Here is a 56513-nt window from a genome sequence, read left to right as displayed (position 1 = left end):
AATGGGTCCCGGACCCGACCCGGCGCGGCCACCCCGAGGTCAGCCCGTTGCATGCCGTCGATCTCGGCGGGCTCCCGCCCACCGTCGTGATCACCGCGGAGCACGATCCGCTGCGGGACGAGGGCGACGCCTATGCCGCCCGGCTGGCTGCCGCGGAGGTTCCGGTCAGACACCGTCGCGAGGCTGGAATGATCCATGGATTCCTCACCCTCGACACCCTCTCGCCCGCCGCCGCGGCTGCGGGCGAGAGGGTCTTCGCGGATGTCACCGACCTGCTCGACCAAGTTAACTGACGCTTCGTCAGATCAGGAAAGTCACCATCCGGGTGCGCGACAGTTCTTGGAGCTCGCCGACGGCGTGGTCCGTCTCCGGGCGGCCGGCGGAGTCCCGACCACGGGGGCTCGTGATCTGCGTGGCCTCGTTGATCCCCTGCGGCCGCCCGGGGATGTCGACCGGCCCGGCTTGGGGCGCCCCGGGTCGGTCGATCGGGGTGCCCGGTCCCTCGGCGGCGGGGCGGTTCAGGACAGGTGGTCGGCGACGAGGTCGGCGAACTCCTCCGGGGTGAGGATCCGGATGCCCAGCTGCTCGGCCTTGGCCCGCTTGGAGCCGGCCTTCTCGCCGGCGACCAGCAGGGTGGTACGCGAGGACACCGAGGAGGAGGCCTTGCCGCCGGCCCGTTCGACCAGTTCATTCATCTCGTTGCGGGACAACGGGGCGAGGGCGCCGGTCATGCTGCCGGTCACGACCACGGCCTCTCCGGCCAGTGGGCCGCCCGTGGTGCCGGGGCCACCCTCCTCGGCGGCGTCCGGTGCCGCGCCGGCCGGCGCGGGCGCCGTGGGCACGGTGACCGCGGTGCCGACGCCCTGGGCGACGAGCTTGTCCAGGACGGGGCCGAGCTCGGCCAGTTCCTCGACGATCACCTGCGCCTTCTCGGTGCCGATGCCGTCCACCTCGGCCAGCGTGTCGGCGTCGGCGGCCCGGATCGCCGCCATGCTCCCGAAGTGCGCGGCGATCCGCCGCGACATGGTCCGCCCGGTGCCGCGGACACCCAGCGCGCAGAACACCCGGTTCAGCGGTTGGGCCCGGGCGGTCTCGATTGCGGCCAGCAGGTTGTCCGCGCTGGTGTCGCCCATCCGCTCCAGGCCCAGCAGTTGCTCCCTCGTCAGGGCGAAGAGGTCGGCGACGTCCGCGACCAGGCCGGCGTCGACGAGTTGCACGGCGCGGGTGCCACCCAGGCCCTCGACGTCCAACTGGTCGCGCCCCACCGCGTAGCGGATCGACGCCACCGCCTGGCAGCCGCGGCCGCGTACGCACCGCCAGCGCTGCTGCGTCCGGTCGATGGCGTCCCCGCAGCGCGGGCAGACCTCGGGGAAGGCGATCGACTGCTCGGCGCCGGTTCGCTCGTCCACCAGGGGTGCCTCCACCCGGGGGATGACGTCGCCGGCCCGGTAGATGAAGACCTGGTCACCGATCATCAGGTCGCGGCGGGTGATGTCCGCCGGGTTGTGCAGGGTGGCGTAGGTGACGGTCACCCCGTCGATCACCACCGGCTGCAGCACCGCGCGCGGCGCGATGATGCCCGTCCGGCCGACGTTCCACTCCACCTCCAGCAGCCGCGTCACCTTGTGCTGTGCGGCCAGCTTGCGGGCCACGGCCCAGCGCGGCGCGCGGGAGCCGGAGCCGGCCTGCTCCTGGTCGGCCGCCGAGTCGGCCTTCACCACCACGCCGTCGATGCCGAACGGCAGCACGGCCCGCAGGGCGGCGATCTCGTCGACCCGCTGCTGCACCTCCTCCACCGTGGCGCAGCGCCGGGGAGCGGCCTGGGTGCTGGCGGCGGTGTTGGCCCCGAGGTCGGCGAGCCGGGCCAGCAGGTCGCTGTGGCCGAGGCCGGGCAGGCCGGTGGCGCTGTAGGCGAAGAAGGTGAGCTCGACCCGGTAGGGGCGGTCCTTGGCGCGCAGGGTGCCGGCCGCGCCCGAGCGGGGGTGGGCGAACGGCAGGGCACCGTGGGCGGTACGGATCTCGTTCGCGGTCTCGAACTGGTCGGTGGTGAGCAGCACCTCGCCGCGCAACTCCACGTCCAGGGGTTCGGTGAGGGTGGCGGGCAGGCCGAGGACGTCGTCCGCGGCATGGGTGATGTCCTCGCCGGCCAGCCCGTCGCCGCGGGTCAGGATCCGGGTGAGCCGGCCGGCGCGGTAGCGGGCGGCCACGGCGAGGCCGTCCAGTTTCGGCTCCACGCACCAGCCGTCCACCGGCCGGCCCAGCCGGCGCTCCAGCCCGGCCGCCCAGGTGGCGAGCTCCTCGGCGGAGAAGACGTTGTCGAGGGAGAGCATCGGCACCGAGTGCGGGACGTCGCCCACCACCGCGCCGCCGGCCACCTTGCCGGTCGGCGAGTCGGACAGCACCTCGTCGGGGTGCGTGCCTTCGTAGGCCTCGATGGCGCGCACCAGCGCGTCGTACTCGTCGTCACCGAGCGGTGTGGAGCCGTCGGTGTAGTAGGCCGCAGCCGCCCGGACGGCGGTGGTGACGGCATCGGCGTACGCGGCGGGAGAGGCCAGAATGGCTGCGTCCTTCATACGGATCATCATGGCGGGCAGCACTGACATCGGGCCCGGCGGCGCACGGCCGGGGCTCAGGAGCACGCCGGCGGACCAGCGGGCGGGCCGGGGGGCACGGCGGGCGGGCCGGGGGAACAGGGCGGGCGGCGCCCGGGGCGCCGGTCAGCCCCGCGGTCCGGAGGCGTTCCCGGACGAGCAGGAACTCGAACCGCCGGTCCCCGCAGAGCACCCGGATCACCCGCCGGCGGGGCAACGGGGTGCCGGGCGGCTGGAGGAAGTTCCGCTGCCGCAACTCGACGGTTGTCGATCTCGATCTGCCGGACGGTCGTCCGGTCCGCGCGAAAGCCGGTCACCGGTGCCTGGAACCCGGTCCGGTCCACCCGGATGTCGGGCCTCGCGGCGCTCGGCACGACCGCCACGACCGCCACGACCGCCACGACAAGGCTCTCGGGACTCGCGTAATTGTTCTGCCGGAACTCAAACTCGACTACGCTTCTGCGGAGGTTTTCGGGCACCGGGCCCGGGGGTGTCGGTGGGGGTTCGTGTGGTTTCCGGTCGTGTGGTCTCCGGTCGAGTGGTGCGGTACGACGGCGCTCGGGGGTACGGGTTCATCGCCCCCGACCACGGCGGGGAGGACGTCTTTCTGCATGCTAACGACATGCTGATCCCCGAGGCCGCGGTGCGTTCGGGCCTGGCGGTCGAGTTCGAGATCGAGGACGGGGACCGGGGCCTCAAGGCCTCCTCCGTCCGGCTGCCCGCCGGGGTGGCCGCGCAGCCCGCGGACCCGGCGCCGGCCGCCGTCGCGGTGGTCGGCGAGGACGACGACTCCCTGTGCGACGTGCTCACCGCCCAGGAGTTCCGGCACGAGGTGACCGAACTCCTGATGGAGTGCGCACCGACGCTGACCGGGGAGCAGATCCTGCAGGTCCGGCGCGGGCTCCTCCAGTTCGGGCGCCGGCACGGCTGGACGGAGGGCTGAGGCAGCGGGGCGGCGCCGGGCGGGGGCCGAGACGGCTGGCTCAGGCGGGGCAGGGCGGGAGACAGCAAGGCGGGGCGGGGCGCGCGGCGGGTCGAAGGGCGGCGGGGTGGGGCAGGGCCGGACCGGCCGGTGCCTTGCGGGTCGGCCCTGAACCGACTCCGAACCGTGGATCGACCCCCGCGGACGCGCCCACCGGCCTACAGTGGCAGGCGTGAGCGCGTACTCCCTCGCGATGCCCGCCCTGGAAGCCGCCCGGCGGCGGTTCGGGGCCGAGTTGTTCGCGCGGGTGGCCGGTCCGCAGGGCCCGGCCAACCGCAGCCGCATCCACGACACCCCCGGCCCCCGATGGTTCGGCCCGGAGCGACCCGTCCGGGCCGTACACGGCGACGCCTCCATGTTCATCGGCGGACTGAGCGCCCTGCTGCTGCAGTCCCTGCACCCGGTCGCGATGGCCGCGGTGGCCGGCCACTCGGGCTTCCGCGGCGACCCCTGGGGTCGGCTGCAGCGCACCAGCACCTTCCTCGCGGTGACCACCTTCGGAACCGCCGAGGACGCCCAGCGTGCCGTCGACCACGTGCGGGCCGTGCACGAGCGGATCCGCGGCACGACGGCGGACGGTCAGGCGTACCGCGCGGCCGATCCGCACCTGCTCGGCTGGGTGCACGCCGCCGAGGTCGACAGCTTCCTCCGGGCCCACCGCCGCTACGGCGACCGGCCGCTGGACGACGCCGGATACGACGGGTACGTGGCGGACGCCGCCCGGGTGGCCGCCGCGCTCGGCGTCGTCGACCCGCCCCGCGACCAGCGTGAACTCGCCGCGCGGATCGACGCCTACCGGCCCGAGCTACGGGCCACCGACGAGGCCTTCGACACCGCGCGGTACCTCCTGCTGCGCCCGCCACTGCCGCTGGTGGCCCGCCCCGCGTACACCGCGCTCGCCGCCGGCGCCGTGGCCCTGCTGCCGAGCTGGGCCCGGACCGAACTACGGCTGCCCAGGCTGCCTCTGATCGAGAGCACCGCCGTGCCGCTGCTGGGGCACGGCGTGACCAGGGCGATCCGCTGGGCACTGGCGGCCCCGGCGGAGCGCACGGAGGCCGCGCCGGCGCCCGACGGCGCGGATCCGGCCGCGGAGGCGACGGCGGCGGCGCAGGCCGAGGTGAAGTCGACGCCGGAGGCGACGGCGGACGAGCCGCCGCACCGGTGATGGCGGCGGTCGAACAGGGCGTCCAGCAGGCTCGTTACCACTAGGAGGCCCGGTCGTTGGGCCCCCGGAACCATGATCAACCCGAGCGTGGTCCGCCCAGCCGAAGGTGGCAGCCGCCCCGATGCCCGAGACCGCCCTGACCGCAGCCCTGCTCCCCCGCCCCCAGCGGACCGAGGACCCCCGACCTCGCCGAACGTGCGTCCGAAGGCTCTGCGGGACGAACTGACTGTCGCCGACTACCTTGCTTCCAGCGCGAGTTGGACACCTGGGTGCCGGGAAGGCCCAGAAAGACTACGTCACCTCAGCTGTCACCTAGGGCCGTTCACCTCTCGTACTGACACCCCGGGCTCCCCGGGCTCCCCGGGCTCCCCGGGCTCCCCGGCCGCCGGAGAGGGTTGTCTCGGCGGCCGGGTCTGAGCCTCGGCAGTGGCCACCCGGATGCGGTGCTGCCACCCGGACCGCGCTCCCTGCCTACGAGTGCGACTGCCCCCCAACTCCGGTGCCAAACGGCGGGTTGATCGTCGACCATCCCGGCCGCGCCGGGGCAACTGCCCCGCACGGCGGGCCGGCGGGCCGAGGGACGGCCTTCCGGCACCACCGGCCCGACCGGACGTGCCGTCCCGGTCGCCGGACATGCTCAGCATCTTGCACCCCTGACGCCCCACCGCACACCGCACACCGCACACCGCACGGAACATGCGCACCGGCGGCCCGGTGCGCAGCGGATTTTCCCGTGCGGCAAGGAAACAAAGGAATATGACGATCAATCAGAAGAATGTGGATGCCTGGACGGCGGCCCGGGCATCCTGCCTCCGGGGGCGGCCGGCGGCCGCGTGATCGGGCAAGGGGGCGGCGATGGATGTATGGCAGATGTTCGGTGTACTGGCGATTCCGGTGCTGGCGGGCTGGTCGGTGCTGCGGTTGTGGCTCCGGGCCGGCGGGCCGCGGCTGACCGACCGGCTGTCGGCCGGCTTCTGGAGCAGCGCCGGGCTCGCGGTCGGCTGGTCGACGGGGCCCGGCTGGCTGGTGCCGGTCTCCTGGGTGCTCATCGGCCTCGCCCTGCTGACCCACCTGTCCCCCCTGCTCGAACTCTTCGCGTCCCGCTACGTGGGGCCGGCCCGGCGGGTGGACCCCGGGGAGTTCAGAGGCCGGCTCCTGGCGGTCTGCCTGCAGGAGACGACGCCGGGCCTGATCATCGGAGTCGGACCGGACGGCGGCATCGTGGTCTGGGGGCTGGAGGCGGCCGGGATCGGGAGGGATCGCAACGTCCTGTCGCAGGGCTGCCCGTTCTGCTTCCTGGAGGACCTGGTGGCGGAGCTGGTCCCCGAGGCGGACGCTCCGGTCCAGGCCTACCGCGCCCTGCTGGCCCGCCAGGCCAATCAGCTGTTCGTCCTGCGGCGCGGCGTCATCGACATCCAGTGGCAGGCCGAACTCCGCCAGGTCCAGGGGCTGAAGAAGCCCTACCAGGCATTCTGCGGGACGCACCGGCACCGGGGCTAGACCGCCGGGCCGGCACCGGCCGGACGGAACGGCGGCCCGACCGGCAGGACGCGGTCGGGCCGCCCGGCGTCGAGGGCGGCCCGGTGCGGGTACAGGAGCCAGGTGTCGCCGTCCCGCCGCACCAGCGGCTCGGTCCAGCTCAGGTGCCCGATCGGCCCTGGCTCGCCGGCCGGGGACGGGCACCACGGGATCACGGGCCGTCAGCGACCGGCGCCCCGAGCAGCTCCCATTCCTCCGGGGTCAGCCGCAGGGCACCCGCCGCGATGTTCTCGTCGAGGTGGGCCGGGTCCGTCGTCCCGGGGATGGCCAGCACGTGCGACCCGCGCCGGAGAGTCCAGGCGAGCCGCACCTGGGCGGGCGTCGCGGCATGGGCCCGGGCCACCGCGCGGACCCGGTCGTCCCGCTCCTGCCCGGCCGCCGCCTCTCGGCGCAGTCCGGAGACCGCGAAGAACGGGACGAACGCGATGCCGAGCTCGCCGCAGAGGTCCACCAGGCCGCTCTCGTCGGCCCGACGCCAGTCGAGTCCGTAGGAGTTCTGCACGCAGACCACCGGAGCGACGGCCCGGGCCTCGACGACATGCTCCGGACGGACGTTGGAGAGGCCCAGGTGTCGGATCAGGCCCGCTTCGCGCAGCTCGGCGAGCGCGCCGAAGTGCTCCGCGACGGAGTGCGTGTCGGGCCCGTTGCGACGCAGGTTCACCACGTCGAGGTGGTCCCGGCCCAGCTGCCGCAGGTTCTCCTCCACCTGACCGCGCAACTGGTCGGGGCGGGCCATGGCCTGCCACTCGCCGGACGGATCGCGTCCCGGCCCGACCTTGGTGACGACGACCACGTCGTCCCGGCAGGAGGACAGCGCGCGGTTGATCAGCTCGTTGGCCGAGCGCAGCGGGGAGAAGTAGAAGGCGGCCGTGTCGATGTGGTTGACGCCTTGGTCGACCGCCCGACGCAGCAGGCGCACAGCGTGGTCGCGGTCGATCGGCGGACCGTCCGAGTTCCCGGCCATGCCGTTGCCGGCCAGCCGCATCGCCCCGTAGCCGATCCGGTTGATCTCCTGGTCTCCGAGCTTCCATGTCCCCGCAGCCACTGCGTTCACTGTGCCCCGCTTCCCTTCGTCTCGGCGGACAGCCGTCCCGCCGTCCGGCCAGATCCTGGAGTATGGGGCGGCTCCCGGGTGTCCCGACAGGGGGGCAGGATGGGCGAATTGTCACATCCGGCTCGGGAACGATCCGTCACCACCCGGCCGTTGGACCTGCTGAGAGACGCGCGGGGAGGCAGGGGAACGCCGCGCGGGATCGGCCCGGTCGCCGGCGGTCCTCACCGGGGTGCGACCGCGAGAACGTCCGGGGCGTTCGCCGGCGGACGATCGCCCGAACCCACTCACCACGGCATCCACGAGGACCCCTAGGGTGGCCCGCATGAGCACCCGCCCGCAGCCCCCCGCCACGGCCGAGGGCCGAAGTGCCTACCAGGACAGCTGCGGCTGCTTCGACCAGGGCCGGGCGACCGACCGGCGCCGCGTCGCGTTCCACGCCGAGCAGCAGGACACCTCGGCCCCGGGATGGCTGCGGCTGCTGGAGCTGGTCGAGGAGGCGGCGGCGGACGGTCGCGAGGAGTTCCACCCGCTGCGGGAGCTCGCCCCCGGGGAGCGCCGGCAGATCGTCACCCTGCCGCCGACGATCGCCCGGCTGACCGCCGTCCGGGAGTTCGGACTCTATGGCAGCAACCTTGTGCGGATCCCGCCGGAGATCGGGGCGATGGCCTCGCTGGAGTCCTTCGACCCCTACACCTCGTACCGGCTGCACTGGTTCCCGTACGAGCTGACCCGGTGCCCCCTGCTGCGGGGCAGTCGCGTCAGCATCCGGGCGCTGTACGGGAACAAGAAGGTGCGGCCGCCGTTCCCGCCCCTCGACCCGAGGGCCGGCAGTGCCGACACCGGTGGGACCTGCAGCGTCTGCGACGGACCGATCACCCGGCCGCGCCAGGTGTGGATCTCCCTCCAGGTGGCCACGGACGTGCTGCCGCTGCTGGTCAACGCCTGCTCCCGCGCCTGTGTCGCCGCGCTGCCGAGCCCGCCGGCGGCCTATGTCCGCAGCCCGCACTCCGGCGGCCCGGCGCTCCAGCAGCCCACGGCCGACCACTGGTGACCTGGCCGGCAGCGACGGTGCGCGGTCGGCGATCGAACGGCGCAGCCGCGGTCACGGCGGCGGCGTTCGCCGGTCTCGGTGGACCAACCGTCTTCGTGACGGAGCTGGTCCAGGACCACCTCGCCGGATGCGAGTTCGTCCAGTGGCCGACCTGCCCGGGCCGCACCCACCCGATGGAGCCGGTCGCCGACGGCACCGTCGCGTGGTGGCGGTGCCGGGCCTCCCAGCAGAACCTCACCCACATCGGCGACCTGTCGCAGCGCCGTCCGGAAACGACCGGGCATCGTGACGGCGCTGCGCCGGCGTCAGGAACGCCGCTGACGGTCGGCCCGCAAATAAGGCGCCGCTCCGGCCCACGCACCTCGTGCGCGTCCTGCCCGGCGGCCTACGGCAGCCTGCGGGAGGAGGCGTTCGGTACGACGGACGGACGGAGGGCGGCGCCGAGGTCCGCCAGGGCGGCGGCCTCGGGGCTGCCCTCCTCGGCGCAGAACACGTGCACGACCAGCCCGCTCTCGCCGGGCGCGGCCGGGACGTGCAGGGTCTGGTAGTCCAGGGCCAGCAGGCCGGCGGCCGGGTGCCGGAGTTCCTTGCGGCCGGCGGCGCACATGACGACCTCCCCGGTGGCCCAGATCCTGCGGAAGTCGACGCTCTGCTCGGCCAGTTCGGTGAGCAGCGCGGTGAGTTCCGTGTCCCCGGGCGAGCGGCCGGCGGCGACCCGGAGCTGGCCCACGGCCTCGGCCGCCCGTTCCTCCCAGGCGGGGTGGACCTGCCGGGAGGCCGGGTCCAGGAAGAGGAATCTGGCGTTGTTGCGGTCCCGGCGGCCGGGGTCGCCCAAGCCTCCGATCAGTTCGCCGCCGAGTGGGTTCCAGGCCACCACCTCCAGGCGGTGGTCGGTCGCGAAGGCCGGGAGGGGTGTCAGGGAGTCCAGGATCCGCAGCAGTGCGGGGCCGACCTGGGCCCGGGGCGCGGGCTGGTTCCTGCTCCCGGCGAGGGTGGCCAGGTGGCTGCGCTCGGCGGCGTCCAGGTCGAGGACCCGGGCCAGTGCGTCGAGCACTTCGGCGGAGGGCCGGGTGGCCCGGCCCTGTTCGAGGCGGACGTAGTAGTCGACGCTGATGCCGGCGGCCTGGGCCACTTCCTCGCGGCGCAGTCCGCGCACCCGGCGCCGTCCGCCCCCGGCGATTGCGACCCGCTCCGGCGCCACCCGGCCGCGCCGGGCGCGCAGGAACCCGCCGAGGGCCCGGTGCGGATCGCCGAGGCCTTCGAGCGGGGCGGAGCCGGCGGCAGCCGCGGGGACGACGGTGCGTTCGTCGGGCTCGACAGTGTCCATGGCATCCATTATGGGTGGCCCTGGCAGTACCAGGACTGCCGTTCCGGCGGTCGACGGAGGTACTGGCTGCCCGCCCGCGGGCGGGGGAGCGTGGGGGCATGGCAGACACCGCAGCACCCAAGAGGATCCTGATCGTCAGTGCCCATCCCGAGCCCCGGTCGCTCACCGCGGCGCTGGCCGCCCACGCGGCGCGGGAGTTGCGCGCGGCCGGGCACGAGGTGCGCACCTCCGACCTCTACGCGATGAAGTGGAAGGCGGGTGTCGACGCCGACGACTTTCCCGGTCTCGGCCCGGAGCGGCGGCTGGACGTGCTGGCCGACTCCGGCGCGGCCACGCTGGCGGGGCGGTTGTCGCCGGACATCGCGGCGGAGCAGGAGAAGGTGCGCTGGGCGGATGCGGTGATCCTGCAGTTCCCGATGTGGTGGTTCTCGGTGCCCGCGATCCTGAAGGGCTGGATCGACCGGGTGTTCACCTTCGAGTTCGCCCACGGGCCGTCCGTCCCGCCGCCCTACAGCGAGGGGGCGTTGGCGGGGCGGCGGGCGCTGCTGGCGGTGACGGTCGGCGCGCGGGAGTCGGCCTTCTCGGACCGGGGTGTGCACGGGCCGCTGGCGGACGTCCTCCATCCGCTCCAGCACGGCCTGTTCTGGTTCACCGGGATGGCACCGCTGGAGCCGTTCGCGGTGTACGGGTCGGTGGACGTCGCCGAGGAGCGATTCGCGGCGGTGCGGGAGGCGTACGGGCGGCGGCTCGGCGGGCTGTTCACGGAGGCGCCGGTCCCTTTCAGGTCGCTCACCGGCGGCGACTACGACCACGGTATGCGCCTGCTGCCCGGCGTGGAGCCCGCGGGTACGAGCGGGCTCCAGCTGCACGTGCGGCCGCGTCCCTGAGGCCTTCAGGACGGGCCGGACGGGCCGGACGGGCCGTGGCCGACGGTCGTGCGGGAGCAGCCGGGCAAGGCCCGGTCAGGACGCCTCGGTCGGCGTGACCGCTTGGGCGGCTTCGGCCGGGCGGGGCGGGCCGGTCCGCCAGATCAGCGGGAGGGCGAGGGTCGCGACCACCGCGAGCAGGCCGGCCAGCGCCATCGCCCGGCCCGCACCGAGGGCCTCCACCTCCTGGAAGGCGGCGGTGATCGCGTCGCTGGTCGCCTGGTCGACGGAGGCGAGGATCTGATCGGCCAGCTTGGAGTCGGTCACGGCGTTGCCCAGCTGCTGGGCGTCCGCGTCGGACAGGCCGGCGGCCTTCGCCCGGTCGATCGCCTGGTTGGTCTCGACGGCCTGCTGGACGGCGACCATGACGGCGACCCCGAAGGCCCCACCCAGCATGCTGGTCACCTTGAACATCCCGGAGGCGGTACCGGCGAGTTCCTCCGGCGGCCCCGCCACCGCGGTGTCGGACAGCGGGATCGACATCAGGCCCAGGCCCGCGCCGAGCACCAGCAGCCCGGCGGCCAGGATCGCGTAGTTGTAGTGCCGTCCGATGATCGCGGCCACCAGCGTGCCGACGCCCAGCAGCAGCACGCCGATCACCACCGGCAGCCGGGCACCGCGCCGGGCGGAGACCCGGCCGCCGAACGGGTTGAGCAGCAGGATGGTGACGGTCGAGGGCAGCAGCAGGAGCCCGGCGGCGACCGGGCCGTAGCCGCGGACCTCCTGCAGGTACAGGGTGAGCAGGAAGCTCACCCCGGCGAAGACGATGTTCATGACCGAGTTGGCCACCAGCGCGCCGCAGAACGGCCGGGAGGAGAACAGCTGCAGGTCGATCAGCGGGTCCGACAGGTGCTTCTGCAGGTAGACGAACAGGGCGGCCAGCACCACGGAGGCGATCAGCAGGCCGATGATCAGCGGGTCGTCGAAGCCCTCCTCCTGCCCGGCCGTGCAGCCGTAGAGCAGGCAGAAGGCGGCCAGCGCGCTGGTCAGCAGGCCGGGGATGTCGATGTGCCGGGAGGCGTTCGGGTCGGTGGACTCCACCGCGGCCCGGCGCACCAGCCAGAGGCCGACCAGGGCCAGCGGGGCGTTGATCCAGAACGTGGAGCGCCAGCCGAGCAGGCCGGTGAGGACGCCGCCGACGGCGGGTCCGGCCGCCTGGCCGACCCAGGCGACGGCCATCCAGGCGCCGAAGGCCCGGGGTTGCTCCTCCGGCGGGAACATCGGCGGGATCAGCGCCAGCGTGGCCGGCAGGATCAGCGCGGCACCGACACCCATCGCCCCGCGGCCGACGATCATGCCGGTGACGCCCGGCACGAACGCCGTCACCAGCGAGACGGCGCCCATCACGATCAGGCCGATCTCCAGCATCCGCTTGCGCCCGTACACGTCGCCCAGGCGGCCTGCGGCGAGCACCAGCGCCCCGGTCGACAGGCTGAAGGCGTTGTTGGCCCACTGCAGGTCGGGCAGCGAGGCGGAGAGTTCCCTGGAGATGGTCGGGACGGCCACCCCGAAGTCGGCGAACGACAGCCAGACCATGCCGGCCGCGACACACATGCCGGCCAGCGCCTTCCAGCGATGCTCCGAGTAGCCGTGGTGCGACACAGCTGTCGGACGGTCCATCAACCGGCTCCCCAGGTCTGGCCGGCCTCTCGCCGGGGCGGACCTCCCCACTGTCGGGGCGAGGGCGCCTCCTGGCCGGCCGACACCCTGCGGGGTCCCCGTGCCTCCCCCGGACGGCCCTGCCCCGGCGCCGGTTCCGGGGCCGACCCCCGGGCCGCCGGGGCCACGACCGGCAGGACTCACGGCGCGGACGGCACGAGGCCGGGCGGGCGCGGGGCGCAGCGGGCAGCCGGGCGGGCGCGGGGCGCGACGGGCAGCCGGGCGGAGTCCGGGCCGGCCTGCGTTCCCGGAACGACGCAGGCCGGGCCGCCGCGGAGCCTTTCGGTCCGCGATGGCCCGGCCGGTACGGCCGTGGAGCGGCGGGGCCGCCCTTACGGTGCGCCCCCGCGATCCACTCCCGCCGGATCGCGGAACTACTCCACGATGCCCGAGGCGTCGATGACGATCTTCGCCTTGGTGTTGCCCGACTGGGAGCCGAGCGACTCGATCTTGGTCACCAGGTCCTGGCCCGTGACGACCTCGCCGAAGACGACGTGCTTGCCGTCGAGCCACGGGGTGAGCACCGTGGTGATGAAGAACTGCGAGCCGTTGGTGTTGCGCCCGGCGTTCGCCATGGACAGCAGGAACGGCTTGTTGTGCTTGAGGGTGAAGTTCTCGTCGGCGAACTTCTCGCCGTAGATGCTCTTGCCGCCCGTGCCGTCCCCACGGGTGAAGTCACCGCCCTGCAGCATGAACTCGGGGATGACGCGGTGGAAGCCGGAACCGGCGTAACCGAACCCGTTCTGGCCGGTGGCCAGCTCGCGGAAGTTCTTCGCGGTCTTGGGCACGACGTCGTCGTAGAGCTTGAAGACGATGCGCCCGGCGGCCTCGCCGTCGATGGTGATGTCGAAGTAAACGTTTTGAGACATGTCCTTATCCTGCACCATCTCACCGGCAGGCACCGCATCGTCCGCCCCGAAGACATCACACGACACTCGCCCCCGGCCGCGCGAAGCCGTCCGGAAACCGCCCGGAACCGCCCGCCCACCGCTCGTCACCAGCCCGTCCCCCGCGCCGCCGCGGGGCCCGGACCGGGCCGGGGCCGCAGGGCAGGTTTCGGCCGCGCCGGGCCGTTCCGGGCGGGTCGGGCACGACCGGCGGCTAGGGTCGCGGTGGGAACGGGCTCATGCCGGGACGACCTTGGCGAGGCCGTCAGGATGAGCCGTCGTCAGACCCCGGCCGGAGCAGCCGGGTGGAACCCGAAGGAGGCGCCGGAGTGACGAGGATCATGGTCGTCGGCGGGGGCATCGGCGGCGCGTCGGCGGCCCTGGGGCTGCACAAGGCCGGCTTCGAGGTGACCGTCCACGAGGCGCACCCGGACGGCGGGGCCGACGCCGGGGCGTTCCTCACCCTCGCCAGCAACGGCATGCGCGCACTCGCCCAGCTGGACGCCGCCGCGCCGGTGGGCGGCCTCGGCTTCCCGCTCAGCACGATGAGCGTGCTCGACGAGGGCGGCCGGGAGCTGGCCACCGTACCCCTCGGGGAGCACGATCACGCGCCGGCCCGGTACCGCTGCCTCCGCCGCGCCGAGCTCGGCGAGGCCCTGCGCGCCGAGGTCCGCCGGCGCGGGATCCCGCTGCGGCACGGGGCCCGGCTCACCGGCCTCACCGAGAGCGCCGACGGTGTCACCGTGCGCTTCGCCGACGGGGGTACGGCGCACGCTGATGTGCTGGTCGGGGCCGACGGGCTGCACTCCGCCGTCCGCTCGCAGCTCGACCCGGAGGGCGCCGGGCCGCAGTACGCGGGCCAGCGCGTCTTCTACGGCTACACGGCCGACGCGCCGGCCCCGGTGGGCGGGCCCACGGACCGGATCACCATGGTGCGCGGGAGCGGCGCCGCGTTCGGCTACGCCTTCTCCCCGGACGGGGAGGCCTACTGGTTCGCCCGGGTGCCCGGCCCGCCGGCGAGCGCCGAGGAGCTGGCCGCAACGGGGCCGGCCGGGTGGCGCGAGCAGCTGCTGGTGCTGCTGCGCCCCGATCGCACCCCCGCCGCGGACATCGTCGCGGCCACCACCGACCGCCTGATGGTGACCAACGCCCGGCACCTGGCGCCCGGGGGCCGCTGGCGCGGGCGGCGGACCGTCCTGCTCGGTGACGCGGCGCACGCGGCCTCACCGGCCACCGGCCAGGGCGCGTCGATGGCCCTGGAGGACGCCGTGGTGCTGGCGAAGGCGCTGCGCGAGGCCGGCCCGGGCACCGGTTCCGCCGTCGACGCGCACGTCGCGGCCCTGGCGCGCTACGAGGCGTTGCGCCGGCCCCGGGCGGAGCGGAACACCGCGGCGAGCGCCCGGCTCACCGCCAGCCGCACCGACGGGCCCTCGCCCGCCGGGGCTCCGCCGCGCGACTCCGAGCGGCCCGCACCGGGCGTCGACGAGGACCTGCTGCGTCTGCTGGACTGGGACACCCCGCTGCCCCCGGCGGAGCTCCCGGCCTGAGCGCGCCCACCGCCCTGCCCGCCGCCGGCTCCGGGCGGTGCGGCCGGCCCTGCTCCCGGCGTAGCGGCATCCGACGCCGCGGTGGCCCGGGATCCGATCGCCCAGGGACGGGCCGTCCAGGAACCAGTGGCCCGGGATCCGATCGCCCAGGAACCGATCGTGCGGGACCCAACCGCCCAGAATCTCACGTCCCGCCCCCCTGCGTCCCGGGATCCGATGCCGGTGGCTCGGTTGTCGGACCCGTCTCCTACGCTCTTCTCCTGCGGTCCCGGCTGCGTCCGGGCATCGGTTGGTCCCGGCCCCGTCAGCGGGGGGCCGTTGCCGGGATGGAGGGGAGTGCCGTGATGGACCGATTTGATCTCCTGGTACCGGGTGAGGAACCCGCTCGGTCGGTGGTGCTGGCGCTCGGCGCCCGAGGACACCGGGAAGTCGCCGTCCAGGAGGCCCGCCTGGTGTACCCGGACCAGGCCTCGGACGCCGGCCGGCGGGTGGACGGCTGGTGGCACGTCATCTCCTTCGCCGACGACGAGGGCCTGGCCTCCGGCGGGCACTACGGCTGGGAGCGGGTGGCCGTCAACACCGTCGCCCGCACGTTCGGCGGCTACGGGGTCGGGTACGGCACCGGGTACCCGGAGGCCGGCGCCGTGCCCGTGGAGCCGAGCGCCCTGGTCCGTGAGGTGGACGCTTCCACCGCACGGGAGTTGCGGCGGCGGATCGTCGGGCAGTTCCCGTCCCCGCAGGAGGACGCCGAGCCGCAGCCGCCGCTGACCTGCGCGGACTCCGGCCGGCCCCTGCCCCCGTTGCAGGAGTCGGTGTACGCGGCCGCCCGCGAGCTGCACGAACGCGGCGTGGCCGGGATCGACGTGCTCGACGAATGGCTGACCGCGCCGACGCTGCCCGACGACGACCCCGACGTCCTGCTCGACCTGGCCCGCAGTGTGATGTACGACGGGGCCTGCGACGCGGACAGCGCGCTGCACGTCCCGTTGTTGGCCGCCGTCGCCCTCCGGCCGGACGTCCCGTCCGCCTGCCGGGCCCGGCTCGTCACCCTGCTCTCCGGGGCCGCGACGCTCGCCGACCGCCGGGCCGCCGCAGCCGCCGACCGGCTCGCCGCTCACGGTCTCGCCGCGGCGGAGACACCCGACGAGGCGGCGCCCCGGTTGGCGGTGGAGGCGGTGGCCGCCTCCCTGCTCAGCAGCTGGGCCGGCGGCGACGAGGCCCTGCGCTTCGCTCTCGCCGGGCTGGCCGCCGCCACCCGGGCCGGCGCGTACACCGACCGGATCCGCGCCCTGACCGGCGCCCGGCCGGACGGCCCGTGCCGCGACGCCCTGCTGCTGGCGGCGGCCCTGTCGCAGGACACGGCCGCCGAGATCGACCATGCCGTCGCCGACGTAGTCCGGCGCGGTCACCTGCAGTCGTTCGACCTGCCCAGCCCGCTGGCCAGCCCGCGCGCCGCCGCGCTGGACCTGCTGCTGCCGCTGATGGAGAGCGAGGCCTCGCGGCTACCGGTGTGAGAGGCGAGCACCGCCACCGTCGATCGACGCGCCGCGGGCCGTCGGCGGCGGCCTTCGGGTGGACATCGGACGTGCCCGGCGCGGCGCGGAGCAGGTACCCGCGGCAGGTCCGGGACGCTGGACGGGCCCACCGGAGCGGACCGGACGGAGAGACCCGATGGCCGAGCCGACCCTCACCGCCTTCCTCACCCTGGACGGTGTGGTGCAGGCTCCCGGCGGCCCCACGGAGGACCCCGGCGGCGGCTTCGAGTTCGGGGGCTGGCTCGTCCCGTTCGCCGACGAGGACCTGAACGGCTACCTGACCGAGGTCGTCGAGCGGGCCGGTGCCTTCCTGCTCGGCCGCCGTACGTACGAGATCTTCGCGGGACACCGGCCCAAGGTCACCGACCCGGGCGACCTGGTCGCCAAGGGGAAGGGCAAACGGCTGTTCCCGGCCGGGGGCCTGCCCACGTCGTTCCGGCTGGTGGAGTCCCGCACCACCGGTACCGGGATCGCCGTCCACACCTACCGGCCGACCGGGCGGCCGACGTTCGGGAGCTTCTGACCCTCCCGGTGGGCCGGGAAGCGCCCGGCCGATCCGCTGCCTGGCCGAACCCGTTCCGCGGCCGGACCCCTCGCGCGGCCGGACCAGGCCGCAGCCCGGCTACTCCCCGATCAGGCGGCGGAAGTGCTCCTCGCGGATCTCCTCCCACGGCCGGCACTCCTCGGGCGAGGGCAGGCCGTTGAGGGCAATGTCCTCCAGGACGCCGGCGAGCGTCGCCGCACGGTCCCGCTCCCTGGCCGCCAGGGCGCGCAGGGCGTCGGCCTCGTCCGCACCGACCGGCTCGCGCACGGGCGGCGCGTCATGAGTCGTCATCCTGCAGCTCCTTCCCGGCACCCGGCCGGGACGCCGGTTGCCGGCGACGCCGGGCGCAGCGCCGCCGTCCCTGCTCCGCCCCGGGGTGGCGGCCCGGAACGCCGTACGGCCCTGGCCGTCCGTCAAATGTAGCGGCAGGGCGCCCGCGACCGGGTGAACTCCGGGAGTTCGGCCGGGCTTCCCGGTGCCGGGTGCCGGCCGGGCGGGGGTGGACCGGGCGGGGGTGGACCGGGAGGGGGGTGGGAGGTGCGCCGGGCGGGAGGGTGGGAGGTGGGCCGGGCGGGTGCGGGCCATCGGAGGTGGGCCATCGGCACAGTTCGGCGCGGGCCGAAGTCAGCCGCTCCTAGAGTGAGGCCCATGACCACCGCAGCCCACGCGTTCGACCGGTACGCCGACGTCAGGACCGCGCTCGCCGACCCGCGCCTCGTCCCGCTGCCCGCTGCCCGCTGCCCGCTGCCCGCTGCCCGCTGCCCGCTGCCCGCCGAACCCTCGGCCTGGCGCCCGACCACCGCGGGCGAGGCGGGCAACGCGAGCGCAGCGGACGGGAAGTCGCACCTCCTGCCAGGCCCGGCCGGGGCGCGGCCCGACGAACGACCTCCCGGACTGCGGTACGAACTGCCGTACGGAAGATCGGAGGAGCCGCCGTCCGGAGCAGCGCCCGGCGGGCGCCCCGCAGTCGCCGCCACCGAACCGGACGAGGCCCTGCTGGAGGCCGCCGCGAACCGGATCGGTCTCCTCGTCCAGGCCTGCGACGCCACCGCCGACCTCGTCGAGCACACCCGCCGGGCCGCCGCCGGCCACCTTGGCCGGCACTCGGTCGAGGCCCTGCTGGCCGAGACTCTGCGCCACGACCCGCCGGTCCGGGCCATGCGGCGGATCGCCGTCCGGGCGACCCGGGTGGCCGGCGCGGACATCGCCGTGGGCGACCTGGTGGTGCTGGACATCGCCGCGGCCGACCGGGACCAGCAGGTCTTCCTCACCCCGGACGCCTTCGACCCGGAGCGCTCCGGCGCTGCCGAGCGGCCCGGCCCGGAGGCCTTGACCTTCGGCGCACCGCCCCGGCTATGCCCGGGCCGCCGGCACGCCCTCGCCCTGGCGGCGGGCGTCCTGGACAGCGACGCCGGGGCCGGCGCCCCCGACTCCGCCGAACCGGTCACGCCCCCGGCTCCTCGCGTCCCCCACCGCTCACCGAACTCCGCCTGCTCCGCCTACCCCCACGACTCCCACGACTCCCACGACTCCCACGACCGGAGGACGTCATGACCAGCTTCGCCGCGCTCCATCGCCCCGGCTCCCCCCTGCTGCTCCCCAACGCCTGGGACCACGCCTCGGCGGCGATGCTCGCCGGCCAGGGGTTCGCCGCGATCGGCACCACCAGCCTCGGCGTCGCCGCGGCGGCGGGCCTCGCGGACGGCACCGCCGCCACCCGGGAGGAGACCCTGCGGCTGGCCCGGCGGCTCGGCAAGGAGCCGTTCCTCGTCTCCGTGGACGTGGAGGCGGGCTTCAGCGACGACCCCTCCGAGGTGGCGGAGTTGGCCGGTGAGCTGGCCGCCGCCGGGGTGGCCGGCATCAACCTGGAGGACGGTCGGTCCGACGGCTCGCTGGCCCCCGTCGCCCTGCACGCGGCGAAGATCACGGCCGTGAAGGCCGCCGCCCCCGGACTCTTCGTCAACGCCCGTACCGACACGCACTGGCTCGGCGGCCACGAGCAGGAGACGATCGGCCGGCTCGACGCCTACCAGCAGGCCGGCGCCGACGGGGTTTTCGTCCCCGGCCTCGCCGACTCCGACGGCATCGCGGGCCTCGTCCGCCACCTGGGCGTCCCGCTGAACATCCTCCACTCCCCCACCGGTCCGGCCTTCCCGCAGCTCGCCGACCTCGGGGTCGCTCGGGTCAGCCTCGGTTCCCTGCTCTACCGGCTGGCACTCGGCGCCGCCACCGCCGCGGCCGTCGCCGTCCGCGCCGGCCGGCCGGCCACCGGCCCGGACACCCCGGTGCCGACCTACGGCGAGGTGCAGCGCCTGATCCGGTGACGGTGATCAGGCGTCGTTCCGGGGCGCAGGTCTCGGGAAACCGGGCAGCCGGGCAGCGTGCCGGGAGGCCGGGTGCGTCGAGGGCCGCCCGCCGGTCGGGGACCGCCGGGCCTGTGCCAAGGTGACCTGATGAAGACCATCGGGCTGCTGGGCGGGATGAGCTGGGAATCGACCGCGGAGTACTACCGTCTGCTGAACGTACTGACGCGGGAGCGCCTCGGCGGCCTGCACTCCGCCAAGTGTGTACTCCACTCGGTGGACTTCGCCGAGATCGAGCAGCTCCAGAGCGCCGGACAGTGGGAACAGGCCGGCGAGGTACTCGCCGAGGCCGCCAGGTCGCTGGAGGCGGCCGGCGCCGATCTGCTGCTGATCTGCACCAACACCATGCACAAGGTGGCCGGCCAGGTGGCCGCGGCCGTCTCCGTACCGCTGCTGCACCTGGCCGACACCACCGCCGCGGCGGTGCTCGCCGCCGGCCTCGGCAAGGTCGGACTGCTGGGCACCGCCTTCACCATGGAGCAGGACTTCTACCGGGACCGGCTCGCGAGTCATGGCCTTGAGGTGATCGTCCCCGGCGCGGCCGGCCGCGCCGAGGTGCACCGGGTCATCTACCAGGAACTGTGCCTGGGCATCGTCCGGGAGGAGTCCCGGGACGCCTACCGGGCCGTGATCGCCGACCTGGTCTCGGCAGGCGCCGAGGGCATCGTGCTGGGCTGCACCGAGATCGAGCTGCTGATCGGCCCCGAGCACAGCCCCGTCCCGGTGTTCGCCACCACCAGCCTGCACGCCCGCGCCGCCGTGGACGCCGCGCTGGCCGACTGACCGGCGGACCGGCGGAGCTCGCCCGCGACCGTCCTGAGGAACGGGGACCGCCCGCCGGGCAGGACCGGCCAGGAAGCCTCCGCCCCGACCCGTACGACACAGCACGCCAGGACGGATCCCGTACGGGTGGACGATCGACATCACGACGGGCCCGGCACCTGCCTCGCCGCCTGGGCCGACGCCCTCGGCGACACCAAGCCGGTCACCTGGTTCCCGGCCGCCCTGATCGAGTGGGACACCCCGACCGAGAGCCGCTTCGACCCGACCGTCACCAAGGCTCCGCGGCCGCCCGCGCAGCCCTGGTGGCACCGGTTCACCGGCTGACCGTGATCACGAGAAGCGCTCCCGGTCCCCTGCCGAACGGACCGGAACCTCGATTGCGACAGTGCCGCCGAGTGAACAGCGGCGCCCCCCTGTCAGTCGGTCAGAGGAGGCCGGCGCGCATGCGCTGTGTGGGGTTCTTGTGGAACTCGCGCAGCCACGGGCTGCCGTCGGCGGGCAACCGGACCAGCGTGTGCCGGAGAATTTCCTGGTCGACCTGGAAAAGGTGGTGGGGGTGCGGCACCGGCGGGTCGTCGCGGAGAACGCCGTCGGGCATGGTTCCCGACGCGGGGTGCTGCAGGTCTCGCTCGGGGAAGGCCATCCACATCCACACCCCGAACGGCAGCGGCACCGGGTACGCCGACACGTCCGAGCCGCCCGGGCTCCAGAGTTCTCCCGTCTGCGGGTGAGTAGGAACAAGGATGATGTCGGCGTCCGTGTCGGGGTCGGGCAGACCAGGTCCGGCCAGGACGGCGCGCCGCGACGGCTCGACCGCGGGCAGCCAGGCGTCGAGGACGTGTTGGAAGACTTCCGCGACCAGGCCGTCGGGGACAGTCACCGACCGGCTGTGCGAGGCCGCCAGCAGGTGGGCGAGCGCCCGGCCCGCTGCCGCCTCCCACTGCGGGCTCCATGACCACATGCGGCCGAGTCCGCGCCACCGGCCCCAGGTGCCGATCGGCTCGATCGGCGGCGTCCCCTTCCCTTCGGCCAGCAGCTCCGCCCAGGAGAGCCCGGTGCTGTCGGCGTCGGCGACGGGAAGGCGGTGCACCGCATCCGGCGCGAGCCAGACCGCCTGCCATAGGGAGCAGTCGTCGATCCGGATCGCCACGGGCAGGCCGCACGCCTCGCAGGCCATGTTGGGCCCGTCACCCCGGCTGAGGCCGCAGCAGTAGCCACCACCGTTCTGGATGAACACGGTGCCGCGGACATCCCCAGGGGCGATGACAATCGCGCCGGGTGTGCCGTCGGACAGGAAGTGGACCGGAGCGTGGATGCCGCGGGCAGCCGCCTCTTCAGGATCGATCTCCTCCCACCTGCGCCACGGCGGCCCCATGGGCTCCCGTTCCACAGCGAAGGTGCCCGATTCCATGAGCACCGGAAGTTGAAACCCGTTCCCGTACTTCTGATGGGCGTGGACCGGCAGCTCGACCTGGGACAACGGGATGCTCAGCCTGGCGCCGCATCCCGCACACACGAAAACGAACAAATGCCCTCCGCCGTGGAAAAGGGCATCGTCGCAGCTTCGCAGCGGACCGGCCAACGTGTTTTCTGCCGCTGCCGGGAGCGCGTCCGGCCACGACCTGAAGCACCACCGCTCGCATCCTCGTCAGGCTGGTGACTCCCGAAGTGGTGGACACCTGCTGCCCGTTCGCGGCTGCCGGCTCAGTTCCCGAAGGGTCAGCAAGAACCCGTTCCCGCGGCCGAAGTCGGTCGGCCCCGCCCGTGAACTGCCCGGTTCCACCCCCGCCCCGGCGGTCAGCCGAGGCCCGTCCAGTCCGCGCCGTCCGGTCCGGTCATCAGGCCGCCCCGGTAGGCGAGGGCGACGGCCTGGGCGCGGTCGCGGGCGTCGGTCTTCGCGAGGATCCGCTTCAGGTGGGTCTTCACCGTGGACTCGGCGACGACGAGCAGGGCCGCGATCTCGGCGTTCGAATACCCCTCGGCGGCCAGCCGCAGGACCTCCCGCTCCCGGGTGGTCAGCCGGCCCAGCCGGGGGTCGGGCGCGGCGGCCGGCGGCCGGGCGGGGCCGCGGGCGACCAGGTGGCCGACCAGGTCGCGGGTGATGGCCGGGTCCAGCAGGGCGTGGCCGTCCGCCAGCGTCCGGACGGCGTCGATGAGCCGCTCGGGCGAGGCCCGCTTGAGCAGGAAACCGCCGGCGCCGGCCCGCAGCGCGCCCCAGACGTAGTCGTCGTGGTGGAACGTCGTCAGGACCAGTACCCGGGTGGCCAGGCCGGCGGCGACGATCCGCCGGGTCGCCTCGATGCCGTCGATGCCGGGCATCCGGACGTCCATCAGGACGACGTCCGGCGTCAGGGTCCGGCACAGCTCGACCGCCAGCAGGCCGTCGGCGGCCTGGCCGACCACCTCGATGCCGTCCTCGGTGCCGAGTACCAGGGCGACGCCGGCCCGCAGCAGGGCGTCGTCGTCGGCGACCACCACCCGGACGCTCACCCGAGCGGGAGCGTCACCCGCAGCCGGAACCCGCCCCCGTCACCTCCCCCGTGCTCCAGGCTGCCGCCGAACATCGCGACCCGTTCGGCGATGCCCAGCAGCCCCCGGCCGGGGGTGTATCCGCCGGGGGCGCCGCAGCCGTGGTCCAGGACCAGGAGATCGAGCACCCGGGCTGGGGTGCGTACGGCGATCGTCACGGTCACGTCGACGGGGTCGGCGCCGGTCCGGCCGTGCTTGACGGTGTTGGTGAGGGCCTCCTGGACGATCCGGTACGCGGAGCGGTCGAGCGTGCGCGGCAGGTCGCGCGCGGCGGGATCGAGCCGGACGGTGACCCGAAGGCCGGCCTGACCCGCCCGCCCGGTCAACCGGGGCAGGTCGGCGAGCCCGGGCCGCGGGCCCGGCCCGGGCGCGGGAGCCGGGGCGTCAACGGGAGCCGGGACAGGAACGGCGCCCGGCCCCGGCCCGGCCCCGACGTCCGGCAGCGGGGCCTGTCGACGGAGCAGGCCGAGCACCCGGTCCAGTTCGTCGAGTGCCTCCCGGCCGGTGTGCTCCAGGCCCGTGAGCAGCTCGCGGGTCTGCTCCGGATCCCGGGTGAGGACCCGGCGGGCGGCACCCGCCTGCACCAGCATCACGTTCAGCGTGTGCCCCACCAGATCGTGCAACTCCCGTGCGATCCGGGCCCGTTCGTCGCCCACCACCCGGCGGCGGAGCAGCAGGCGCGCCGCCTCCCGCTCCTCCTGGCGCCGCGCGGTGGCGAAGCCGACCGCCCAGGCCAGCAGCCAGACGAACAGCACCCCCGCGGGCAAGGCCGGGTAGGTGTGGGCCAGGCCGGCGAAGTACGCGGCCATGCCGGGCAGCACCACCACCGGCCCGAGCAGGGCCCGGCCCCGGGTCGCGTACAGGCCGAGCGAGTACAGCCCGACCAGGTTCGCGTACGGCGAGACCGGGCTGGGCAGGACGAACAGGGCCTCCGCCGACAGCGCGGCGGTGCCGGCCAGGTACGCGGCCAGTGGCGCCCGGCGCCGCACGGCGAGCGCGCCGGCGAGCAGCAGGCTGAGCGCAAGTGCCGGTACCGGACCGACGCGGAGTTCCGTCGCGGCGCCCAGGCGTTCGGCGGCCATCGCGGCCAGGAAGGCGACGGCGGCCGCGCCGTCCACGACCGCGGCGCCCGGTCGGGCGGGCCGCAGCGCGCCCGACGAGCGCCGGACGGCGGCGGCCCGGCCGCGCGGCGGCCCGGAGGTGGCCGCAGGGGCGGCCGTCATGACCCCGCGCCGGGTCGGACAGGCTGCGTCGGGGGCCCGACCCGCACCGGGGCCCCCGGTGCGACGGCGGCCGGGGGCCGGGGCGGTGTCGGAGGAACGGGCAGGGGCGGGTTCGACGTCGGCAGGCTCATCGCGGCTCCGGAGGCTGATGCGCACCGCAACAGCGGTGACCGCTCCGGACCCTAGCGGCGCGGGGCGCGCCGCACATCGCCCCCCGGGGGTACGACGGCCGTACCCCCGCCGGGGTAGGAGGACGGCGGGTACCCCGCTGCCGGTACGGGTGCGGTCCCCGGGCGGGGGACGCCGGCGGCACCGCCCGCTCCGTAGCGTCCCCGGCATGAATCCCGCCATGAACTCCCCCGCCGCGTCCGCCGACGTCCCGGCCGATCCCCGCCGCCACGGTCCGCCGGTGGCCGGCGGGCTGCGCCGGGCCGGGTGGATCGCGATCACCGCCTCGGCGACCGCGATCGGCCTGCTCTCCGCCCGCTACTTCACCCTCGACCCCGACTCCTTCCTGCCGGAGCAGCGGGTGACCTACCTCGCCGACCTGGCCCCGCTGATGCTCCATGTCGGCGGTGGCGTGGTGGCGTTGGTCCTCGGGCCGTGGCAGTTCCCGCAGCGTCTGCGGACCCGCCGGCCCGTCGTGCACCGCCTGATCGGCCGGGTGTACCTGGTCAGCGCGCTGGCCACGGCCGCGGGCGGCCTGTTGCTGGTGCCGAAGGGGCTGTTCGGCCCGATCGCGCCGCTCGGGTTCGCCGCCCTGGCCGTGCTGCTCCTGGTGGCGACGGTGGCGGCGTTCGTCTCGATCCGGCGCGGTGCGGTGGCGCGCCATCAGATCTGGATGATCAGGTCCTACGCCCTGATCTTCACCGGGGTCACCTTCCGACTGTGGATCTCGGGCTTCGCGGCCGCCGGGGTCCCCTTCGGCCAGGCGTACGGGAGCGGCGCCTGGGCGTCCTGGCTGCTCAACCTGCTGGTGGCGGAACACGTCGTCGCCCGGCTCCGGACGGGGCACCGGGCCGCCGGTCCGGTACAGGGCGACACGGCGGCCGGCGGCCCAGCATCGGGCATGACGACGTCCGACTTCGCAGCATCCGGCGTCACGGCGTCCGACGGCACGGCGTCCGGCGTCGGCGTCTCCGGTGATGCCGTCCGCGACGACGGCAGCGGCGGTACGGACCGCCGGTGAGCCGGGCGGTGCCGGCCTGCCCGGGCACAGTCGGGACCGGCGGCCCGGCCCGGCCGACGCATCGTCATATTCGGTCGCCAGAACCTGCGAAGGCTGGACGGTGCACCTCGAACGCCGACCCGACCACCGCGTCCGTCGTCGCTGGACATGCGGCCCCCGGTGGTGTTCGATCGGTCACCGACCCGTCGCCACCCCAGGAGGACCACTCATGCCGCTCGACCGTGCGCTGCCGCGCCGCGCCTGGCACCACCTGGAACCGATGCACGCCGTGCTCTACTTCGCACCGGAGGCGGCCGCCGAGGCCGGCGCCCTGGGGTACGACCTCGGCGAGCGCTGGTCGAGCTACTTCGCCTGGCGGACGGCCCCGCTGGGCGCCGCGAGCAAGGAGCTGGCCACCGCGGTCTGTTACAGCTTCAGCCCCGCGGCGGTGGCCAGGTACGTCCCGCAGGCCTGGGCGGTGGCGGACCCGGCGAAGGTGCTGGAGGCCCGGCTGCGGTCGGTGGACGCCATCTACCAGGGCCTGTTCGAGGGACAGTTGGCGACTGCCGAGTTCACCGAACTGGTGGGCCTGGCCCGGCTGGCGGCGGAGGCCGCCGTGACCGCCGGGCGGCCGCTCGCCGCCGCCAACGCGGCCCTGCCCTGGCCGGACGAACCCCATCTGGCGCTCTGGCAGGCTCTCACCGTGCTGCGGGAGCACCGCGGCGACGGGCATCTGGCCGCGTTGCTGACCGCCGGACTCGACCCGTGCGAGTCACTGGTCTCCTTCGCCGCGGTCGGTGCCGCCCCGGCCGAGAACTTCGCCGGCCGTGGCTGGACGGACGAGGAGTGGTCCGCCGCCCGGGACCGGCTCGCCACCCGCGGCTGGCTGGATGCCGAGGGCCTGGTCACCGACACCGGCCGGGCCGGCCGCAACGAGGTCGAGCGCCTCACCGACCAGCTGGCGGCCGGCCCTTGGGAGGCGCTGGGCACCGAGCGTTCGGAGCGGTTCATGGAGCTGATGGTGCCCTTCTTCCTGGGCGTGATCCAGGCCGGCCTGCTGCCGATGCAGAGCACCCTCGGCATCACCACCGTGCCGGCGCCGACCTGGTGACCCGGCCGGCGGCCGGGCCCCACCCGGCCCCGCCCGGCCCCACCCGGCCCCGCCTCACAGTCGTAGTTCGGGCGGGAAGCCGGTCCAGCGCAGTTCGTCCGGCAGATGTCGGGTGTCGTTGTGGAGGAGGACGGAGGCCGGCCGGCCCGGCGGGTAGCGGATGACGGTCAGGGCGGCGTTGCCCTGGTTGAGGCCGAGCCAGCGCCAGCCCGGGGCCTCCATGGCGTGCCGGACCAGCCAGCCGACCAGGAAGCCGTGGGTGACGACGAGTTGGTGCCGGTCCTCGTCGCCGGGCACCGGGCCGGTGAACAGGTCCAGGGCCTGACGTGCCAGCAGCCGGCCGGTCTCCCGCTCCTCGGGTGTGACCCCGTCGAGGAAGCGCAGGAGGAAGTCGGCGCTGTCGGGTGGTAGTTCGTCCCTCTCGGGCAGGTGCGGAACGTAGTCCCCGGCGGCGTCCGAGACCTGCTTGGCGACGCCGTCCAGTTGCTCGGCGATCAGCCCCGCGGTCTGCGCCGCGCGCGGCAGCGGACCGTGGTGCAGCACGGAGACGGGGCGATCGCGAAGGCGTCGGCCGAGCAGAACCGCCTGCCGGCGGCCGTTCGCCGTCAAGGCGCCGTCCTCCGACTCCGAGTCGGCCTCGCCGTGCCGGGCGAGGTAGAGGTACCGGGTGGCCCTTCCCGTCATCCGTGCTGCTCCTTCGAACATGGCGCTCCCGAACGGCCCGCCGGGCACCCGCGCGTACTCCTGGTGGACGTCGCCCCCGCGGCACCCGGTTCCCCGAGTCACCGCCGTGGCCGCAGATCGCGCGGGTAGCGCGGTCGATCACCGGTCAGATGATCAGCTGTATTCGCCCGGCGGTCCGCCGAGGCCGCAGCCGACCCACCAGCCCGGGGGACAGCCACCGTGCCGGACACCACCGAAGAGCCCCCCGTGGTCGCTCCGACCGCTCAGCCACCGGCCGACCCCTTCGCCGCGCCGCTCGGGGGCCCCGTACCCTCCGACGTGTCCGGCCCGCCTCCGAGCGGGCCCGGCTCGGCCGACCCCTTCGCCGCGCCCGACCCGGCGTACGGCCGCCTGCCCGGCGGCGCGAACGGCGCCGGGAACAGCCGCGGGAACAGCGGCGCGTACGGGTGGCCACCGGCGGGGCTGAGGCGCTGCCCGGCCCACTGGGAACGCCCCACCGGGGACACCCCGCCCGGCGACGCCTGCCTTCGTGGGAGCACAGGCGGCACGACAGGCGGCACGACAGGCCGGGGCGACGGACGGCAGGCCGGACCGCCGTCCCGGTCCGGCCGCAGCGTCGGAGGCCCCTCCCGTGCACCGGTCCGCCGGTGTCAGACCTCGCGGGCACAGGACCTGAGGCGGTCGGCGAGCGCGGTGACGAGGTGACGCAGTTCGTCGGGGCGCTCGATCACGAACGGCCGGTCGAGCGAGGCGAGCACTGGTGGCAGCCGGTCGAGTTCCTCCACACGTAGTTCGACCCGCCGCCACCGCTCGGCGCCCGGGTCGGCGGACGCCCCGGGCGGCGTGGCCTCGTCCAGGGTCGCGACGGCGGTCGGCAGTCGGGCGCGGATCTGACCGACCGTCCCGTGGATCCGCAAGGTCACCTCGTACCGGTAGGCGGCCGTGGCGAAGCCCGTCAGCACGTGCTGTGCCGGATCGAACCCGGCGGGGACCTCGAACGAGCCGGCCAGGGGCCTCGCACCGGCGATGCGGTCCAGCCGGAAGGTGCGGTCCGCACCGGCCGCGCCCCCGTCCCTGTCCCCACCGGCGCCGTCCTCGCCGATCCCGGGATCCCGGCCGGTGACGTACCACCGGCCCTCATGGACGACGATCCCGTACGCGTGCAGCACGCGCTCGCTGCGCTCCCCGAAGCGGTCGGTGTATCTGATCATGATCGGCCGCCGGTGGCGTACCGCGTCGGCGACGGTGAGCAGGACCTCGGCGTCCGGCTCGGCCACCGGCTCGGCGGACGCCCCGGGCGGCGTGGTGAAGGCGAGGGACTCCAGCACGGTACCGAGCCGGCGGGCCAGGCGGGTGGGCAGTACCCGGCGAATCTTCGCCGCCGCCGTCCAGCTCGCGGTGTCCGCCGCCGTCACCGCCCCCGCCCGGCGGCCGGCGGCCAGCCCGAGCAGCACGGCGAGCGCCTCGTCGTCGCTGAGCATGAGCGGGGGCAATCGGTAGCCGGGTCCGATCCGGTACCCGCCGTAGCGGCCCCGCACGACCTCCACCGGTACATCGAGATCCAGCAACTGGCCCACGTAGCGCCGCACGGTCCGCCCGTCGACGCCGAGCCGGTCGGCGAGTTCGGCCACCGTCCGGACCCCGCCCGACTGCAGCAGTTCCAGGAGGGTCAGCACGCGCCCGGTAGGTCGAGACATGTCCGGAGCCTACTCCCGCGCTTCGACGAGCCGACTGTCCAACGGATGGCCAGGACCACAGAGAGACCTCTGACCTGGGACGACAGGACTCGTGAAGGGTCCAGGGCGTCGCCGGGCAGGAAGGACGCCGCCAGTGCCGCCGGGACCGCAGAGAGGGCCCGCCGGAAATCCGAGGGACCTCATGCACGATCGAGGCCAGGACAGATACCGGACCGAAACTGTCCACTATCCGACCTAGCCTGCCCAGGACAGCAACTCCGCCCATCCGGGAGAACATCATGGACTTCGTCTCGATCCGCGTCATCACCGGCGACGTCAAGCGCCTCGTCACCTTCTACGAGCAGGCCACCGGCATGCCGGCTGCCTGGGCCACCGAGGACTTCGCCGAACTCCGCACCCCCGGAGCCACCCTCGCCGTCGCCGGTACGCGCACCGTCCCCCTCTTCGCGCCGGGCTCCGGCCGCCCGGCGGACAACCACAGCGTGATCATCGAATTCCTCGTCGACGACGTGGACGAGGTGTACGGGAACCTTGCCGGCTTCGTCAGTGACTTCGTCACCGCACCCACCACGATGCCCTGGGGCAACCGGTCGCTGCTCCTGCGCGACCCCGACGGCAACCTGGTCAACTTCTTCACCCCGGTGACCCCGGCCGCCCTTGCGAAGTTCGGCCGCTGACCCCGGTCACGGTCCCTCGCGCGCGGGGTGCGGTTGTGCGGACGGCGCAGCGAAGCGGACCGGCCCCCGGCACGAAAACGCACCCGCCCCCGCCGCCGAAGGGCGACGGGGGCGGCTGCGCCGTCCGGACCGGCCACGCGGGGCGACCGGTCCGGACGGCCCCGCGGTCAGCCGGACGGCTCCGCGGTCAGTGCGACCAGAACGGGTCGTCCACCTTGGGCAGCAGGTCCTGGTTGCCCTTGGCGTCGGTGGGCAACGGGGTGCCGGGACCGAACGGGTAGCGGGTCTTCGGGTCCTCGACCGCGCCGACGCCGGCCGACAGGGTCACGTTGCCGGGGAACCCGATCTGGATGTGCACGCCCACGCCGTCCGCGGCCTGGGCGTCGATGGCCGGCATCCGGTCGTCGGAGTTGACGCTGGTGATGGTGTAGCCCTGGGACTTCCAGTACCGCTCGACCAGCCCGAGCAGGGCGCCGTACTTGGCCTGCGAGACCTTGGTCATCACGTAGCGGTTCTTGGACAGGTGCGTGGTGCCGTCCGGGCGGTCGTTCATCCCTTCGGTGTTCTCGCTGCTGGTGTAGGCGTCGTCGCTGAACTGGACAGCCGGGACGATGGCCTTGGTGGTGCCGTCCAGCAGAGCGTCGATCTTGGTCCGGGCCGCGGAGGCGTCCATGCTCGGGGTCCTCTTCTTCTCGGTGTCCGCGCCGGCCGAGGAGCAGCCGCCGACCAGCAGGGCGGTGACGGCGAGCGCGGCTACGGCGCGAAGTGCACGGTGGTTCATCGGGGGTCCTGAAGGTTCACGCGGTCGCCGTGACCGGAGACGATGCTGCCGAGGTTGCGCAGCGAGTTGCCCCCGCTGCCGCCGGAGTCCTGGTTCCAGTAGTCGGAGTGCGAGTGCTTCCACTCGCCGTCCGCCACGTCGAACCGGCGGCCGCCGAACTCGCTGCTCGCCGGGTCCTGGCCGAACCAGAGTTCGTGCGGGTCACCGGACTTGCCGACCTGGTCGCCGATGACGCCGCCGACGAGGGCGCCGGGGATGCCTCCGGTGACGAAGCCGATGCCGGCGCCGCCGAGCATGCCGTTGGTCTCGGAGTGGCTCGGCAGGTGGGTGACCGGGTCGTGCTCGGCGGAGCCCACCCAGACGTGCTGGGCGCCGACGCCGAGCTGGTCGGCCTTCTGGGCGCCGGTGCCCGGGCTGCCGACCAGGATGATGTCGTCGGCGGGGATGCCGCCCGGACGCTGGGCGGCCTGGCCGACCGTCAGCGAGCCGTAGCTGTGGCCGAGGGCGGTGACGTGGGCGGGGGTGCCGTCGTGGGTGCTGCGCAGGCCCTGCAGGAACTGCTGGTAGCCGGCGCCGCCCTGTTCGGCCCGCTGGGTGCCGGCCACCGCCAGGGTCTCCTGCTCGGCGCCCTTGAGCTGCGGGGCGTCGTAGCCGAGCCAGGTGATGGAGGCGGTGCTGCGGGACGGGTCGGCCTTCTGGGCCTCCGTCCAGAGGTCCTTGGCTCGGTTGCCGTCCTTGCCGCCGACGTCGCCGACCTTGGTGCCGAGGCCGGGCACGTAGGCGACCACGTCGTCGGCGGTGTCCGGGTTGCCGAAGGAGATGGCGGCCCGGCCCTGGCCCTCGGTGCCGATGGCCATCAGGAAGACCGGCGGGTTGCCCTTGCCGTCCTCCTCGGCGAGCCGGCCCTGGATCTTCTTGAAGCCGTCCAGCTTGGTCTGCTCGTCCTCGGTGCGGTTCGGCTTGTTCTCCAGGTCCTTGATGAGGCCCGGCAGGACGGCCCGGTTGGCGGTGTTCCTGGCCTCCGCCGGGATGCCGTCGCGGTTGCCGATCAGGTCCGGGTGGTCCTTGACCAGGCGCTGCTGCTCGTCCGCGGTGAGGCCGTTCCACCAGGAGTTGACCTCGGTGGGTGAGGCGTTCGCGGCGGGCATGCCCTTGGCGAGGAGGTCCTCCTCGCCGCCGAAGATGTTCATCATCTTGCTGGTGAGTTCGGTGGTGGCGGTCCCGAGGTCGAGTCCGGCGCCGCTCTTGGCGTTGTCGGTGTAGTGCCGCAGACGCTGGGTGATCACCTCGTCGGCGTGGGCCGCCTCGGAGAGCGCGCCGGTGATCCGGTCGGAGATCTGGTGGCCCTTGACGGCCGGGTTCTGGAAGTCCGGGTCGTGCCGCTCGCCGGGGCTGGCCGGCGGCCAGGAGACGCCGCCGTCGTCGGTGACGGTGTAGCCGCCGGCCTTGGCCTCGTCCAGCGCGTCCAGCAGTTTGGACTGGGCGAGCAGGAAGGCCTCGGCGCCGTCGCGCAGGACGGGGCCGATCATTCCGAGTTCGATCCGGGCGGCGGACAGCTTGGCGGTGGTCTGGGACAGGCTGGTCTCGGCCTGGTCGGCGGCGCTGCCCGTCCACTGCGAGTTCTTGACGCGGGTGTCGACACCGTCCTTCCAACTGTCGGCGTGCCTGCCGAAGTTCTCCGCCAACTTGTCGTACGCGGTGGCGGCGTCGTAGAGGTCGGCGGGCCTGGCATCCCGCAGGGTGGCGATGTCCATGGTCAGATTCCTTGCGGGGACTGGGCGTTCGGGCCGAAGCGCTCAGCGTCGATGCGGGCTCGCTCGGCCGGGCCCGGGACGGGCAGCTCGGTGGCGGAGGCGCCGAGGCCGGGCGGGGCGTGGAAGCCGGGGTCGGGGTCGCCGGTGATCGTCGGCATCTTCCACGGCGCGTCCCCGTCCTTGGGCGGCGGGAAGGTGTGCGCCCACGGCGGGTCGCCCAGGGTGGGCCGGGTCGAGCCGGTCTCGGCGCCGCCCCGGGCCATGCCGGTGTCCGCGAACGCGGACATGGTCGACAGCTTGTCCCCGGCGGCGCCACCGCCGCCGCTCCTGGCGAACTCCGGTCCGCCGGTGCCCTGCCCGATGCTGCCGAGATCGCCGCCGGTCTTCTGGTCGGAGTCGCGGTAGTTCTTCGCGGTCTTGACCAGGTTCTCGCCCTGCCGGTCCATCTCGGCGGACAGCGAGTCCAGCAGGGCCCGCCAGGAGTCGGTGCAGGAGTTGAGTTCGGCGCCGGTGCTCCAGCCCTTGAGGCTGCCCTCGGCCTTGTCGGACGCGCCGAGCACGCCCTTGGTCTCCCCCGGGATCAGTTCCGCCGTCTGCTTGGCGGTCTGCCCGGCTCCGTCCAGTTCGCCGGGCTGGACGCGGAACCCCGAGCCGCCCGGTTCTGGTGCCCTAACCAATGTTGCCCCCGTGAGTGCGGATGTGTCCGGTGATACGTTCGCGGGCCACCGTAGCGAGTACATGACGCTCCGATCCAGCCGGGTGACGAAGGTGTTACCCGGTGGGGACGGTGCCGAGCGGGACGGGGGCGGGCCGACGGCGGCGCCGCCGTCCCCGTCCGGGGGCGAACGGCGCCCCGCACGCCTGTTGACGACGGGTGGGAGGACGCGGGTGCGCCCGCGACCGGTCGGGGTGCGGGCCGACCCGGCGAACGGCGCGGGGCCGGCCCCCGGGGGTGATCCCCAGGAGCCGGCCCCGACCGGTGGTGGCGGTGGGTCAGCCCGCCGTGTAGTACCCGGCCACGTCCGCGATCAGGTGGACGTCGCCGTAGTTGTTGTAGAGATCGACCTTCCCGTTGATCACCGGGACCACGACCAGGTTCGGAATCGTCTGCCCCGCCGTGAAGTTGAGGTTCGACGCCGAGGTCCGCTGCTGACCGTCCGGGTACACCGCGACGAAGCTGGGCGCGGTCGGGTCGGTCGCCGTCACGTTCAGCACCACCGCCGTGACGTTGGCCGGGACGCCGGAGCGGCCGGTCACCTGGAGGGCCAGCGACTGGCCGCCCTGGAGCTTGCCGGCCCGGGCGCCGGTGCCGTTGCGGGTGTCCAGCAGCCGGGTCGGGCCCGCGCTGACGAAGGACGAGCCTCCGCCGGTGGTGTAGTAGCTGCTGATGTCGGCGATCAGGTGGACGTCGCCGTAGTTGTTGTACAGGTCGACCTTCCCGTTGATCACCGGGACCACGACCAGGTTCGGAATCGTCTGCCCCGCCGTGAAGTTGAGGTTCGACGCCGAGGAGCGCGGCTGACCGTCCGGGTACACCGCGACGAAGCTCGGCGCGGTCGGGTCGGTCGCCGTCACGTTCAGCACCACCGCCGTCACATCGGCCGGCACCGACTTGCCGCCACCGAGCGGAGCCCCGGCGACCTGCAGCACGACCGACTGGCCACCACCCACCTTGCCCGACCGGCCACCCGTACCGTCACGGGTGTCCAGCAGCCGCGCCGGGCCGGCGGTGGAGAGCTTCGAGGTGCCGTTCGGCGAGTAGTACCCGGTGATGTCGGCGATCAGGTGGACGTCGCCGTAGTTGTTGTACAGGTCGACCTTCCCGTTGATCACCGGGACCACGACCAGGTTCGGAATCGTCTGCCCCGCGGTGAAGTTGAGGTTCGACGCCGAGGAGCGCGGCTGACCGTCCGGGTACACCGCGACGAAGCTCGGCGCGGTCGGGTCGGTCGCCGTCACGTTCAGCACCACCGCTGTCACATCGGCCGGCACCGACTTGCCGCCGCCGAGCGGAGCCCCGGCGACCTGCAGCACGACCGACTGGCCGCCGCCCACCTTGCCCGACCGGCCACCCGTACCGTCACGGGTGTCCAGCAGCCGGGTCGGACCGGCGGGCGTGTAGCCGCTCGGCGGCGGCGTCACGGCGCTGCGCACCTCGACGTCGCTCGCCTTGAGGTAGGCCAGCCGGTGGTTGTAGCGGATCGGGTAGTAGGTTTCGTCGCCGACGACCAGCGTGCGGTCGTTGGGCGCGTCGCCGTTGATGTTCTGGGTGTAGTAGTAGTCGCCCTTCACCGGCTCGGGCCCGAGCGCGAGGTAGGACTGCCCGGCCGGCACCGAGACGCTGGTGTACGGGGCCGGGGTCAGGTTCGACGTGTCGATCCCGGCCGGGTACTTGGACAGCTCGGGGTAGAACCGGCCGTAGACCGGCACCGAGCTGAGGCCCTGGCGCGGGGTCAGCACGGTCTGCCCGGTGCGGTTGTCGGCCGTGCCCGCCCGGCCGCCCGGGTTGGCGAACCAGGCCTTCTTGCCGCCGTACCAGACCGCCGTCCAGTCGCCCTGCTGCTCGGCGACCACGAAGCTGGTGCCGGCCACCGCCTTGGCGCGGACGTCGGCGGCCTGGGTGGTGCCGCCGTTCACCAGCGGCGCGTCGGCGGCGGGCTGGGTGCGCAGGTAGACGAAGTTCTGCGGCCGGGCCGCGGTGCCGTCGACCGGCGGGGTGTTGCTCGCGTCGAAGGCCGGCGCGATGGTGACCTTGCCGCCGGCCAGCAGCGGGCCGCCGGTGTTGGCCTGGACCGGCGCACCGAGCAGGTCCAGGTAGTGGTTCCAGTCCCAGAACGTTCCCGGGTCCCAGTGCATGCCGGACATCAGGGCCTCGGTCGGGCCGGGCACGTCGTCGTGGCCGATGATGTGCTGCCGGTCCAGCGGCACGCCGAAGCGGTCCGCCAGGTAGCGGACCAGGGTGGCCGAGGACTGGTAGAGCTGCTCCGAGTACCAGGTGGGCTTGGTGGTCGGGAAGGCGTAGCCCTCGTGCTCGACGCCGATGCTGTGCATGTTGACGCTCTTGTTGCCCGCGTGCCAGGCGACGTCCTTGGTGTTCACCAGCTGGCTCACGTGGCCGTCCGAGGACCGCACGATGTAGTGCGCGCTGGCCTGCGTGGTCGGGTTCTGGAAGGTCGCGATGGACCCGTCGAAGCCGCCCTCGGTGTCGTGGATCACGATGTACTGGATCGCGTCGCCGTCGGCCGGGCGGTTGCCCACGCTGTAGTTGCCGTACGAGGTCGGGTCGGCGGCGTTGGTCAGCTGGTAGGCGGCCGGGCGGTAGTCGCAGCCCAGCGCGGCGGGGCACTCCGGGGTGGCGTCGGCCGCCCCTTCCACGGCGCCGAGCGCGCTGCGGCTCACGGCCGCGCTCCGCGAGGCGGGGCTGCCGGTGGCCCGGGCCGGGCTCTTCGGCGCGGTGGGCGTGGCCTTGGCGGTGGACGGGGCCGAGGGGGCCGGTGCGCCGCTCGACTTGGCGGACGGCGCCGGGGCGGTGCCCTGGCCGTCGGCGCTGGCGCGCGGGGTGAGGGCCACGTCGGTGCCGGCCGGCACGGCCGGCGCGGGCGCCAGGGCGACCAGCTGGCCGTCGGCCGTGGTGCGCCGGGCGCCGATCTTGACGGTGTCGAAGACCCGGTCGGCGAAGGCCTTGCCGCCGGCGCTGTCGGTGGACTCGCTGAACCGGGCCACCGCCTCGTACCAGGCGGCCGGGTCCTCGGAGGCGGGGCGCCCGGCATCCTTCTGGTACTTCGCCAGCAGGGCCGCGGCACCGCGCACGCTCTGCACCGGGTCCGACTTCAGCTGGCCGGCGGGCCGGCCGATCAGCTTGGCGGCCTTGTCCAGGGTGTGCAGCGCGGGGCTGTCCTTGACCTCGACCGGCGGCGGGTCCTTGCGCACCGGCGCTCCGTCGCCCCGGCCGTCGGCCTCCGGGCCGGGGCCCGACTTGATCGCCTTGGCCACCTCCGCGAGGTCGACCTGGGTGAGCCCCATCACGTTGTAGTTGCCCGTGGTGCTGGGCTCGCCGCCGTGCGACTCCCAGCGGGTCTGCTGGTACGAGAGGGCGAGCAGCACGCTCTGCGGTACGTGGAACTCACCGGCTGCGTCGGCGAATCCGCGCTGCAGGGAGTCGGGGCCGGTCACCGCGGCCTTGGTGGTGCCCGCGTCGGCGAGCAGCGCGAAGGTGGTGGCGGAGGCGACCACGGCCGCTCCGACCACCATCGGTATGCGAAGTCGCCGCTTGCGGCGGTGCGTCGGGAGAGGGGCGCCGTCTGGTGGGGCGCTGAGGTTCGTCAACGGAGTCTGCAGACCTTCCGGTGTCCGGGGCCGGCACTGTGCCGGGCGTGGGGGCGGGCAGTCCGGGGTGTGCGCTCAGGTGCGGGCCACCCCCGTGCGCCCAACCGTCCAGGTGTCCCGCGACGCTAGCACCCGGCCCGGCGGGGGCTTCGAGAGGGGTCCGCACTGGCGCTGGCACCGGTCCTGGGCACCCGAACGGTCGCCCGGGGCCGGCCGGCAAACCGGCCCGTCGTGACCGGAGTTCGCGCCGCCGCCGCCCGGCCGCGACGGCGGCGGGCGGCGGGTCCGGCGGCGGGCGGGGACGCGGGACGCAGGGGAGCGGTGCGGCGGTCCGCCGAGCCCCGCGAGCGCCCGCCCCTCGAACCCGACGATCCGTCAGATCTCGTTTCCAGCAGGTCAGACGGCTGCGGACTCACCGGGCGCGAGCAGCACCAGGCGGTCGGCCAGACCGGCCGCCTCGAAGGCGACCCGCAGGTGGGCCGCGCCCTCGGTGAAGTGCATCCACGAGTTGAAGTGCAGGGGCACGACCCGGCGGGCGCCGAGTACGACCGTGGCCTCCGCGGCCTGCGCACTGTCGAGCGTGAGCAGGGCGCCGCCGAAGAGGCGGGTGCGAACGGCCCCGGCGAAGAGCAGCGCGGTGTCCACCGGGCCGACCCGGTGGGCGATCTCCCGGACGTTGCCCATCGAGGCGTTGTCGCCGCTCACGTACACGGTGGGCAGGCCGGGGCCGGTCAGCACGAACCCGGTGACGTCGCCGGTGACGGGCTCGCAGCCCTCGGGGCCGTGCCGGGCCGGTACGGCGGTGACGACGACCGTCCCGCCGGCCGGTCGGGCCAGCTCCAGGGACTCCCAGGGGGCGAGGCCGCGTGCCGCGGCGCCGAGACGGGCGGCGGAGGCCGGCGTGGTGACGGTGAGAGGGGCCTTCGCCAGGGCGAGCCGGCCGGCGGTGTCGAGGTTGTCGGCGTGCTGGTCGTGCGAGAGCAGGACCGCGTCGACCGGGCCGACCTGGTCGGCGGCGAGCCCGGACGGGGCGAGCTTGCTGAGGATCAGGCCGCGCTCGGGAACGTAGTCGCCGGGCTCGTCGAAGGTGGGGTCGGTCAGCAGGCGCAAGCCGCCGTACTCGATGACGGCGGTGGGACCGCCGACGGCGTGGACGGACAGCACGGAGGCGGGCAGCGCGGATGTGGGCATCAGGAGGACCTCTCACGGAATAGTTGGCCGTTTGACGTGAGAATGACGCTAGTCCTCCTCACGGAGAACAGCAAGAGGTACCGTGAGAGATGTGACTACCCCGCACACCGCGCCCGGCGGCGCCGCCCCCCAGCCGCTGCCCGCCGCCCCCGGCGCCGACCAGCACCCCGCCCTCGCGCTGGTGAACACCCGGACCATCCGCCCCACCGGCGCCTTCGACGACCTGGCCGAACCGGCCGCCGCCCTCGACTGGCTGACCGGCAGCGGCCTGCTGCCGACCCGCCGCACCCTCACCCCCGGCGAGGCCGGGCGGCTGCGAGCGCTGCGCGAGTGCGTACGCGACCTGTTCACGGCGCGGCTGACCGGCGACGCCCCCGACCCGGCGGCACTGGCCGAGCTCAACAGCGCGCTCGCGGCCACCCCCTTCACCGGCCGACTGCACTGGGACGGCACCGCGGACGGCCCCCGGCTGGAGTCCCGGCCGGCCGGTGGCACGCCACTGGACGCCGCACTCACCCGCCTCGCCCGCGACGCCGCCGAACTGCTCAGCGGCCCGCACGCGGAGGCCGTAGCCGCCTGCGGCGCCACCGGCTGCATCCGGTACTTCCTACGCACCCACGGCGCCCGGCAGTGGTGCTCGCAACGCTGCGGCGACCGGGTCCGGGCCGCCCGCCACTACGCCCGCACCCGGGCCGCCGGAACCACCTGACGCCGCCTCCCGCCCCGGGCGGCGGCGCCTGGGCGCCGGCCGGCGCCCAGGTGACCACCGCGCGGACGACCGCCGCGCAAGTGACCGTCACGCAGATGACCCTGAGGCAGAAGCCCACCGGCGGCGTACCTGCCGCGCGGGGCCCGCACCGCGGCGGACGGAAGCAGAAAGAACCGGCGGCACCGGAGTGGAACCGTGCATTCCGGTACTGCCGTCTCCTAGGGTGAGAGACTCACGCACTGCCCAAGGAGGCAGCCATGCGACGTTGGTTCATCATCCCGGGTGCACTCGCTCTCGCCGCGACTGTCGCGGTCCCGGTCACCCTCGCCGGTGCCACCACCCCGGCGGCGCCCGCCACCCGCGCGGTGGCCGCAGCCGCGCCGGCCCCGGAGCTCTGCCCGGTGGGCTGGGGGAGCCTGCCGAAGGACCTCAACTCCGTCAACTCGCAGCCGCTACGGAACATCCGCACCGGCGCGCACCCCTGCTACGACCGCCTGGTCCTCGACGTACCGGGCACCTCGACCGGTGCGCCGGCCGGCTACCACGTCCGGTACGTCACCACCCTCCACCAGGACGGATCGGGCCAGGTGCTGCCGGTGCGCGGCGGCGCGATCATCGAGATCGTGGTCAACGCGCCGTCCTACGACCCCGCCACGGGTGCGTCCACCTACCCGGGCCGGGGCGGCCAGCCGCTGCCCGGCGTCAACCTGGCCGGCTACCGGACCTTCGTCGACTCCCGCTTCGGAGCCAGCTTCGAAGGCCAGACCCAGATCGGTCTCGGTGTCCGGGCCCGCCTGCCGTTCCGGGTCTACCAGCTCGACAACCGACTGGTGATCGACGTGGCACACAGCTGGAACGCGACCCCCGCCCGCTGAACCGACCACGGGCCCGGGTGGCCCGGCCACCCCGCCGGCCGGGTCACCCGGGCCGACCGCCGACGACCGACCGCGACCGCACCCGCGCCGACCGGGCGGGCTGCGGCCACCACTCCTCAGGACAGCCGTGAGCGTCCCACCCGACGCCCGCCCCCTCGAAGGGAATGCCGCCCGTGATCGCCAAACCGCCGATCCCCTTCGCCGACGACCCCGCGGCGCAGGGCTGCCGGCCCGCGACCGTCTGGGAGCCGGACGCGACGCCGCCGCCGGCCTGCGACCCCGTGGTGCAGCCCTGGCCCCGGTTCGACCTGCCGCACCGCCGCTGGGGCGTCACCCTCACCACGGTCGGCGACGAGGGCCGGCGCGGCATCCAGCACTTCACCGTCTGCGCCGCGACCGCCGAGGAGGCACTCGCCGCGGCGGCGACCGAGGCCGGGACCGAAGCCGCCCGGCGCCACCGGCACGGCGCCGCAGTGGACCTGGCCGGCGCCACCGTCGCTCCCGGCGAACCGTCCGCCCGCTGGCCGGACACGCCGCCGCCCGCCTGATCGGGAGCCGGTTCCGGGGCCCGGCGCGCCGCCGCCGAGGGGGCCGCGCCCCGGCCTCCGCAGAATTTCTCGGCCCCGGCCCGGCCGGGGCCGCAGCGGGAACGGCACCGGCGGGGCCCGGGCAACCGGCCTGCCTGTCCCCCGGCCGACGAACCCGACCAAGACGATGCAGGAACGCTGCAAGTAGCCCCGGCATCGGCGCGTGCGTGACGGTGGCACGGTGAACGCACCGGCGCAGTACCGCCCCGCGCGGGAACTCCCGCACCCCGGCCCGGCCGCCCCCGGACGGCCCGATCGCGGTGCGGCCCTGCGCGCGCTGGTGGCGCTGGTCGCCCGGGGCGACGAAACCGCCTTCGACCGCCTGTACGACCGGCTGACCGGGCCGGTGCTCGGCGTGGTGGGACGGGTCCTGCGGGATCGGGCGCAGTCCGAGGAGGTGGCGCAGGAGGTGATGCTGGAGCTGTGGCGTTCGGCCGGCAGCTACCGCCCCGAACGGGGCACGGTCCTCTCCTGGGCCCTCACCATCGCCCACCGCCGGGCCGTCGACCGGGTCCGATCCGCCCAGGCCGCGCACGACCGGGACCAGCTGGACGCCGTCCGTTCGTACGTACCGGTCTTCGACGAGGTCGCCGAGCAGGTGGAACTCCGCCTCGAGCAGGAGCGGGTGCGGCGGCTGCTCGGCTCGTTGACCGAGGGGCAGCGGGAGTCGCTGACGCTCGCCTACTACGGCGGCTGCACCCAGGCCCAGATCGCGGCCATCCTGGGCACCCCGCTCGGCACCGTCAAGACCCGGATCAGGGACGGCCTGATCCGCCTGCGCGACCAGCTGGCCGTCGAACCCTGAGACCGCGCCGCCCCGGGCTGCCCCCGGCAGGTACCCGGCCACCGCCCGCCGCTTCGCGCCGACGCCCTGGCAACAGCCCGGCGAACGCCGGGCCCGTACGCCACCGGGCGAGCCGGTGCGATGCCATCCGAGCCATCCGATGCGATGCGTAAACGATGCGAGCTGCCGTCGGGACGGGGCCGCGGAAAGCTGGAGGTGTCGCCCCTCGGCGACGCTCGCCGGCCCCGAGCACCCGCCTTGTCCGCCCCTCCGGCGCGACGGTGTCGACCGACCGGCGGCCCACGACCTCAGGATCAGGAGGACACCATGGCACTCACCGACCCCACCGTGCGTCGTCCGCCGACCGCACCGCCGACTCCCCCGGCGGCCCGGCCCGCCCCCACCGAAACCCCCGAGTGCGAGGCCTCCACCTGCGCCGGGATCTCGACCCCCGAATCCGTCGAGCTGCACAATGCCTGGCCCGGCTGGGTCCCGCTGCTGCTGATCGCCCTGATGGTGCTCAGCTGCCTCGGCTTCGCCGTCGGCCGGATCGCCGGCTGGTGACGGTGGCAAGCCCGCAGATCGGCCACACCCCGCCCGTCGAACCCACCGGGCCGGTGGCACCCGCCGCGGCAGGCACGACCGCCGCCGCGGGCACGACGGCCGCAGGGGTGGCCGGGGCGGGTGTGACCACCGGCGGGGTGGCCCGCCACCTCGGGGTGTCGCCGACCACCGTCCGTTCCTGGGAGCGGCGCTACGGCATCGGCCCGGAGCGGCGGGAGCCCGGGCACCACCGCCGCTGGAGCCCGCAGGACGTCGCCGTGCTGGAGGAGATGTGCCGGCTCACCGCCCGGGGCGTGCCGCCCGGCGAGGCCGCCCGGCAGGCCCTCGGAACCGCCCGACCCCCGGTCGTGGGACCACCCGGGTTCACTCCCTCGGGCGTCGGCGAGAGCGGCGACTTCGCCGACGACTCCGCCGACGACGAGGCGGCGGGCGAGGCGGCGGGCGAGGCGGCAACCGCGGGCACCGGCCCGGCGGGCCCGACGGCACCGGCCGGAGAGTCCGTCCGCCGGGCCCCGGGCGGGAGCAGTTCGCTGCCCGTGGGGCCGGTCCGTCCGAAGTGCCGTGGTCTGGCCAGGGCCGCCGTTCGCCTCGACAGCACCGAGGTGGCTCTGATCCTGCGCCGGGCGGTCGCCGATCTCGGCGCGGTCGCCGCCTGGACCGAGGTGATGATGCCCGCCCTGCGGGCGGCGGGCCGCAAGTGGGCGGCCGAGGGCGAGCGGTACGTCGAGGTCGAGCACCTGCTGTCCTGGCACGTCTCGACCGCCCTGCGCGGGATCGCCGACCGACCCGGGCCGGTCCGGGCGGGCCGACCGGCGCTGCTCGCCGGCATGCCCGCCGAGCTGCACGTCCTTCCGCTGGAGGCGGTCGCCGCGGGGCTCGCCGAACGCCGACTGCCGTTCCGGATGTTCGGCCCGGCGGTACCGCCCGGGGCCCTCCTCGGGGCCGTCGGGCGGACCGGACCCGCCGCCGTCCTGCTGTGGTCCCAGGCCCGGCAGACGGCCGACCCGGTGCTGGCCGGACGCGCGGCCGAAACCGCCTGGGGCGGCCGCGGCTCCCGATCCCGCCCGGTGGTGCTGCCCGCCGGGCCCGGCTGGACGGACAGTCGCTGCCCGCCCGGCCTGCCCCGCCCCCGCGACCTGGCCGGCGCCCTCGACCGGATCGAACGACTGCTCACCGACTGACCGGCCACCGATACCCGGTGGTGAGGCCCGGGCCGCCCCGGGCACCGACACCCGTCCGTGGGCCAACACCGAAGCGTGGGCGAATGGGCCCGGACGTTCGGGGTGCGGACGTCCGGCCTGGCCGTCGGTGCCCGGGAAACGCACTTCGGCCCCTGGAGTCCGCCGATTCCAGGGGCCGAAGCATGCTTGCGGGTCGAGCAGAGCTGCAATCAGCAGGCGTACCAGGGGCCCCAACCGCTGGTGTACGTGCGGCACCACCAGCGGTTGTCGCCGCCGACGGAGCTGATCGTCGTGGAGTTGGGCCAGTACACGCGGTACTGGAGGTCGTGCCCGCCGAGGCTCGACCAAGCGGCCCAGGAGCCGCCGGGGCTCGTCTGCCAAGAGGTCCAGACGGCGTGGTCGGTGCCGAGCCCACTGACCTCCAGGCGGCCGTCAGCCCACTGCGCAAGGGAGAGCTGGCTTCCGCAGAGGAAAGTCCCGGTTGCCGGACCATCGATGATCGTCACGGTGCAGCCGCTCACACCGTCGTACGCTCCCGGAGCGTAGAAGTACGTAGCACTGGCGTAGTTGCCGGTGGCATGCGCGGGCGCAGCAATGCCGAATATTCCGGCAAAGATCGCGAAAATTACCGAAACTACTCGAATCTTATTCGTCAAGATCCCTCCCTGCCACTTCCCCCGACCCCTCCGGAGCCTCCGGGGAAATCGAGGAAAGTGGTCTCATGACAGTGGATGCAGTCCTTCCGAAGTGCCACCCGTTCCCGGAACTGGCTGGTCCGGAACAATGGCCCGCGACTCTTCCACGACAGCTGATCGGCGAAGGCGCCGTCCGGCAGCGCCGGTGATCCCCTTCGCCGTCGTTCCGTCCCCCTCGGGAAAGGCCTGCGAGCGAGCCGGGTGGCTCCCCCGGCGGGGCGCCGCAGGCTGCGGCCGTCCCCTCGACCGGAGCTTACGAGGCATCACGGAGCGAAGGTTGGCCATCCGTGCAGACCTTCTTGACTTGCCGCGCAGCCCTGCTCCCCGGACTGTCGGCGCAGGTGGGTGGGGGTCATGCCGTAGGCGTGGCGGAAGCTCCGGTTGAAGGCGGCGGCACTCGCGAAACCCCAGCGGGCCGCAACGGCATACACGGGCAGGTGGCGAAGCCGAGGGTCGACCAGGTCGGCGCGGCACTTGCTGAGCCGCCGATGACGCACGGCTGCGGCAACGCTCTCGCTCTGCCCCTCGAAGAGCTGGTGAAGGCGGCGAAGGGAAATGTTGTGCTGCGAGGCGATGATTCGGGGGGTCAGATCGGGATCGCCGAGATTTCTGTCGATGAAATGGTTGATCTCCTCACGCAGGACGGCTTCGCGTGACTCGGGGGGAAGCGGCGCGTCGGCACCGAGGCACTGCGCGAGGAATGCGTTGAAAAGGTCCGTGGCGATGATCCCCAGGCGCCCCTGCTCATCCGCCGCCAGTTCGCTGCCGTGTTCAGCCAGCGACGAGATGTACTGGGCCAGGATCGCCCCCATGCCGCAGTCGGCGGGTATCGTGCGGGCGAGCATGTGGTCGAGTTTGTTGGACAGCGTGTGGCTGACCGCCCGCTTGGAGATCTGCAGAACCAGTGATCGTACCGAGGTTCCGTCGTTCCTGGCTCCGGAGAGATAGGGGTACGAGGTGTCCCACAGCACCATGCCACCGGTGACCAGACCCGACTCCTTGCCCTGCTGGTTGAGCCACATGGGGCTCCCCGTCACCAGGGCCAGATGGTACTGCTCCGGATCTCCCCGCCGTATGAGCTCCGAAGTTCGGCGCGACCGCAGCGGCGCGTACGAGAAATTCGACAGTTGCACCGATCCGAAGGTGAACACCGATGCATCAGCCGCGAAGTCACCCGACCGGTCATAGGTGATCTCCGTCGGCGCGATGGCGCGCCCGACAAGATCTGCGAACCAGTCAAAACGCTCTTCTCGCGACACATCCGCCGAAGACAGTAAAATCGGCATTCAGCATCCCTCTTGCAGTTCGGACCGTCAACGCTCGCTACGATAGACGGCCGGCTCACATGCCGGCCGAATCGCGCGGACAACCGGGGCTGCAACCCCTCGGCGGCGCACCACCACCGCGCACCACCCCCGCGGGCCACCCGGCATCCCGTGGCGACCATCGCCGGGGCACCCGGACCAGGTGGTCGAGCCGGTCGAGGGTCGCTCCGGCCCGCACCGAAGGTCGTACGGGGCGAGGTCCAGCAGCCGGTGGCCGGGGCGGACGGACCGCGCGAGGTTCGGCGCGGACCCGCCCTTCCCCGCGTTCACCGTCAGTTGAAGGTGTTGTGCTGGGTGTTGTGGTCACCGGTCTGGACGCCCCGCGCATGGCTGGCGTCCACGTGGTACTCGGGCGTGGGCGCCGACTGCGCGTCCAGCAGCGCCCGGGCGGCCGCGAGCAGCTCCCGGTCGTGCTCGGCCCCGGCGGCGTTCAGCTCGCCGGCGAGCGCGACCCGCCAGACGCCGGGTTCGGCCTGGTAGGACTCCAGCAGCCGGACCGACTGCTCGCCCCGGACGGCCAGCCGCCGCCCGACCGCGTCCCGCAACGTGTTGTAGGCGTCCCGGACGGCCCCGCTCGCCGCCTCGGTGATTCCCCCGGTGACGCCCGCCGCCAGCGCGGCCAGGACGACGTCCACCCCTGTCATCGTTTCCTCCCCAGGATCGCGCGCCGGTCGGTGCGCGGCTCCGGCGCCATCATGCCCATCCGACGGCCCGCCAGGTGGGTATTGCGCCGAAGTTCAGTCCTGAACTTGCGCGCGCCCTGCCCTCCACCCCGGCCACCTGCACGAACACTGCGGCGACCGGGGGCTCCCCCGCCTGGAACGGGACGGGAAGAAGGCAATCGTGGCGCCTGTTCACTCGATCCGGTGATAACCGACGCGCTTTCAGGTTCAGGTCCGCCCGCTCAGATCATGATGCGCGGGACGGCGCCCTCAAGGTGCGCCGAAGTCCTTCATCAAAAGGGTGGTTCGTATGACTACGTCTGGTGGGGAGCCCGTCCCGTCGATCAACGACGCGACGCTCGCCGACATCGCGACCAACGGCATCTGGGACGGTGCGGGCCTCAGCCCCAGCCCGGCGGTCCTCGCCGTTGCCCGGGCCCTGCTCGCGGCGCTGCAGGGCGAGGCGGTCGGTGATCTCCCGGACGAGCTGGCGGGGGAAGTGGGCGATGTCCGGCGGCGGGCCAGCGTCGGCCTTCCCCGGATCCAGTCGGGTGACGTCAGCCTGTCGGCCTTCTCGATCCGGCTGAACGACGGGGAGCCGCACCCGGTCGTGATCCTGCCGGCGGGCTGGAACCCGTACGGCTGGCTGCCGTTCATGTACTCCTACATCTCGCTGGCGCTGCGCGGATACCACGTGCTGGCCTACACCCCCCGGGGCCTCGGCATCCCCGGCTGGCTGTCCACGTCCGAGGGCTTCGTCGATGTCGCCGGGCCGAAGGACTGGGCCGACGGGTCGAAGGTGATCGACTACGCGCTGGATCAGTTCGCCCCGAGCGGGGTCGGCTTCCTCGGCGAGTCGTACGGCTCCGGGATCAGCCAGCTGGTGGCCGCGCACGACGAGGCGAACCGTGTCGATGCCGTGGTCGCGCTGAGCACCTGGGGGAACCTGGCGACCAGCCTGTACGACAACGGCACCCGGCATCTCAATGCGGCCGAGCTGCTGATGAACTTCACCGGCGGCGAGCCGGAGGACAAGTTCGACCCGGCGACCTATCAGCTCTTCCGGGGCTTCCTGGACGGTGCGGACCCCGACGAGGTGGTGATCTGGGGTACCGAGCGCTCCCCGGAGACGTATGTGGACCTCACCAACGGCCACGGCACCCCCACCTTCATCTCGAACACCTGGCACGAGAGCCTGTTCCCGGCCCGCTCGATGGTCGAGACGTTCTCCCGGCTCCAGGTGCCGAAGCGGCTGAACATGTGGATCGGTGACCACGGCGCGCCCGAAGGCGCCGGCCTGGCCGGGCTGGTGAGCGGTGTGCCGTTCCCCGGGCTGCGGGAGCCGATGCAGGAGGCGTACGCCTGGCTGGACCACCACCTGCTCGGCGTCGCCAACGAGGTTCCGAGCTGGGCGGAGGTGAACAACCAGGTCATGTTCACCTATCAGACCGCCCCGGTCCTCGGCGGCAGCAACCGGATCACCGTCCCGGCCCGACGCGAACCGAGCCCGTCGTGGGGCGATGTCACCACCGACAGCGAGGCCTGGTACCTCACCGGCACCGGCGGCACCGGGGACGGCGCCCTGACCGAGAAGCCGGCATCCGGCTGGACGCGGGACTTCACCGCCGGCGCCCTGACCGCCGCCACCGCCATGGACGAGATCATGAAGACCGGGCAGAAGGAGTGGTTCGGCAACCCCAAGGGCTACAGCCTGGCCAAGTTCGAGCGGCCGCAGCTGCTGGTCTGGTCCACGGAGCCGCTGAACGGCCAGGACGGTGTGGCCCGGCGCATCCGCGGCACCGCGGCGGTGCGGTTGGCCCTTCGCAGCACCGCCGACGCGGCCACCCTGGTGGCCTACCTGTTCGACGTCGCCCCCGACGGCACCGCGCGGATCATCACGCACGAGCCGTTCACCGCGTCCGGCCTGACGAAGGGTACGGACCACGCCCTCGACTGGCAGCTGCAGCCCGCCGCCTACGACCTGCCGACCGGCCACCGCCTCGCGCTGGTCGTGAACAGCCGTGACCAGCTGTACGGGTTCACCGGTACGGACGGCAGCACCAGCACCATCTCCTCGCCGAGCGGCGGCGAAGCCCGCCTGGAGCTGCCGCTCGGCTGAGCGAGCAGCCCGGAACGCCCTCGGGGGCGGACGGCCCGCCGCGTCGCTGCGGCGGGCCGTCGTCGCGGCAGGCGGGACGGGCGGGCTCAGGCCCCCGTCCCGCTCGGGCGGACGCGGGGCACCGCCGTCCGGGCGGCTTCGGCCGACCGCCCGTGACCTCCCGGAACACCGCCAGTTGAGCAGGTCGGCAGACCCCTACCCCCGGAGGCCCCCATGCGCAACGCCGTCCGCAGCACCCTCGTCGGCGTCGTCCTCCTCACCGCCGCAACTACCGGTGGCAGCGCCGCGACCGCCGTCCCGGCGGAGTCCGTGGCCCCCTCCAAGCAGGAGCACACCTACAGCATCCCCGTCCTCGCCGTCACCGACGTCGGCGATCTCACCAAGGTCGCCAACCTGGGCACCGACCTCGCCGGACTGCTCGGACACTGACGCCGTCGCGGCCACCGGGCCCCGGCTGCCGCACCGGCGGCCACCCGGCCACGGCCGGCAAGTGCGCCGGCCAGGCCGGAACGGAGCCTGGCCGACGCCCCCGGAAGGGACCCGAGGGCGGTGACGCGGACGAGGTCCGCATCGGGGCGGGCGGCCAGGGCGAGCACGGCGGCGTACGGGCGGTGCCCGGCGGCCAACAGATCGGCGACCGCCTCGACCAGCCGCTCCAGGACGGGCCCGACCGTGCCCGGATGCCGGGCGAGCAGGAACAGCAGGCGGTTGTCGTTCCAGACACTGTCCCGCCGGCCCGCCAGCGCCGCCAGCGCGTCGGCGGGGGTCGCCGGGTTGTCGGCGACCGCCTGCCAGACGAACGGGTAGGGGGAGTCCGCCAAGGCGCACAGCACCGAGGGGGTCACGGCGCGCCGGGCGAGTGCCAGGGCGTCCCCGCCGTGGTGCAGCTGCGCCAGCGCTTCGACCTCGGCCATCGCCTCGGCTCGGACCTCGGCTCGGACCTCGGCTCGGACCTCGGCTTGGGCGCCTTGGCGGCGTGGCGCGACCGCGCCCGACTCGGCGTGCATCGGCACATCCTCACCCCGCCCCGACGGCCTGTCACCCGGGTTTCGGGGCGCCGCTCCGTCCGCAGCTGCCACCGGCGGGCACGGCCCGAGCGCTCCCGCGCGGCTTCAGCGCCCGGCCGGAACCGGCGTCGGCCGCCCGGTCTCCTCGGGGACCCGCCGGACGGCGAGGCCGGCGCAGACACCCAGGCCGACCAGTCCGCTGCCGAGCAGTTCGCCCGGGTGCAGGCCCCCCGTGCCCAGGGCCGCTCCGGAGAGGGCCGCGGTCACCGGGACGAGCCCGGCGAACAGGCCGGCCCGCTCCGGCCCGAGCCGGCCGAGGGCCCCGTACCAGAGCAGGAAGGCCAGCACGGTCAGCACCAGCGACAGGTACAGCAGGGCGGCGCCCTCACCGGGGGTGGGCAGCCGGAACATCCGGCCGCCGTCCAGCACCAGGCCGGTGAGCCCGAACATCGGCACCGCGAGCACCGTGGTGTACGCGGAGACCCGGACCGGGCCCAGCCGTGGCAGCAGGCCGACGGCCAGCAGGGAGAAGGCGGCCTCGCAGGCCAGCGTGCCCAGCGCGGACAGGAACCCCGGCAGGTCGCCCGGCCCGGCCCCCTGGGTGACGGCGGCCCCGGCCACCACCACGCCGGCCGCCGCCAGCAGCCGGGCCTGTGGCCGGCGCCGGGCCAGCAGAGGGCCGAGGACGGCGAGCAGCAGCGGCGTGCAGCCGATCACGCTGCCGACGGCGGCCGGGTCGCTGTGCCGCAGGGCCTGGACCATCAGCACGTTGAAGGCGAACAGGCCGGTGGCGGCGAGCAGCGCCAGCCGGGCGAGTTCGGCGCCGGTCAGGGCGGGCCGCAGCGGACCGCCCCGCCGGGCCAGCGGCAGCAGCACGGCGGCGGCCAGCAGGTAGCGCAGGGCCTGCCCGCCGTGCAGCGGGTAGCCGGTGAGTCCGGCGGTGGCACCGGTGGAGCAGCCCAGCACGGTCATGGCGGTGGCGGCGCGCAGTGCTCCGGCGCCGGTGTACGAGAGTGGCATGTCTGGCACGCTAGAAGCAGGTGTGGTCCACCAGCCAGGTCCACTTCGTCTGCCGTTCGGAGGACCACTTGTCGGAGCTGCTCATCGAGGTCGACCACGCGCTGGGCGACCTGACCGGCCAGCTGACCAGGGCGCTGCGCGAGGCCGTCCGCACCGGCCGGCTGACCGCCGGGGCGAGACTGCCGGCCACCCGGGCGCTGGCCGCCCAACTCGGCCTCTCCCGTGGGGTGGTGGTCGAGGCCTACGCCCAACTGGTCTCCGAGGGCTACCTGCTGGCCGTGTCCGGCTCGGGCACCCGGGTCGCGCCGGGGATCGCCCGCGCCGCCCCGCCGGCGCCGCCGGCCGTGCCCGACCCGGCGCCGGCCTACGACCTCAGGCCGGGCACGCCCGACCTCGCGGCGTTCCCCCGGACGGCCTGGTTGGCCGCCACCCGCCGGGCGCTGACCACCGCCGAGCACCAGCAGTTCGGCTACGGCGACCCGGCCGGACTGCCCCGTCTGCGCTCCGAGTTGGCGGGCCACCTGGCCCGGGCGCGGGCGGCGGCCGTCGGGCCGGGCGACGTGACGGTGGTCGGCGGCGTCGCGCAGGGGCTGTCCCTGCTGATCGGGGTACTGGCCCGGCACGGGCACCACCGGTTCGCCGTCGAGGACCCGTGCTCGCCGGGCACCCTCGCGCTGCTCCGGGCGCACGGCGTCGAGCCCGTCGGCGTCCCCGTCGACCGGGACGGCCTCGACGTCGCCGCCCTGGCCGCCACCGAGGCCACCGTCGTCCTGGTGACCCCGGCCCACCAGTACCCCACCGGCGTGGTGCTGGCGCCCGGCCGCCGGGCCGAACTCATCGGCTGGGCACGGGATGTCGGCGCTCTGGTGGTGGAGGACGACTACGACGCCGAGTTCCGCTACGACCGCGAACCGGTGGGCTGCCTGCAGGGCCTGGCCCCGGACGTGGTGGTGCACCTCGGCTCGCTGAGCAAGTCGCTCGCGCCCGGTCTGCGGTTCGGCTGGGCGCTGCTCCCCCAGGCCCTGGCCGCGGACTTCCGGCAGGCCAAGCGCTACGCCGATCTCGGCATCGGCGTGATCGAGCAGCTCACCTTCGCGGAGCTGCTGTCCGGCGGCGGCTACCACCGGCACCTGCGCGCCGTCCGGGCCGGGTACCGCCGACGCCGGGACGCCCTGCTCGACGGCCTGCGGGCCGGCCTGCCCGCCGCCGACGTCCACGGAGTGGCGGCCGGCCTGCACCTCTACCTCGAACTGCCGCCGGGCACCCGGGAGGAGGCGGTCGTGGCGGCGGCCGCGAGGTCCGAGGTCCGGGTGGAGCCGGTCGCCCCGATGCGCCTGCGGCCCGGCCCGCCCGCGCTGGCTCTGGGGTTCGGCGTGCTGCCCGCCCACCGGCTGGCTCGGGCCGCCGAGTTGCTGGCCGAGGCGGTCGACGGCGCCTGAATGCAGGCGGCGGCCTGGGCGTTCGGGCCGCCACTCCCCCGCATCGCCGCACCCTGCACCCCGCGCCTCCCCACCCCGGGCAGCACTGCCGCCGAGCCTGCCGAGCCCGAGGTCATGACCTGCTGCGATCTGCCACCGAGGCGGGTCCGGGACAAAATGGGGAACACTCCCCGCTTTCCTGGTACGGTCAGGCGGGAAACGGGGAGTACTCCCCGCTAAGCGCCCCCAGCTGGCTCCGGGAGGGAACCACCGTGACCGCTCCGACACTTCAGGACCTCGCCCCCGCCGGGCTCGACCTGGCCGTCGACCCCTACCTCGTCTACGCCGCGCTGCGGGACAAGGGGCCGGTCCACCGCATCCGGGTGCCGGAAGCCGGCGAGGTGTGGCTGGTGGTCGCCCGCGACGAGGCCCGGACCGCGCTCACCGACCCCCGGCTGCGCAACGACATCCGCCACTCGGCCACCTGGAGCGACGACGGCGGACACGCCATCGGCCGCAACATGCTGCAGACCGACGCTCCCCAGCACACCCGGCTGCGCTCGCTGGTGGCACGTGAGTTCACCGCGGGCCGGATCGAGGCGCTGAGGCCCCGGATCCAGCAGATCGCGGACCAGCTGCTCGACGCCGTCCCCGAGGACGGCCGCACCGACCTGGTCGGCGGCTTCGCCCTGCCGCTGCCGATGACCGTGATCTGCGAACTCCTCGGCATACCGGCCGCCGACCAGGGCGACTTCCACACCTGGTCGACCGAGATCGTCGCACCCTCCTCCGTCGAGGCCGCCGGCGCCGCCGTCACCGGCATGACCGGCTACCTCGGCGCCCTCGTCGAGGAACGCCGCCGCGCCCCCGGGGCCGACCTGCTGAGCGCCCTGGCTGCCGCCCCGTCGCCCGCCGACGGCTCCCCGCAGGCCGCCGAACCCGCCCTGTCGACCGAGGAACTCCTCGGCATGGCCTTCCTGTTGCTCGTCGCGGGTCACGAGACGACCGTCAACCTGATCTCCGGCAGCGTCCTCTCCCTGCTCACCCACCCCGACCAGCTCGCCGCCCTGCGGGCCGATCCGGACCTGCTCGGCGGCGCGATCGAGGAGACCCTGCGGTACGACGGACCGGTCGGCGCGACCGCCTTCCGCTACGCCGCCGAGCGCCTGGAGATCGGCGGTACCGTCATCCCGGCCGGCGACAGCATCCTGGTCTCGCTCTCCGCCGCCGCCCGCGACCCGCGGCACTTCGCCGACCCGGACCGCTTCGACATCCGCCGCGAACCCCGAGGCCACCTCGGCTTCGGCCACGGCATCCACCACTGCGTGGGCGCCCCGCTGGCCCGGGTCGAGGCCGCCGTCGCCCTGCGCACCCTGCTCGCGCGCTTCCCCCGGCTCACCCTCGACGCCGACCCCGCGGATCTCGGACGGCGGACCAGCACCATGCTGCGCGGCCTGCGGAGCCTGCCCGTCCGCCTCCGCCCCTGAGCACGGCGCCCGGTCGCGGACGGGCGGCGGGCGCGCGATCGACCGCCTTCGTGATCGCCCCCGGGCGGCTCCGCCGCGGGTCGCCTCGCCCTGGGAGGCTCGGTCGGCCGTGATCACCGTGGGACCGCCGGTGCCGTACCTGACGACCGGTCACGCCCGGGCGGCACCGCCTCCGCCCGCCCGCCCGCACGTGCGAGCCGCCGGCCGGGCACCCGAACAAGCTCCCCTGACGGACGCCGCGTACAAGACCGCCGCCGCGACCGCCCCCAAGGGCGAGCGCGGCGGCGGCCTCACTCCTACGTCTCTCGGTGCACCGCCGGTCGGCGGACTTCCGGCCGGCCGGGCCCGCGCGGTGACGCGGTACCCGTCCGGCCCTTGCGGGGCCTAACCGGCCTGGTACTCACCCGTGTCCAGGCGCATCAGCAACCCGGCCTTGCGCAGTTGCTCCAAGTCCCGGCGGACCAGGCGAGGGTCGGGGTACACCCGGTAGGTCTCCCGGGCGCGGCGCCAGTCGAAGGCGCCGCCGTCCCGGCGGATTGTCTCCAGCAACTGCTGCCTGCGCTCGGTGGCGCTCCTGGGTGCGTCGGCTGGTGCGTCGGCTGCGGCGTGGTCATCGGTCATGGGACCCATTCTCCCGCGCCCCGGCGGTGCTCGCGCCAGGAGGGTCGAGCATCGGCCGCCGGACCGGGAAAAGGGCCGTCCCGGGGCGCCCGCGAAACCGGCCCGCGAACCCGGTACACGAATCGGGGCGCAATCCGGCCCGCAACCGGGGTGCGGTCCGGCGGCGTGAAACGGACGGGTGCCCGTTCGGCGTCTCCCGTACAAAGGTCCGGACCGGGTGGTGCCTGACGGCCCGTACTGGAGGGAATTCCCCAATGGGCCCACCGGCGGGCCGGATCTAGCATTCCTCGCATCCGGCGGCTCGGCCGCCCGAAGCGGGGAGCACGCAGTGACGGGTGGAGTCGCGGTACGCGCGGGAGTGGTGCCGGTCCTGGCCGCGGCGGTGCTGTGGGGGACGGTCGGGCCCGCCCAGCTGCTGGCCGGGGCCGAAGTGGACCCGGTGGCGCTCGGTGCCTGCCGGATGCTGGTCGGCGGCCTGGTGCTGTGCGCGCTGACCGTCCGCCCCCGGGGCCTGCGCACCCTGTGGGGGCCCGGTGTCCGACTGTGGATGCCGGTGAGCGTCGCGGTGACCGCGATCTTCCAGGGTGCTTTCCTGCAGGCCGTCGACCGGACGGGCGCCGCGCTGGCCACCGCGGTGGCCTTCGGCACCGTGCCCGCCGTCTCCGGCCTCTGCGCCCGCGTCCTGCAGCGGGAGCGCCCGCCGGCCGGCTGGACGGCGGGCACGGCCTTCGCCGTCGGCGGGATCGCCCTCCTGCTGCTGCCCGGCGGCGACGGGCCGGCGGATCCGGTGGGCGTCCTGCTGGCGGCGACGGCCGGAGCGAGCTTCGGGGTCTACATCGTGGCGGCGAAGCGGCTGGCGGCGGCCGGCGCGGACCCGGTGGCGGCCGCCCCGGTGAGCGTCCTGGGCGCGGGACTGCTGGTCTCGCCCTGGCTTGCGGCCGCGCCGTCCGGGCTGGGCTCGCCGCGCGGCCTGGTCCTGGTCGGCTGGCTGGCGCTCGGCACCACGGCGCTGGGCTACCTGCTGTTCACCCGCGGCATGACCCGGATCAGTGCGGCCACCACCGGCACGCTCAGCCTTGCCGAGCCCCTGGTGGCCGCCCTGCTGGGGGTGCTCCTGCTGGACGAACGGCTGACCGGCTGGTCCGGGGCAGGACTGGTACTGCTGCTGGGCGGCCTGCTGCTGGTCGCCCTCCCGCCCCGCCGGCGCGGCGGCCGGCCGGCGGAGGCCTGAGCCCGCCGCCGGACGGCCCCGGGCCGGGTCAGCGGTCCTGGTAGGCGTCCATCGCCTCGTTCACCCGGGCCGAGAAGAACAGCGGGCCGATCGCGTCGGCCCAGGCCATCCCCTCCGGGGTCAGTCGTAGCGTCCCCGTGCCGTCCTGCACCGTCCACCCACGGGCGGACAGCTCGGCGAACTGGGCGGGGAAGTGCTCCCCGGGTGCGGCGCCGAACCGCTCGCGGTACTGCCGGACGGACGTCCCGCCGCTCTCCAGCAGGGTCTGCAGCAGGTACATCCGCCGGCGCTCGTCGTCGTCCATCCGGAACGCCCAGCGGGCGTGGCGGAAGTCCTCGGCCGGGGTGGCGATGTAGTCGTCGATGATCCGGCGGACCTCGGGCACGGCGACCGCGTAGTCCGTGGTGTAGTGCAGGTCGGTGGTGAAGGAGCGGGCGCCCACGCCGAGGCCGACCATGCCGGCCTGCTGGTTGTACTCGCTGATGCCGCTGGCGTCCGCCGCTTCGACGGCCGCCGTGCCGACCCGCCGGAAGACCCGCATCGAGGTCTGTTCGTACCCGGCCGCCAGCAGGGTGTCCCGCCCGAACCGGTAGAGCCGCAGGCGCTGGGCGTCCCAGCTCTCGGCGCTCTCCCGGTGCCGGTCGGCGAGTCCGGTGAGCGGGCGGACGTACAGCGGGTAGAGGTAGATCTCCTCGGGCTCCCAACTCAGTGCGGCGTCCAGGGACTTCCGGAAGCTGTGCTCGGTCTGGCCCTGGATCCCGTAGATCAGGTCGATGTTGAGGATCGGGAAGGCGGCCTCCTTGAGCAGGGTCAGCGCCGCGTCGACCTCCGCGCGCTTCTGCGGGCGGACGGCCGCCTTCGCCTCGTCCTCCAGGAAGGTCTGCACGCCGATGCTGAGCCGGGTCGCGCCGCGCTCGGCGAGCACGGCCAGGCGGTCGGCGGTGGCGGTGGCCGGCGAGGTCTCCACCGACCAGGGGACGGCCCGCAGGTCGGCGCCCATCACGTCCTCGCAGAGGTCGCAGAGCCGGGAAAGCTCGGCCGCGGTCAGGTACGTCGGGGTGCCGCCGCCGAACGCCGCCAGGGCGAAGCGGATCTCCCGGCCCTGCGCCTCCAGTGCCTCGCGGCCCGCCCGGGCCTGCCGTTCGAGGGCGCCGAGGAACGCCGTGGTGATCTCCTCGGGGGCGCCGGTCCGGGTGAAGAGGTTGCAGAAACCGCAGCGCATCTCGCAGAACGGCACATGGACGTAGAGCGAGAGCGCGTCCAGCCGCTCCCCCGCCCACAATTCGCTGAGCCGCGGGCCGGACTCCAGCCGGCGGTACGCCTTCTGATGCGGATAGGCGTACACGTACTGCTTGTACGGCGTGCCGGGCGACGCGTCGGCGGGGGCGGACAGGCCGGTGGGCAGCAAGGTCAGGGGGACCGGTGTCGAAGGGCTCATCGGGGCACAACTCCCTTTCATCGCAGTCAAGTTTCGGTAAAGCCGAAGCCATGACGCTAGGGCCTGGCACCCTCCCCCAGGGATCGGCGGAACCTCCGAGCGGCCCCCGATTCACCGCCGGCCGATTGGGACGTTCACACGCCGCCGGAGGTGACTATTCGTCAACCATGCCCGCACATCTGGAAATCTCCCCTGGAGTCGGGTAACCGTAGCCTTCATGAAGCGACTTGTTGTTGCGGCCGGCGGTGGGGGCGACGTCATCGCCGCCACCATGCTGCGGACCGCGCTGTTCGGGCCCGCCGCGCCGGCCCTGGTGCTGACCTACTCCTGGGAGCGGCTGACCGTCGACCCGCTGCCCGGCCCGCGCGGGCGCTCCGACTTCACCGGGCTGGCCGTCCCGCTGCCCGGGTTGGAGCTGGTCACCGGCCGCACCATCCCGGTCGCCCCGGCCGGCTCCTCGCTGCCCCGGCTGGCCCGTGAGTTGGGCGCACCGCTCGGCCTGCTCGACCCGTACGAGGGCGCCGTCGGCCTGGCCCGCACCCTCACGGCCGCCGCCGCGTACTGCGGGGCCGCCCGGATCGAGGTGGTCGACGTCGGCGGGGACATCGTCGCGGCCGGTGACGAGCCCACCCTGCGCAGCCCGTTGGGCGACGCACTGGTGCTCGCCGCCTGCGCGCGCACCGGCCTGCCCACGGACGTCCACGTCGCGGGCCCCGGGCTGGACCGCGAGGTGCCCGAGGCCGAGCTGTTCGCCCGCCTGCCGCCGGCGGCGTTCACCCTGGGCGCCGACGCGGTGGCCCCGGTGCGACCGGTCTTCGACTGGCACCCCTCGGAGGCCAGCGCGATGCTGGCCGCCGCCGCCCGCGGCGTGCGCGGCCTGTGCGGCATCCGGGACGTCCCCGAGCCCCTGCGGCTGGACGCGCGCAGCGCCGGCGTGCACCGGCTGTCCCTCTCCCAGGCGCTCGCCCGCAGTCCGCTGGCCCGTCTGCTCACCGACTGCCGCAACCTGGCCGAGGCCGAGCTGGCCAGCGTCGAGGTCTGCGGCTTCTCGGAGATCGCCCGGGAGCGGGTGCGGGCCGCCGCACCGGCCGAATCCGCACCGGACGACGCCGAGTTCCCCGTTCCGTCCGAGGCCGGCCCCGCCGACGTGGTGGCCCGGCACGCCCGCTGGCAGGCCGAACTCGCCGGCCGGGGGCTCACCCTGGTCACCCGGCGCCGCCTGGTCGAGGGGCTGGCACTCGACCGGGCGGGGGACCTCCTGCTGCGCGCCCGCCTCGGCGCCGACCCGGCCCAGAACGCGGCGCCGCTCTGGCGGGTACCCGGGCGGGCTCACCTGCGGGGCTGAGGGGCGGGCCCGCCGTACCGTGCACGCCGGCGCCAGGACGGCCGGGCCAGGACAGGAAGCCTCAGGAGGGCCTCAGGACGGCGCGAAGCGGTCCCGCAGGAAGCGGGCCGCCTGGCGGCCGGCGGCGACGGCGGCGCCGACGGTGCCGGTCATGGTGAAGAAGCCGTGGGCCATGCCGGGGTAGCGGGTGAGTTCCACCGGCACCCCGGCGGCGGCGAGCCGGGCCGCGTACGCCTCGCCCTGGTCGCGCAGCGGATCGTACTCGGCGGTGACGACCAGGGCCGGGGGCAGGCCGCCCAGGTCGGCGGCCCGCAGGGGTGAGGCCAGCGGATGCTCGGCGTCCCCCGGGGT

At 74.4% G+C, this 56513-nt stretch carries 52 protein-coding genes (2 of these 52 only partly in view); 28 read left to right on the top strand and 24 right to left on the bottom strand.

Annotated elements, in window-relative coordinates; all coding sequences use genetic code 11:
* Positions 1-293: the final stretch of an alpha/beta hydrolase gene (locus OG689_RS38675; RefSeq protein WP_266326347.1), read on the top strand. The gene continues 658 nt to the left of window position 1, outside the view; only the last 293 of its 951 coding nucleotides appear in the window; the start codon falls outside the window, past its left edge; the stop codon is at positions 291-293.
* 225 nt (positions 294-518) lie between these two features.
* Here the strand turns inward: OG689_RS38675 and ligA are convergent, their stop codons facing one another.
* Positions 519-2573 (bottom strand): NAD-dependent DNA ligase LigA, encoded by a 2055-nt coding sequence (ligA, locus tag OG689_RS38670; protein WP_266326345.1) that lies wholly within the window; start codon positions 2571-2573, stop codon positions 519-521.
* Between the two features lie 541 nt (positions 2574-3114).
* Here ligA and OG689_RS38665 point away from each other — a divergent pair.
* The 3 genes from OG689_RS38665 (at position 3115) to OG689_RS38655 (ending at position 6238) form a co-directional block, all read left to right on the top strand.
* Positions 3115-3534 carry a cold shock domain-containing protein gene (locus OG689_RS38665; protein WP_266326343.1) on the top strand — a complete coding sequence of 140 codons (420 nt, stop codon included), beginning with the start codon at positions 3115-3117 and terminating at the stop codon, positions 3532-3534.
* A 232-nt stretch (positions 3535-3766) separates the two neighbouring features.
* The gene (locus tag OG689_RS38660; RefSeq protein WP_266327748.1) at positions 3767-4738 is read left to right on the top strand and encodes an oxygenase MpaB family protein; all 972 of its coding nucleotides are present in this window, start codon (positions 3767-3769) and stop codon (positions 4736-4738) included.
* An 855-nt stretch (positions 4739-5593) separates the two neighbouring features.
* Entirely contained in the window at positions 5594-6238 is a 645-nt protein-coding gene (locus tag OG689_RS38655) for a hypothetical protein (protein ID WP_266326341.1), read from the top strand.
* A 190-nt stretch (positions 6239-6428) separates the two neighbouring features.
* On the opposite strand, the gene OG689_RS38650 is transcribed toward OG689_RS38655, so the two are convergent.
* Complete coding sequence (locus tag OG689_RS38650; RefSeq protein ID WP_266326339.1) at positions 6429-7322, bottom strand: oxidoreductase; 894 nt, start codon at positions 7320-7322, stop codon at positions 6429-6431.
* 331 nt (positions 7323-7653) lie between these two features.
* On the opposite strand from OG689_RS38650, the gene OG689_RS38645 reads away from it, so the two are divergent.
* A complete protein-coding gene (locus OG689_RS38645; protein ID WP_266326337.1) occupies positions 7654-8382 on the top strand; it encodes a leucine-rich repeat domain-containing protein in 729 nt (242 codons plus the stop codon).
* A gap of 385 nt (positions 8383-8767) precedes the next feature.
* Here OG689_RS38645 and OG689_RS38640 read toward each other — a convergent pair whose 3' ends face one another.
* Entirely contained in the window at positions 8768-9709 is a 942-nt protein-coding gene (locus tag OG689_RS38640) for a helix-turn-helix transcriptional regulator (protein ID WP_266326335.1), read from the bottom strand.
* A 98-nt stretch (positions 9710-9807) separates the two neighbouring features.
* Between OG689_RS38640 and OG689_RS38635 the strand changes: the two genes are divergently transcribed.
* A complete protein-coding gene (locus OG689_RS38635; RefSeq protein WP_266326333.1) occupies positions 9808-10596 on the top strand; it encodes an NAD(P)H-dependent oxidoreductase in 789 nt (262 codons plus the stop codon).
* A 75-nt stretch (positions 10597-10671) separates the two neighbouring features.
* On the opposite strand, the gene OG689_RS38630 is transcribed toward OG689_RS38635, so the two are convergent.
* Positions 10672-12255, bottom strand: a complete 1584-nt coding sequence (locus tag OG689_RS38630; RefSeq protein ID WP_266326331.1) for an MFS transporter — start codon at positions 12253-12255, stop codon at positions 10672-10674.
* Between the two features lie 413 nt (positions 12256-12668).
* Complete coding sequence (locus OG689_RS38625; protein WP_266326329.1) at positions 12669-13163, bottom strand: peptidylprolyl isomerase; 495 nt, start codon at positions 13161-13163, stop codon at positions 12669-12671.
* 347 nt (positions 13164-13510) lie between these two features.
* Here OG689_RS38625 and OG689_RS38620 point away from each other — a divergent pair, with 347 nt between their 5' ends.
* The 3 genes from OG689_RS38620 (at position 13511) to OG689_RS38610 (ending at position 16786) form a co-directional block, all read left to right on the top strand.
* Entirely contained in the window at positions 13511-14728 is a 1218-nt protein-coding gene (locus tag OG689_RS38620; protein ID WP_266326328.1) for an FAD-dependent monooxygenase, read from the top strand.
* Between the two features lie 344 nt (positions 14729-15072).
* Complete coding sequence (locus tag OG689_RS38615; RefSeq protein WP_266326326.1) at positions 15073-16242, top strand: hypothetical protein; 1170 nt, start codon at positions 15073-15075, stop codon at positions 16240-16242.
* Positions 16243-16399: 157 nt separating this feature from the next.
* Positions 16400-16786 carry a hypothetical protein gene (locus OG689_RS38610; protein ID WP_266326324.1) on the top strand — a complete coding sequence of 129 codons (387 nt, stop codon included), beginning with the start codon at positions 16400-16402 and terminating at the stop codon, positions 16784-16786.
* Between the two features lie 99 nt (positions 16787-16885).
* On the opposite strand, the gene OG689_RS38605 is transcribed toward OG689_RS38610, so the two are convergent.
* Entirely contained in the window at positions 16886-17098 is a 213-nt protein-coding gene (locus tag OG689_RS38605) for a hypothetical protein (RefSeq protein WP_266326322.1), read from the bottom strand.
* Between the two features lie 357 nt (positions 17099-17455).
* On the opposite strand from OG689_RS38605, the gene OG689_RS38600 reads away from it, so the two are divergent.
* From OG689_RS38600 to OG689_RS38585, 4 genes are all read left to right on the top strand, one after another.
* A complete protein-coding gene (locus OG689_RS38600) occupies positions 17456-18361 on the top strand; it encodes a cytochrome P450 (protein WP_266326320.1) in 906 nt (301 codons plus the stop codon).
* Positions 18358-19131, top strand: a complete 774-nt coding sequence (locus OG689_RS38595; RefSeq protein WP_266326318.1) for an isocitrate lyase/phosphoenolpyruvate mutase family protein — start codon at positions 18358-18360, stop codon at positions 19129-19131. The genes OG689_RS38600 and OG689_RS38595 overlap by 4 nt, the downstream gene beginning before the upstream one ends.
* 129 nt (positions 19132-19260) lie before the next feature.
* Positions 19261-19953: an aspartate/glutamate racemase family protein gene (locus OG689_RS38590; RefSeq protein WP_266326316.1), complete on the top strand. Its 693-nt coding sequence runs from the start codon at positions 19261-19263 to the stop codon at positions 19951-19953.
* Between the two features lie 126 nt (positions 19954-20079).
* Complete coding sequence (locus tag OG689_RS38585) at positions 20080-20277, top strand: hypothetical protein (protein ID WP_266326314.1); 198 nt, start codon at positions 20080-20082, stop codon at positions 20275-20277.
* Positions 20278-20377: 100 nt separating this feature from the next.
* Here OG689_RS38585 and OG689_RS38580 read toward each other — a convergent pair whose 3' ends face one another.
* From OG689_RS38580 to OG689_RS38570, 3 genes are all read right to left on the bottom strand, one after another.
* Positions 20378-21481 carry a hypothetical protein gene (locus OG689_RS38580; protein WP_266327746.1) on the bottom strand — a complete coding sequence of 368 codons (1104 nt, stop codon included), beginning with the start codon at positions 21479-21481 and terminating at the stop codon, positions 20378-20380.
* A 269-nt stretch (positions 21482-21750) separates the two neighbouring features.
* Entirely contained in the window at positions 21751-22443 is a 693-nt protein-coding gene (locus tag OG689_RS38575; RefSeq protein WP_266326312.1) for a response regulator transcription factor, read from the bottom strand.
* Positions 22440-23705, bottom strand: a complete 1266-nt coding sequence (locus tag OG689_RS38570; RefSeq protein WP_266326310.1) for a histidine kinase — start codon at positions 23703-23705, stop codon at positions 22440-22442. Before OG689_RS38570 ends, OG689_RS38575 begins: the two co-directional genes overlap by 4 nt.
* A 337-nt stretch (positions 23706-24042) precedes the next feature.
* Here OG689_RS38570 and OG689_RS38565 point away from each other — a divergent pair, with 337 nt between their 5' ends.
* Positions 24043-24894, top strand: a complete 852-nt coding sequence (locus tag OG689_RS38565) for a DUF2306 domain-containing protein (RefSeq protein ID WP_266326308.1) — start codon at positions 24043-24045, stop codon at positions 24892-24894.
* Positions 24895-25102: 208 nt separating this feature from the next.
* Positions 25103-25984, top strand: a complete 882-nt coding sequence (locus OG689_RS38560; RefSeq protein WP_266326306.1) for a hypothetical protein — start codon at positions 25103-25105, stop codon at positions 25982-25984.
* A 54-nt stretch (positions 25985-26038) separates the two neighbouring features.
* Here OG689_RS38560 and OG689_RS38555 read toward each other — a convergent pair whose 3' ends face one another.
* Positions 26039-26668 (bottom strand): histidine phosphatase family protein, encoded by a 630-nt coding sequence (locus tag OG689_RS38555; RefSeq protein ID WP_266326304.1) that lies wholly within the window; start codon positions 26666-26668, stop codon positions 26039-26041.
* Positions 26669-27318: 650 nt separating this feature from the next.
* Positions 27319-28365, bottom strand: coding sequence for a WYL domain-containing protein (locus OG689_RS38550; RefSeq protein ID WP_266326302.1), 1047 nt, complete (start codon positions 28363-28365; stop codon positions 27319-27321).
* A 278-nt stretch (positions 28366-28643) separates the two neighbouring features.
* Between OG689_RS38550 and OG689_RS38545 the strand changes: the two genes are divergently transcribed.
* On the top strand, positions 28644-29042 hold the full coding sequence (locus OG689_RS38545; protein ID WP_266326300.1) for a VOC family protein: 399 nt from the start codon (positions 28644-28646) through the stop codon (positions 29040-29042).
* A 187-nt stretch (positions 29043-29229) separates the two neighbouring features.
* On the opposite strand, the gene OG689_RS38540 is transcribed toward OG689_RS38545, so the two are convergent.
* The 5 genes from OG689_RS38540 to OG689_RS38520 form a co-directional block, all read right to left on the bottom strand.
* Positions 29230-29823 carry a hypothetical protein gene (locus OG689_RS38540; protein ID WP_266326298.1) on the bottom strand — a complete coding sequence of 198 codons (594 nt, stop codon included), beginning with the start codon at positions 29821-29823 and terminating at the stop codon, positions 29230-29232.
* Positions 29820-31577: an alpha/beta hydrolase gene (locus tag OG689_RS38535; protein WP_266326295.1), complete on the bottom strand. Its 1758-nt coding sequence runs from the start codon at positions 31575-31577 to the stop codon at positions 29820-29822. Before OG689_RS38535 ends, OG689_RS38540 begins: the two co-directional genes overlap by 4 nt.
* Positions 31578-31579: 2 nt before the next feature.
* Entirely contained in the window at positions 31580-32254 is a 675-nt protein-coding gene (locus OG689_RS38530) for a hypothetical protein (RefSeq protein ID WP_266326293.1), read from the bottom strand.
* A gap of 316 nt (positions 32255-32570) precedes the next feature.
* The gene (locus OG689_RS38525; protein WP_266326291.1) at positions 32571-35828 is read right to left on the bottom strand and encodes an N-acetylmuramoyl-L-alanine amidase; all 3258 of its coding nucleotides are present in this window, start codon (positions 35826-35828) and stop codon (positions 32571-32573) included.
* A gap of 471 nt (positions 35829-36299) precedes the next feature.
* A complete protein-coding gene (locus tag OG689_RS38520) occupies positions 36300-37094 on the bottom strand; it encodes an MBL fold metallo-hydrolase (RefSeq protein WP_266326289.1) in 795 nt (264 codons plus the stop codon).
* Between the two features lie 91 nt (positions 37095-37185).
* Between OG689_RS38520 and OG689_RS38515 the strand changes: the two genes are divergently transcribed.
* The 6 genes from OG689_RS38515 to OG689_RS38490 all read left to right on the top strand — a co-directional run bounded on the left by OG689_RS38515 (position 37186) and on the right by OG689_RS38490 (position 41794).
* Positions 37186-37803, top strand: coding sequence for a CGNR zinc finger domain-containing protein (locus OG689_RS38515; protein ID WP_266326287.1), 618 nt, complete (start codon positions 37186-37188; stop codon positions 37801-37803).
* Between the two features lie 257 nt (positions 37804-38060).
* Positions 38061-38678, top strand: a complete 618-nt coding sequence (locus OG689_RS38510; protein ID WP_266326285.1) for a hypothetical protein — start codon at positions 38061-38063, stop codon at positions 38676-38678.
* Positions 38679-38851: 173 nt separating this feature from the next.
* Positions 38852-39226, top strand: coding sequence for a hypothetical protein (locus tag OG689_RS38505; protein ID WP_266326283.1), 375 nt, complete (start codon positions 38852-38854; stop codon positions 39224-39226).
* A 220-nt stretch (positions 39227-39446) separates the two neighbouring features.
* Positions 39447-40070 (top strand): ECF RNA polymerase sigma factor SigK, encoded by a 624-nt coding sequence (gene sigK / locus OG689_RS38500; RefSeq protein WP_266326281.1) that lies wholly within the window; start codon positions 39447-39449, stop codon positions 40068-40070.
* 306 nt (positions 40071-40376) lie between these two features.
* The gene (locus OG689_RS38495) at positions 40377-40613 is read left to right on the top strand and encodes a hypothetical protein (RefSeq protein WP_266326279.1); all 237 of its coding nucleotides are present in this window, start codon (positions 40377-40379) and stop codon (positions 40611-40613) included.
* 107 nt (positions 40614-40720) lie between these two features.
* The gene (locus OG689_RS38490) at positions 40721-41794 is read left to right on the top strand and encodes a MerR family transcriptional regulator (protein ID WP_266327744.1); all 1074 of its coding nucleotides are present in this window, start codon (positions 40721-40723) and stop codon (positions 41792-41794) included.
* A 209-nt stretch (positions 41795-42003) separates the two neighbouring features.
* Here OG689_RS38490 and OG689_RS38485 read toward each other — a convergent pair whose 3' ends face one another.
* From OG689_RS38485 to OG689_RS38475, 3 genes are all read right to left on the bottom strand, one after another.
* Entirely contained in the window at positions 42004-42450 is a 447-nt protein-coding gene (locus OG689_RS38485; RefSeq protein ID WP_266326277.1) for a hypothetical protein, read from the bottom strand.
* Between the two features lie 302 nt (positions 42451-42752).
* Positions 42753-43775 (bottom strand): helix-turn-helix domain-containing protein, encoded by a 1023-nt coding sequence (locus OG689_RS38480; RefSeq protein ID WP_266326276.1) that lies wholly within the window; start codon positions 43773-43775, stop codon positions 42753-42755.
* Positions 43776-44086: 311 nt separating this feature from the next.
* Positions 44087-44458, bottom strand: a complete 372-nt coding sequence (locus OG689_RS38475) for a hypothetical protein (protein ID WP_266326275.1) — start codon at positions 44456-44458, stop codon at positions 44087-44089.
* A 328-nt stretch (positions 44459-44786) separates the two neighbouring features.
* On the opposite strand from OG689_RS38475, the gene OG689_RS38470 reads away from it, so the two are divergent.
* Entirely contained in the window at positions 44787-46595 is a 1809-nt protein-coding gene (locus OG689_RS38470; RefSeq protein WP_266326273.1) for a CocE/NonD family hydrolase C-terminal non-catalytic domain-containing protein, read from the top strand.
* 213 nt (positions 46596-46808) lie between these two features.
* Positions 46809-47024, top strand: a complete 216-nt coding sequence (locus OG689_RS38465) for a hypothetical protein (protein WP_266326271.1) — start codon at positions 46809-46811, stop codon at positions 47022-47024.
* Here the strand turns inward: OG689_RS38465 and OG689_RS38460 are convergent.
* Positions 46931-47602 (bottom strand): hypothetical protein, encoded by a 672-nt coding sequence (locus OG689_RS38460; RefSeq protein WP_266326269.1) that lies wholly within the window; start codon positions 47600-47602, stop codon positions 46931-46933. The genes OG689_RS38465 and OG689_RS38460 overlap by 94 nt on opposite strands.
* Positions 47603-47707: 105 nt before the next feature.
* Entirely contained in the window at positions 47708-48622 is a 915-nt protein-coding gene (locus OG689_RS38455) for a DMT family transporter (RefSeq protein WP_266326268.1), read from the bottom strand.
* 20 nt (positions 48623-48642) lie between these two features.
* Between OG689_RS38455 and OG689_RS38450 the strand changes: the two genes are divergently transcribed.
* Together OG689_RS38450 and OG689_RS38445 are read left to right on the top strand one after the other, a co-directional pair.
* Positions 48643-50061 carry a PLP-dependent aminotransferase family protein gene (locus OG689_RS38450; protein ID WP_266326266.1) on the top strand — a complete coding sequence of 473 codons (1419 nt, stop codon included), beginning with the start codon at positions 48643-48645 and terminating at the stop codon, positions 50059-50061.
* A 251-nt stretch (positions 50062-50312) separates the two neighbouring features.
* Positions 50313-51527 carry a cytochrome P450 gene (locus OG689_RS38445; protein ID WP_266326264.1) on the top strand — a complete coding sequence of 405 codons (1215 nt, stop codon included), beginning with the start codon at positions 50313-50315 and terminating at the stop codon, positions 51525-51527.
* Between the two features lie 384 nt (positions 51528-51911).
* Here the strand turns inward: OG689_RS38445 and OG689_RS38440 are convergent, their stop codons facing one another.
* Complete coding sequence (locus OG689_RS38440) at positions 51912-52148, bottom strand: hypothetical protein (RefSeq protein ID WP_266326262.1); 237 nt, start codon at positions 52146-52148, stop codon at positions 51912-51914.
* Between the two features lie 328 nt (positions 52149-52476).
* Here OG689_RS38440 and OG689_RS38435 point away from each other — a divergent pair, with 328 nt between their 5' ends.
* Positions 52477-53379, top strand: coding sequence for an EamA family transporter (locus OG689_RS38435; RefSeq protein WP_266326260.1), 903 nt, complete (start codon positions 52477-52479; stop codon positions 53377-53379).
* A gap of 28 nt (positions 53380-53407) precedes the next feature.
* Here the strand turns inward: OG689_RS38435 and OG689_RS38430 are convergent, their stop codons facing one another.
* On the bottom strand, positions 53408-54817 hold the full coding sequence (locus OG689_RS38430; RefSeq protein WP_266326258.1) for an STM4012 family radical SAM protein: 1410 nt from the start codon (positions 54815-54817) through the stop codon (positions 53408-53410).
* Positions 54818-55034: 217 nt separating this feature from the next.
* Here OG689_RS38430 and OG689_RS38425 point away from each other — a divergent pair, with 217 nt between their 5' ends.
* Positions 55035-56162, top strand: coding sequence for a DUF1152 domain-containing protein (locus OG689_RS38425; protein WP_266326256.1), 1128 nt, complete (start codon positions 55035-55037; stop codon positions 56160-56162).
* 72 nt (positions 56163-56234) lie between these two features.
* On the opposite strand, the gene OG689_RS38420 is transcribed toward OG689_RS38425, so the two are convergent.
* Positions 56235-56513, bottom strand: partial view of an alpha/beta hydrolase gene (locus tag OG689_RS38420; RefSeq protein WP_266326254.1) — the final stretch only. 660 nt of this gene lie beyond the right edge of the window; only the last 279 of its 939 coding nucleotides appear in the window; the start codon falls outside the window, past its right edge; its stop codon occupies positions 56235-56237.

Origin of the sequence: Kitasatospora sp. NBC_00240, from assembly GCF_026342405.1 — a bacterium.
Classification (GTDB): domain Bacteria; phylum Actinomycetota; class Actinomycetes; order Streptomycetales; family Streptomycetaceae; genus Kitasatospora.
The sequence above is the reverse complement of the archived record's forward strand: the minus strand, read 5'-3'. Positions and strand labels throughout refer to the sequence as shown.

Coding starts and splice junctions, on each gene's coding strand:
- ligA (WP_266326345.1), bottom strand. CDS start 2,573: ATGAAGGACGCAGCCATTCTGGCCTCTCCCGCCGCGTACGCCGATGCC.
- OG689_RS38660 (WP_266327748.1), top strand. CDS start 3,767: ATGCCCGCCCTGGAAGCCGCCCGGCGGCGGTTCGGGGCCGAGTTGTTC.
- OG689_RS38655 (WP_266326341.1), top strand. CDS start 5,594: ATGGATGTATGGCAGATGTTCGGTGTACTGGCGATTCCGGTGCTGGCG.
- OG689_RS38645 (WP_266326337.1), top strand. CDS start 7,654: ATGAGCACCCGCCCGCAGCCCCCCGCCACGGCCGAGGGCCGAAGTGCC.
- OG689_RS38640 (WP_266326335.1), bottom strand. CDS start 9,709: ATGGACACTGTCGAGCCCGACGAACGCACCGTCGTCCCCGCGGCTGCC.
- OG689_RS38635 (WP_266326333.1), top strand. CDS start 9,808: ATGGCAGACACCGCAGCACCCAAGAGGATCCTGATCGTCAGTGCCCAT.
- OG689_RS38630 (WP_266326331.1), bottom strand. CDS start 12,255: ATGGACCGTCCGACAGCTGTGTCGCACCACGGCTACTCGGAGCATCGC.
- OG689_RS38625 (WP_266326329.1), bottom strand. CDS start 13,163: ATGTCTCAAAACGTTTACTTCGACATCACCATCGACGGCGAGGCCGCC.
- OG689_RS38615 (WP_266326326.1), top strand. CDS start 15,073: ATGGACCGATTTGATCTCCTGGTACCGGGTGAGGAACCCGCTCGGTCG.
- OG689_RS38610 (WP_266326324.1), top strand. CDS start 16,400: ATGGCCGAGCCGACCCTCACCGCCTTCCTCACCCTGGACGGTGTGGTG.
- OG689_RS38605 (WP_266326322.1), bottom strand. CDS start 17,098: ATGACGACTCATGACGCGCCGCCCGTGCGCGAGCCGGTCGGTGCGGAC.
- OG689_RS38600 (WP_266326320.1), top strand. CDS start 17,456: ATGACCACCGCAGCCCACGCGTTCGACCGGTACGCCGACGTCAGGACC.
- OG689_RS38595 (WP_266326318.1), top strand. CDS start 18,358: ATGACCAGCTTCGCCGCGCTCCATCGCCCCGGCTCCCCCCTGCTGCTC.
- OG689_RS38590 (WP_266326316.1), top strand. CDS start 19,261: ATGAAGACCATCGGGCTGCTGGGCGGGATGAGCTGGGAATCGACCGCG.
- OG689_RS38570 (WP_266326310.1), bottom strand. CDS start 23,705: ATGACGGCCGCCCCTGCGGCCACCTCCGGGCCGCCGCGCGGCCGGGCC.
- OG689_RS38565 (WP_266326308.1), top strand. CDS start 24,043: ATGAATCCCGCCATGAACTCCCCCGCCGCGTCCGCCGACGTCCCGGCC.
- OG689_RS38560 (WP_266326306.1), top strand. CDS start 25,103: ATGCCGCTCGACCGTGCGCTGCCGCGCCGCGCCTGGCACCACCTGGAA.
- OG689_RS38555 (WP_266326304.1), bottom strand. CDS start 26,668: ATGACGGGAAGGGCCACCCGGTACCTCTACCTCGCCCGGCACGGCGAG.
- OG689_RS38550 (WP_266326302.1), bottom strand. CDS start 28,365: ATGTCTCGACCTACCGGGCGCGTGCTGACCCTCCTGGAACTGCTGCAG.
- OG689_RS38545 (WP_266326300.1), top strand. CDS start 28,644: ATGGACTTCGTCTCGATCCGCGTCATCACCGGCGACGTCAAGCGCCTC.
- OG689_RS38540 (WP_266326298.1), bottom strand. CDS start 29,823: ATGAACCACCGTGCACTTCGCGCCGTAGCCGCGCTCGCCGTCACCGCC.
- OG689_RS38535 (WP_266326295.1), bottom strand. CDS start 31,577: ATGGACATCGCCACCCTGCGGGATGCCAGGCCCGCCGACCTCTACGAC.
- OG689_RS38525 (WP_266326291.1), bottom strand. CDS start 35,828: ATGGTGGTCGGAGCGGCCGTGGTCGCCTCCGCCACCACCTTCGCGCTG.
- OG689_RS38520 (WP_266326289.1), bottom strand. CDS start 37,094: ATGCCCACATCCGCGCTGCCCGCCTCCGTGCTGTCCGTCCACGCCGTC.
- OG689_RS38510 (WP_266326285.1), top strand. CDS start 38,061: ATGCGACGTTGGTTCATCATCCCGGGTGCACTCGCTCTCGCCGCGACT.
- OG689_RS38495 (WP_266326279.1), top strand. CDS start 40,377: ATGGCACTCACCGACCCCACCGTGCGTCGTCCGCCGACCGCACCGCCG.
- OG689_RS38480 (WP_266326276.1), bottom strand. CDS start 43,775: ATGCCGATTTTACTGTCTTCGGCGGATGTGTCGCGAGAAGAGCGTTTT.
- OG689_RS38475 (WP_266326275.1), bottom strand. CDS start 44,458: ATGACAGGGGTGGACGTCGTCCTGGCCGCGCTGGCGGCGGGCGTCACC.
- OG689_RS38470 (WP_266326273.1), top strand. CDS start 44,787: ATGACTACGTCTGGTGGGGAGCCCGTCCCGTCGATCAACGACGCGACG.
- OG689_RS38465 (WP_266326271.1), top strand. CDS start 46,809: ATGCGCAACGCCGTCCGCAGCACCCTCGTCGGCGTCGTCCTCCTCACC.
- OG689_RS38460 (WP_266326269.1), bottom strand. CDS start 47,602: ATGCACGCCGAGTCGGGCGCGGTCGCGCCACGCCGCCAAGGCGCCCAA.
- OG689_RS38455 (WP_266326268.1), bottom strand. CDS start 48,622: ATGCCACTCTCGTACACCGGCGCCGGAGCACTGCGCGCCGCCACCGCC.
- OG689_RS38440 (WP_266326262.1), bottom strand. CDS start 52,148: ATGACCGATGACCACGCCGCAGCCGACGCACCAGCCGACGCACCCAGG.
- OG689_RS38430 (WP_266326258.1), bottom strand. CDS start 54,817: ATGAGCCCTTCGACACCGGTCCCCCTGACCTTGCTGCCCACCGGCCTG.
- OG689_RS38425 (WP_266326256.1), top strand. CDS start 55,035: ATGAAGCGACTTGTTGTTGCGGCCGGCGGTGGGGGCGACGTCATCGCC.